The organism is Brevibacterium renqingii, from assembly GCF_017808105.1.
Lineage (GTDB): Bacteria > Actinomycetota > Actinomycetes > Actinomycetales > Brevibacteriaceae > Brevibacterium > Brevibacterium renqingii.
Genome location: NZ_JADBHF010000006.1, coordinates 57672 through 113248, shown reverse-complemented (window position 1 = coordinate 113248; position 55577 = coordinate 57672). Strand labels below are relative to the sequence as shown.

General features: G+C 65.7%; 55 protein-coding genes, 1 tRNA gene, 1 pseudogene and 1 riboswitch (2 of these 58 cut by a window edge). Of the genes and pseudogenes, 16 read left to right on the top strand and 41 right to left on the bottom strand.

Going from position 1 to position 55577, the window contains the following annotated elements:
• The 3 genes from IHE57_RS07840 to IHE57_RS07830 all read right to left on the bottom strand — a co-directional run.
• A protein-coding gene (locus tag IHE57_RS07840) for a glutaredoxin family protein (RefSeq protein ID WP_209372273.1) crosses the window boundary here: on the bottom strand, positions 1 to 89 show its 5' portion. Its footprint begins 157 nt before the window's first position; 89 of the gene's 246 nt are visible here — the first part of the coding sequence; the start codon lies at positions 87 to 89; the stop codon falls past the left edge of the window.
• A 75-nt stretch (positions 90 to 164) separates the two neighbouring features.
• A complete protein-coding gene (locus IHE57_RS07835; protein WP_209325830.1) occupies positions 165 to 263 on the bottom strand; it encodes a 30S ribosomal protein bS22 in 99 nt (32 codons plus the stop codon).
• Between the two features lie 152 nt (positions 264 to 415).
• Positions 416 to 1612 carry an acetoin utilization protein AcuC gene (locus IHE57_RS07830; protein ID WP_209372271.1) on the bottom strand — a complete coding sequence of 399 codons (1197 nt, stop codon included), beginning with the start codon at positions 1610 to 1612 and terminating at the stop codon, positions 416 to 418.
• Positions 1613 to 1670: 58 nt separating this feature from the next.
• Here IHE57_RS07830 and IHE57_RS07825 point away from each other — a divergent pair, with 58 nt between their 5' ends.
• Complete coding sequence (locus IHE57_RS07825; RefSeq protein WP_209372269.1) at positions 1671 to 3089, top strand: TrkH family potassium uptake protein; 1419 nt, start codon at positions 1671 to 1673, stop codon at positions 3087 to 3089.
• Complete coding sequence (locus IHE57_RS07820; RefSeq protein ID WP_209325833.1) at positions 3082 to 3744, top strand: potassium channel family protein; 663 nt, start codon at positions 3082 to 3084, stop codon at positions 3742 to 3744. The genes IHE57_RS07825 and IHE57_RS07820 overlap by 8 nt, the downstream gene beginning before the upstream one ends.
• Positions 3745 to 4012: 268 nt before the next feature.
• Here IHE57_RS07820 and IHE57_RS07815 read toward each other — a convergent pair.
• The 3 genes from IHE57_RS07815 to IHE57_RS07805 form a co-directional block, all read right to left on the bottom strand.
• Positions 4013 to 4083, bottom strand: a tRNA-Gly gene (locus tag IHE57_RS07815).
• Positions 4084 to 4375: 292 nt separating this feature from the next.
• Entirely contained in the window at positions 4376 to 5989 is a 1614-nt protein-coding gene (locus IHE57_RS07810; RefSeq protein ID WP_209325912.1) for a monocarboxylic acid transporter, read from the bottom strand.
• 35 nt (positions 5990 to 6024) lie between these two features.
• Positions 6025 to 6366, bottom strand: coding sequence for a DUF485 domain-containing protein (locus IHE57_RS07805; RefSeq protein WP_209325834.1), 342 nt, complete (start codon positions 6364 to 6366; stop codon positions 6025 to 6027).
• A 106-nt stretch (positions 6367 to 6472) separates the two neighbouring features.
• Between IHE57_RS07805 and IHE57_RS07800 the strand changes: the two genes are divergently transcribed.
• Positions 6473 to 7354 (top strand): helix-turn-helix transcriptional regulator, encoded by an 882-nt coding sequence (locus tag IHE57_RS07800; RefSeq protein WP_209372267.1) that lies wholly within the window; start codon positions 6473 to 6475, stop codon positions 7352 to 7354.
• Between the two features lie 29 nt (positions 7355 to 7383).
• Here IHE57_RS07800 and proC read toward each other — a convergent pair whose 3' ends face one another.
• The 10 genes from proC to IHE57_RS07750 all read right to left on the bottom strand — a co-directional run bounded on the left by proC (position 7384) and on the right by IHE57_RS07750 (position 19153).
• Entirely contained in the window at positions 7384 to 8220 is an 837-nt protein-coding gene (proC, locus tag IHE57_RS07795; RefSeq protein WP_209372265.1) for a pyrroline-5-carboxylate reductase, read from the bottom strand.
• A gap of 64 nt (positions 8221 to 8284) precedes the next feature.
• Positions 8285 to 9283: a sugar phosphate isomerase/epimerase family protein gene (locus IHE57_RS07790; protein WP_209325837.1), complete on the bottom strand. Its 999-nt coding sequence runs from the start codon at positions 9281 to 9283 to the stop codon at positions 8285 to 8287.
• A gap of 160 nt (positions 9284 to 9443) precedes the next feature.
• Positions 9444 to 10976, bottom strand: a complete 1533-nt coding sequence (glpK, locus tag IHE57_RS07785) for a glycerol kinase GlpK (protein ID WP_209372256.1) — start codon at positions 10974 to 10976, stop codon at positions 9444 to 9446.
• 41 nt (positions 10977 to 11017) lie between these two features.
• Positions 11018 to 11740 carry an MIP/aquaporin family protein gene (locus IHE57_RS07780; RefSeq protein ID WP_209372254.1) on the bottom strand — a complete coding sequence of 241 codons (723 nt, stop codon included), beginning with the start codon at positions 11738 to 11740 and terminating at the stop codon, positions 11018 to 11020.
• A gap of 38 nt (positions 11741 to 11778) precedes the next feature.
• Entirely contained in the window at positions 11779 to 13497 is a 1719-nt protein-coding gene (locus IHE57_RS07775; protein WP_209325840.1) for a glycerol-3-phosphate dehydrogenase/oxidase, read from the bottom strand.
• Between the two features lie 143 nt (positions 13498 to 13640).
• Positions 13641 to 14618: a Ppx/GppA phosphatase family protein gene (locus IHE57_RS07770; protein WP_209372252.1), complete on the bottom strand. Its 978-nt coding sequence runs from the start codon at positions 14616 to 14618 to the stop codon at positions 13641 to 13643.
• Positions 14619 to 14773: 155 nt separating this feature from the next.
• Positions 14774 to 15610 carry an enoyl-CoA hydratase/isomerase family protein gene (locus tag IHE57_RS07765; RefSeq protein ID WP_209372250.1) on the bottom strand — a complete coding sequence of 279 codons (837 nt, stop codon included), beginning with the start codon at positions 15608 to 15610 and terminating at the stop codon, positions 14774 to 14776.
• 23 nt (positions 15611 to 15633) lie between these two features.
• Positions 15634 to 16755 (bottom strand): bifunctional 2-methylcitrate synthase/citrate synthase, encoded by a 1122-nt coding sequence (locus IHE57_RS07760; protein WP_209372242.1) that lies wholly within the window; start codon positions 16753 to 16755, stop codon positions 15634 to 15636.
• Complete coding sequence (gene prpB, locus IHE57_RS07755; RefSeq protein WP_209372240.1) at positions 16752 to 17657, bottom strand: methylisocitrate lyase; 906 nt, start codon at positions 17655 to 17657, stop codon at positions 16752 to 16754. Before prpB ends, IHE57_RS07760 begins: the two co-directional genes overlap by 4 nt.
• Positions 17657 to 19153 (bottom strand): MmgE/PrpD family protein, encoded by a 1497-nt coding sequence (locus IHE57_RS07750; RefSeq protein ID WP_209325845.1) that lies wholly within the window; start codon positions 19151 to 19153, stop codon positions 17657 to 17659. Before IHE57_RS07750 ends, prpB begins: the two co-directional genes overlap by 1 nt.
• Before the next feature lie 195 nt (positions 19154 to 19348).
• Between IHE57_RS07750 and IHE57_RS07745 the strand changes: the two genes are divergently transcribed.
• From IHE57_RS07745 to IHE57_RS07725, 5 genes are all read left to right on the top strand, one after another.
• Positions 19349 to 19888 (top strand): DUF4916 domain-containing protein, encoded by a 540-nt coding sequence (locus IHE57_RS07745; RefSeq protein ID WP_209325846.1) that lies wholly within the window; start codon positions 19349 to 19351, stop codon positions 19886 to 19888.
• Between the two features lie 136 nt (positions 19889 to 20024).
• The gene (locus IHE57_RS07740) at positions 20025 to 20957 is read left to right on the top strand and encodes a universal stress protein (protein ID WP_209372238.1); all 933 of its coding nucleotides are present in this window, start codon (positions 20025 to 20027) and stop codon (positions 20955 to 20957) included.
• Positions 20958 to 21017: 60 nt separating this feature from the next.
• A riboswitch (TPP riboswitch) is annotated at positions 21018 to 21126 on the top strand.
• 23 nt (positions 21127 to 21149) lie between these two features.
• Entirely contained in the window at positions 21150 to 21779 is a 630-nt protein-coding gene (locus IHE57_RS07735; protein WP_209325848.1) for an ECF transporter S component, read from the top strand.
• A complete protein-coding gene (locus IHE57_RS07730; protein WP_209372236.1) occupies positions 21779 to 23308 on the top strand; it encodes an ABC transporter ATP-binding protein in 1530 nt (509 codons plus the stop codon). The genes IHE57_RS07735 and IHE57_RS07730 overlap by 1 nt, the downstream gene beginning before the upstream one ends.
• Positions 23309 to 23348: 40 nt before the next feature.
• The gene (locus tag IHE57_RS07725; RefSeq protein WP_366933894.1) at positions 23349 to 24146 is read left to right on the top strand and encodes an energy-coupling factor transporter transmembrane component T family protein; all 798 of its coding nucleotides are present in this window, start codon (positions 23349 to 23351) and stop codon (positions 24144 to 24146) included.
• 55 nt (positions 24147 to 24201) lie between these two features.
• Here the strand turns inward: IHE57_RS07725 and IHE57_RS07720 are convergent, their stop codons facing one another.
• The 4 genes from IHE57_RS07720 to IHE57_RS07705 form a co-directional block, all read right to left on the bottom strand.
• Entirely contained in the window at positions 24202 to 24744 is a 543-nt protein-coding gene (locus tag IHE57_RS07720) for a hypothetical protein (RefSeq protein ID WP_209372234.1), read from the bottom strand.
• 50 nt (positions 24745 to 24794) lie between these two features.
• Complete coding sequence (locus tag IHE57_RS07715) at positions 24795 to 25115, bottom strand: putative quinol monooxygenase (protein ID WP_209325851.1); 321 nt, start codon at positions 25113 to 25115, stop codon at positions 24795 to 24797.
• Between the two features lie 102 nt (positions 25116 to 25217).
• Positions 25218 to 25820: a class I SAM-dependent methyltransferase gene (locus IHE57_RS07710; protein ID WP_209372232.1), complete on the bottom strand. Its 603-nt coding sequence runs from the start codon at positions 25818 to 25820 to the stop codon at positions 25218 to 25220.
• Positions 25821 to 25842: 22 nt separating this feature from the next.
• Positions 25843 to 26718, bottom strand: a complete 876-nt coding sequence (locus IHE57_RS07705; protein WP_209325853.1) for a LysR family transcriptional regulator — start codon at positions 26716 to 26718, stop codon at positions 25843 to 25845.
• Positions 26719 to 26898: 180 nt separating this feature from the next.
• On the opposite strand from IHE57_RS07705, the gene IHE57_RS07700 reads away from it, so the two are divergent.
• Together IHE57_RS07700 and amaB are read left to right on the top strand one after the other, a co-directional pair.
• Positions 26899 to 28101, top strand: coding sequence for an NAD(P)/FAD-dependent oxidoreductase (locus IHE57_RS07700; RefSeq protein WP_366933893.1), 1203 nt, complete (start codon positions 26899 to 26901; stop codon positions 28099 to 28101).
• A 75-nt stretch (positions 28102 to 28176) separates the two neighbouring features.
• On the top strand, positions 28177 to 29712 hold the full coding sequence (amaB, locus tag IHE57_RS07695) for an L-piperidine-6-carboxylate dehydrogenase (RefSeq protein WP_209372230.1): 1536 nt from the start codon (positions 28177 to 28179) through the stop codon (positions 29710 to 29712).
• A gap of 100 nt (positions 29713 to 29812) precedes the next feature.
• On the opposite strand, the gene IHE57_RS07690 is transcribed toward amaB, so the two are convergent.
• Entirely contained in the window at positions 29813 to 30025 is a 213-nt protein-coding gene (locus IHE57_RS07690) for a hypothetical protein (protein WP_209325855.1), read from the bottom strand.
• Positions 30026 to 30191: 166 nt separating this feature from the next.
• Here IHE57_RS07690 and map point away from each other — a divergent pair, with 166 nt between their 5' ends.
• The 3 genes from map (at position 30192) to IHE57_RS07675 (ending at position 32853) form a co-directional block, all read left to right on the top strand.
• On the top strand, positions 30192 to 30959 hold the full coding sequence (gene map / locus IHE57_RS07685) for a type I methionyl aminopeptidase (RefSeq protein ID WP_209372228.1): 768 nt from the start codon (positions 30192 to 30194) through the stop codon (positions 30957 to 30959).
• A 102-nt stretch (positions 30960 to 31061) separates the two neighbouring features.
• The gene (gene radA / locus IHE57_RS07680; protein WP_209325857.1) at positions 31062 to 32408 is read left to right on the top strand and encodes a DNA repair protein RadA; all 1347 of its coding nucleotides are present in this window, start codon (positions 31062 to 31064) and stop codon (positions 32406 to 32408) included.
• 52 nt (positions 32409 to 32460) lie between these two features.
• Entirely contained in the window at positions 32461 to 32853 is a 393-nt protein-coding gene (locus IHE57_RS07675; protein ID WP_246475951.1) for a VOC family protein, read from the top strand.
• 25 nt (positions 32854 to 32878) lie between these two features.
• Here the strand turns inward: IHE57_RS07675 and IHE57_RS07670 are convergent, their stop codons facing one another.
• Positions 32879 to 33703 (bottom strand): hypothetical protein, encoded by an 825-nt coding sequence (locus IHE57_RS07670; protein ID WP_253720057.1) that lies wholly within the window; start codon positions 33701 to 33703, stop codon positions 32879 to 32881.
• Positions 33704 to 33739: 36 nt separating this feature from the next.
• On the opposite strand from IHE57_RS07670, the gene IHE57_RS07665 reads away from it, so the two are divergent.
• Positions 33740 to 34768, top strand: a complete 1029-nt coding sequence (locus IHE57_RS07665; protein WP_209372226.1) for an HhH-GPD family protein — start codon at positions 33740 to 33742, stop codon at positions 34766 to 34768.
• A gap of 16 nt (positions 34769 to 34784) precedes the next feature.
• Here IHE57_RS07665 and IHE57_RS07660 read toward each other — a convergent pair whose 3' ends face one another.
• The 4 genes from IHE57_RS07660 to IHE57_RS07645 all read right to left on the bottom strand — a co-directional run bounded on the left by IHE57_RS07660 (position 34785) and on the right by IHE57_RS07645 (position 39042).
• Positions 34785 to 35369 carry an amino-acid N-acetyltransferase gene (locus tag IHE57_RS07660; protein ID WP_209325860.1) on the bottom strand — a complete coding sequence of 195 codons (585 nt, stop codon included), beginning with the start codon at positions 35367 to 35369 and terminating at the stop codon, positions 34785 to 34787.
• A 92-nt stretch (positions 35370 to 35461) separates the two neighbouring features.
• A complete protein-coding gene (locus IHE57_RS07655) occupies positions 35462 to 38002 on the bottom strand; it encodes an ATP-dependent Clp protease ATP-binding subunit (RefSeq protein WP_209372224.1) in 2541 nt (846 codons plus the stop codon).
• A gap of 299 nt (positions 38003 to 38301) precedes the next feature.
• On the bottom strand, positions 38302 to 38445 hold the full coding sequence (locus IHE57_RS07650) for a GPGG-motif small membrane protein (protein WP_209325862.1): 144 nt from the start codon (positions 38443 to 38445) through the stop codon (positions 38302 to 38304).
• A 69-nt stretch (positions 38446 to 38514) separates the two neighbouring features.
• Complete coding sequence (locus IHE57_RS07645) at positions 38515 to 39042, bottom strand: hypothetical protein (protein WP_209372222.1); 528 nt, start codon at positions 39040 to 39042, stop codon at positions 38515 to 38517.
• Between the two features lie 219 nt (positions 39043 to 39261).
• Between IHE57_RS07645 and IHE57_RS16345 the strand changes: the two are divergent.
• Positions 39262 to 39351: pseudogene (locus tag IHE57_RS16345) on the top strand (DUF1622 domain-containing protein); the annotation flags it as partial.
• 263 nt (positions 39352 to 39614) lie between these two features.
• On the opposite strand, the gene IHE57_RS07635 reads toward IHE57_RS16345, so the two are convergent.
• From IHE57_RS07635 to IHE57_RS07575, 13 genes are all read right to left on the bottom strand, one after another.
• On the bottom strand, positions 39615 to 39947 hold the full coding sequence (locus tag IHE57_RS07635; RefSeq protein ID WP_209325865.1) for a histone-like nucleoid-structuring protein Lsr2: 333 nt from the start codon (positions 39945 to 39947) through the stop codon (positions 39615 to 39617).
• Positions 39913 to 40158 (bottom strand): hypothetical protein, encoded by a 246-nt coding sequence (locus IHE57_RS07630; RefSeq protein ID WP_209325919.1) that lies wholly within the window; start codon positions 40156 to 40158, stop codon positions 39913 to 39915. Before IHE57_RS07630 ends, IHE57_RS07635 begins: the two co-directional genes overlap by 35 nt.
• Before the next feature lie 5 nt (positions 40159 to 40163).
• On the bottom strand, positions 40164 to 41723 hold the full coding sequence (gene lysS / locus IHE57_RS07625; RefSeq protein WP_209325866.1) for a lysine--tRNA ligase: 1560 nt from the start codon (positions 41721 to 41723) through the stop codon (positions 40164 to 40166).
• Positions 41724 to 41766: 43 nt separating this feature from the next.
• Positions 41767 to 42657, bottom strand: a complete 891-nt coding sequence (locus IHE57_RS07620) for a Rossmann-like and DUF2520 domain-containing protein (protein WP_209372217.1) — start codon at positions 42655 to 42657, stop codon at positions 41767 to 41769.
• Complete coding sequence (locus IHE57_RS07615; RefSeq protein ID WP_209372376.1) at positions 42654 to 44462, bottom strand: PH domain-containing protein; 1809 nt, start codon at positions 44460 to 44462, stop codon at positions 42654 to 42656. Before IHE57_RS07615 ends, IHE57_RS07620 begins: the two co-directional genes overlap by 4 nt.
• A gap of 2 nt (positions 44463 to 44464) precedes the next feature.
• A complete protein-coding gene (locus IHE57_RS07610) occupies positions 44465 to 44965 on the bottom strand; it encodes a PH domain-containing protein (RefSeq protein WP_209372215.1) in 501 nt (166 codons plus the stop codon).
• Positions 44962 to 45423: a DUF3180 domain-containing protein gene (locus IHE57_RS07605; RefSeq protein ID WP_209325869.1), complete on the bottom strand. Its 462-nt coding sequence runs from the start codon at positions 45421 to 45423 to the stop codon at positions 44962 to 44964. Before IHE57_RS07605 ends, IHE57_RS07610 begins: the two co-directional genes overlap by 4 nt.
• 28 nt (positions 45424 to 45451) lie before the next feature.
• The gene (gene folK, locus IHE57_RS07600; RefSeq protein WP_209372213.1) at positions 45452 to 46360 is read right to left on the bottom strand and encodes a 2-amino-4-hydroxy-6-hydroxymethyldihydropteridine diphosphokinase; all 909 of its coding nucleotides are present in this window, start codon (positions 46358 to 46360) and stop codon (positions 45452 to 45454) included.
• Complete coding sequence (folP, locus tag IHE57_RS07595) at positions 46357 to 47226, bottom strand: dihydropteroate synthase (RefSeq protein WP_253720055.1); 870 nt, start codon at positions 47224 to 47226, stop codon at positions 46357 to 46359. Before folP ends, folK begins: the two co-directional genes overlap by 4 nt.
• A 7-nt stretch (positions 47227 to 47233) precedes the next feature.
• Positions 47234 to 47857: a GTP cyclohydrolase I FolE gene (gene folE / locus IHE57_RS07590; protein ID WP_209325871.1), complete on the bottom strand. Its 624-nt coding sequence runs from the start codon at positions 47855 to 47857 to the stop codon at positions 47234 to 47236.
• Positions 47857 to 50040 carry an ATP-dependent zinc metalloprotease FtsH gene (ftsH, locus tag IHE57_RS07585; RefSeq protein WP_209372212.1) on the bottom strand — a complete coding sequence of 728 codons (2184 nt, stop codon included), beginning with the start codon at positions 50038 to 50040 and terminating at the stop codon, positions 47857 to 47859. Before ftsH ends, folE begins: the two co-directional genes overlap by 1 nt.
• 180 nt (positions 50041 to 50220) lie before the next feature.
• Entirely contained in the window at positions 50221 to 50772 is a 552-nt protein-coding gene (gene hpt / locus IHE57_RS07580; RefSeq protein WP_209325873.1) for a hypoxanthine phosphoribosyltransferase, read from the bottom strand.
• Between the two features lie 46 nt (positions 50773 to 50818).
• Entirely contained in the window at positions 50819 to 52090 is a 1272-nt protein-coding gene (locus tag IHE57_RS07575) for an MFS transporter (protein WP_209372210.1), read from the bottom strand.
• 127 nt (positions 52091 to 52217) lie between these two features.
• Here IHE57_RS07575 and IHE57_RS07570 point away from each other — a divergent pair, with 127 nt between their 5' ends.
• Complete coding sequence (locus IHE57_RS07570; protein WP_209372208.1) at positions 52218 to 53492, top strand: amidohydrolase family protein; 1275 nt, start codon at positions 52218 to 52220, stop codon at positions 53490 to 53492.
• Positions 53493 to 53495: 3 nt separating this feature from the next.
• On the opposite strand, the gene IHE57_RS07565 is transcribed toward IHE57_RS07570, so the two are convergent.
• Both IHE57_RS07565 and tilS read right to left on the bottom strand, forming a co-directional pair.
• Entirely contained in the window at positions 53496 to 54944 is a 1449-nt protein-coding gene (locus IHE57_RS07565; RefSeq protein WP_209372206.1) for an endonuclease/exonuclease/phosphatase family protein, read from the bottom strand.
• 254 nt (positions 54945 to 55198) lie between these two features.
• On the bottom strand, positions 55199 to 55577 hold the 3' portion of the coding sequence (tilS, locus tag IHE57_RS07560; RefSeq protein WP_209372204.1) for a tRNA lysidine(34) synthetase TilS. 662 nt of this gene lie beyond the right edge of the window; 379 of the gene's 1041 nt are visible here — the last part of the coding sequence; its start codon lies off the right edge, out of view; it ends in the stop codon at positions 55199 to 55201.

Here is a 55577-nt window from a genome sequence, read left to right as displayed (position 1 = left end):
TCCCGGCCGGCCGCCACCTCGGCGACGGTCTCGCGCGCGAGGGCGCAGAGATGGCAGTCGACGCGCGTGAGGAAGGTCAGCTCAACCATGGGTCGCTCCTCATCGGGTGCAACAAACCCCGCCGAGAAGCACTCGAGCGGGGGCGCAGGACCGTCGTCTCGGCCTTACTTCTTGTTGCGACGCTGGTGACGTGTCCGGCGAAGCTGCTTGCGGTGCTTCTTCTTCGACATACGCTTGCGGCGCTTCTTGATGACTGAGCCCACGCGGGTACCCCTTGTGCTTGTCGGTGGAGGGTGAACAGCGGGTGCCCACCCATTGAACTAACCGTGCAATTCTATCGCTTGGCCGCCTGCTTTCCCAAAACTGTGTCCAGTTCCACAGCCGGTGGGCCGATCTTCCGCGCGGCCTCGGGGCTTCAGTCGAAGTACGGGTCGAGCGCGAAGAACGGAAACACGTTCTTCCGGGTGCCCATCACGGCCCGATCGAGTTCGGATTCGGGATCGAACCCCTTCGACCAGGGTTCGAAGGCGCCGTCGAATCCGTCGGTCATCGACAAGGGCGCCTCTCGGCCGGTCTTCGTCTGGGCGTAGTCCGCCCAGCGGCCGGGGATCCGGGCGGCCGGATCGATGTCGCGGTCCGCGGCGATGGCCAGCAGGTTCGTCCAAACGCGCGGGACGACGTCGATGATCGCATAGCCGCCTCCCCCGACAGACAGCCATCTCCCCTCCGCATGGTCGACGGCGAGCCGTCGGACCCTTTCCGCCGCGATCCGCATGGCGTCCACGCTCAGACGCATATGCGTCAGCGGGTCGGAGCGGTGACCGTCGCAGCCGTGCTGGGAGACGATGACCTGGGGCTCGAAGGCGGCGACGACCTGCGGGACGGTGGCGTCGAAGGCACGCAGCCAGTCCGCATCGCCGGTGCGCGGGGGCAAGGCGATGTTCACCGCCGAGGCGGCCGCCTTCAGTCCCCCGATGTCGGCCGGGTACCCGGTGCCGGGGAAGAGGAACTTCCCCGATTCGTGGATCGAGATCGTCAGCACCCGCGGATCGTCCCAGAAGAACTTCTCGACCCCGTCGCCGTGATGGGCGTCGAGGTCGAGGTAGACGACGCGTTCGTAGCCGGCGTCGAGGAACTCGGTGATCGCCCCGGCGGCGTCGTTGTAGACGCAGAAGCCGCTGGCCCTGTCCGGCATCGCATGGTGCATTCCGCCGGAGAAGTTCACCGCGCGCTCGTACTCACCGGAGATGATCGCTCCGGCGGCGTCGACGCTGCCTTGGAACAGCAGAGCCGAGGCGGTGTGCATGTTCTCGAACCCCGGCACATCCTCGGTGCCGATGCCGTAGCGGTTCGCATCCTCGTCGCTGAGACCCTCCGGGGTCCCAGCCTGCTTCACTGCGGCGATGAAGTCACGATCGTGGAGACGGGCGAGCTTGGCCTCGTCGATCTCGCCGACCGGATGGACGTGCACGTCGTCGGCGTCGAAAAGATCGAAGTCCATCGCGAGCTTCGCTGTCAGGTCGAGCCTGAGGGGGTGCATGGGGTGGCTGGGACCGAAGTTGTAACCGGTCACTGCGTCGTCCCAAACGACATACACATCATTTTCGGCCATGCGCACCATGCTATATGGCACAGCTCACTTGCACCGATTCCGGGGGCCGGGATCTACCATGGTGCTTGTGTCCAAGAATTCCGCACCGCGCTACGACCGGCTGCTGCGGCCCGGACGGTGGGTTCGAGACTTCGTCGACGACCTCGCCGTCGCCTCGCCGGCCCGGTTGGCGATCGGCTCCTTCGTCGCCGTCGTCGCGCTCTTCGCGATCCTGCTGATGCTGCCGACGAGCATGCGCCACCCGGGTTCGGTGGATCAGGCCACTCACATCGCGAACTCCGTCTTCGTGGCGGTCTCGGCCGTCTGCGTGACCGGGCTCAGCCCGGTGGTCACGGAAGAGTACTGGTCGGACTTCGGGATCTCGGTCATCACCGCCGGCATCCAGGTCGGCGGACTCGGCATCCTCACGCTCGCCTCGGTGCTGGGCATGGCGGTCTCGCGCAGGCTGGGCGTGCGCCAGCGGCTCATCGCCCAGCAGGCCACCTCGGCGCTCAATCTCGGCCAGGTCGGCTCCCTGCTCAAGACGGTGGTCATCACCATCGTCACCGCGGAGGCGATCCTCGCGGTGCTCATGTTCCCGCGCTTCCTCATGCGCGGGGAGTCCATCGGCGATGCCACCTGGTACTCGGTGTTCTATTCGATCTCGGCGTTCAACAACGCCGGCTTCACCATCCACCCGGGAGGCGGCGCCTACTTCGCTTCGGATCCGTGGATCCTGTCCCTGCTCATGATCGGGGTGTTCGTCGGGTCCCTCGGCTTCCCGGTCGTGCTCATGGTCGCGATGTACTGGAACCGGCCGAAGCGGTGGGATCTGCACACAAAGCTGACCCTGACCACGACCACAACGGTGCTGGCCATCGGCCTGCTGCTCTTGGCGCTCTTCGAGTCGGCGAATCCGGCGACGCTCGGCGACAAGAACGCCGGCCACACCTTCGTCGAGGTGCTGTTCATGGCCGTCATGCCTCGCTCGGGCGGGTTCTCGACGATGGAGATCGCGGACATGAGCCAGGCCTCGCACCTGCTCATGGACCTCATGATGTTCATCGGCGGCGGATCCTCCTCGACCGCCGGCGGCATCAAGGTCACGACCGTGGCCGTGCTCGTGCTGGCCGCCTTCGCCGAGGCCAGGGGTCTGCAGGACGTGCACGTATTCGGTCGCCGCCTGACCTCCTCGACGATCAAACTCTCGATCTCGATCCTGCTCACGGGTGCCTCCATCGTCTTCATCGGCACGCTGGCGATGCTTCAGATCAGCGCCGAACCGCTCGACCGGGTGCTGTTCGAGGTGATCTCGGCCTTCGGCACAGTCGGCCTGAGCTCCGGGGTGTCGACGACATCGCCGAATTCGGGTCTCTATGTGCTCTCGGTGATCATGCTCATCGGCCGACTCGGTACGATTACCCTTGCGGCCGCCCTGTCCATGCAGGACTCCGCGCGTCTGTACCGCTACCCCGAGGAAAGGCCGGTCGTTGGCTAACGAACACACCTCCATCCTGGTCATCGGACTGGGACGCTTCGGATCCTCGACGGCGGCCACCCTGGCCCGACTGGGGCGCGAGGTGATGGCCATCGAGCACAATCCCGAACTCGTCAAGGACTGGAGCGGCAAGCTCACCCACGTCGTCGAAGCCGATTCCACGAACATCGACGCGCTGCGGCAGGTCGGCGCCGGCGACTTCTCGACCGCAGTGGTCGGCATCGGCACCTCGATCGAGGACAGCGTGCTCACCACGGCCAACCTCGTCGACCTCGGTGTGGGTCAGGTGTGGGCGAAGGCGATCTCACCCTCCCACGGCAAGATCCTCCACCGCATCGGCGCCCACCACGTCCTCTACCCCGAATCGGATGCGGGACGGCGTGTGGCCCACCTCGTCAGCTCCCGGATGATGGAGTACATCGAGTTCGACGAGGGACACTTCGCCGTGGTGAAGATGCGTCCGCCGCGCGAGATCCAGGGCTTCACACTCAGCGAATCCGGTGTGCGCGACAAGTACGGTGTGACGATCGTGGGCATCAAGAGCCCCGGACGCGATTTCACCTACGCGGATCCGACGACCCGGGTGGGCAAACAGGACCTGCTCATCGTCGCCGGGCACGTAGAGCTGCTGGGACGCTTCGCCGGTCGTCCCTGAGGACCCTGAGCCTCAGGGTCAGCCTGGGGCCGGCGTGATTCGCCGACCGTCCGCAGCTCCGCAGCCCCTCGACGCTGCGGCGTCTTCGGCCCACTCCCCTCGGCCCTGCAGCGTCGTCGGCCACGCAAACCACTTTTTGTGGTCACTCAACCGAGGGAGAATCGCGAAATCGGCGTTTTCGCCTCGGCGCATCGACCACAAACGGGTCTCGACGACGCAGCAGGCACGGGAAAGACTGAACAAGCCGGCCCGGTTTCGGGCACAAGAGAGCGGGCGACGGGAATCGAACCCGCGTCATCGGCTTGGGAAGCCGAAGCTTTGCCATTAAGCTACGCCCGCAATTCCACTTCGGCGGCAAGACCACATCGATGCAGGTGAAACCTGTCAGCATCGGTCCGTACCGGTGGACTCGAACCAGTGTACATCCTCGGCGCAGGTTCGAGGAACGAGGCAGACGGCGACATGTCATACAGGTGCGCGCCGAGGCGGGTCGAGGCTGACCTGCACACGCCTCGAGGGGGTGGCCGGAGCCACCCCCTCGTACGCCCGATCGTGTTCGGCAGCTGCCGGCCGATCGCTGGTGCGTCTGTCGTGAAGCCCTGCCGCTGAGCAGCGGAGCCCCACGTCAGTCTCAGTGCTCGACCGCCTCCTCTGCGCCGAAGCCGGTGTGGGCGCGGACGTCCATCTCGGCGGCGAGCTCCGGATTCTCGACAGTCTTGTCCGTGACCGAAGCGATCCAGCCGAGGATGAAGCCCAGCGGAATCGAGATGATTCCGGGATTCGCCAGGGGGAAGATCGCGAAGTCGGCTCCGGGGATCATCGCGGTTTCGGAACCGGACACGACCGGCGAGAACGTGATGAGCAGCATCGCCGAGATCAGACCGCCGTAGATCGACCACACGGCACCGCGGGTGGTGAAGCGCTTCCAGAACAGCGAATACACGATCGTCGGCAGGTTCGCGCTCGCGGCCACTGCGAAGGCCAGAGCCACGAGGAACGCAATGTTCTGACCCTGCACACCGATCCCGCCGATGATCGCGACCGCGCCGATGACGATGACGGTCCGGCGAGCGATCTTGACCTCGGCCTCGGAGTCCTCGACCTTGCCCTTCTTGATGACATTGGCGTAGATGTCGTGGGCGAACGAGGCCGCAGCAGTGATCGCCAGACCTGCCACGACGGCGAGGATCGTGGCGAAGGCGACTGCGGAGATGAAGCCCATGAGGATGGGACCGCCGAGGTGGAGCGCCAGCAGCGGCGCCGCCGAGTTCACACCACCGGGGGCGTTCTTGATCTCCTCAGCGCCGACGAGTGCGGCCGCACCGTAGCCGAGCACGAGCGTGAAGAGGTAGAAGGCGCCGATGAGCCAGATCGCCCACACCACTGAGCGTCGGGCCTCCTTCGCCGTGGGCACGGTGTAGAAGCGCATGAGCACGTGCGGAAGACCGGCGGTGCCCAGAACCAGTGCCAGGGCCAGCGAGATGAAGTCGAGCGGGTTCTCACCGTATTGCAGCCCGGGGTTGAGGACTCCCTCGCCGACGCCTTCGGCGGCATTCTCCACAGCCGACGCCAGCAGGGAGGAGAGATTGAAGCCGTTGAGTGCGAGCACCCAGACGGTCATCGCGAAAGCACCGGCGACGAGCAGCATGGCCTTGACGATCTGCACCCAGGTGGTGCCCTTCATCCCGCCGACGAGGACGTAGATGATCATCAGCGCGCCGACGACGGCGATGACCAGCGACTGGCCGATCTTGCTGTCGATGCCCATGAGCAGGGACACGAGGCCACCGGCGCCGGCCATCTGAGCCAGCAGGTAGAAGAAGCAGACGGCAAGGGTCGACAGGGCCGCGGCCATGCGCACGGGCCGCTGCTTGAGACGGAAGGACAGCACATCGGCCATCGTGAACTTACCCGTATTGCGCATGAGCTCGGCGACGACGAGCAGAGCCACGAGCCAGGCGACGAGGAAGCCGATCGAATAGAGGAATCCGTCGTAGCCGTTGACCGCGATCGCACCGCAGATGCCGAGGAACGAGGCCGCCGAGAGATAGTCACCGGAGATGGCGAAGCCGTTCTGCGGTCCGGTGAAGGACCGCCCGCCCGCATAGTAGTCGGAAGCCGACTTGTTGTTGCGGCTGGCGCGCAGCACGATGAACATGGTCACGGCGACGAAGGCGGCGAAGATCGTGATGTTGAGGATGGGGTTGTTCTCGACTTCGGTCGTGGCCGCCCCCAGGAGGTCCATACCCGAGGCGACGATGTCGTTGAATGCCGACGCGCTCATGACAGGTGTCCTTCCGACTGGGCCGTGAGACGCTCACGGATCTCCTCCGCAGGAGGGTCGAGCTTCTTATTGGCGAACGAGACGTAGAACATCGTGATCCCGAAGGTCGTCACGAACTGCAGCAGCCCGAAGACCAGCCCGATGTTGATCTCGCCCACGACCTTCGTGGACATGAAGTCGTGCGCATAGGTGCTGAGGATGACGTAGAGGAAATACCAGACGAGGAACGCAATCGACAGCGGTATCACCACCGAGAACCGTTTGCGCTTCAGCGCCTTGAATTCAGGGGTCTCCTCCTCCTTGAGGAAGTCAACCCCAGTGTTGACAGAGTCAGTCATTCTTTCTCCTTCAATGGGCAGGACATCAGTGTCCTGAATCACATGACCCAAAGGTAACGTTCAGCATGCGCTGGGGAATACCACCGAAAGTTGGTAGCTTGTTCACATGAACGCGCACGCCAAGGAAACGCGGGCTCTCAGGGCCGAGACCCGCCGACTGTTCGTCGAGGCTGTCGATTCGCTGCACCGGAGCGGCACGGGCGACGTCGTCTTCGGAGGCATGGTCGAGCAGGATTCCGTTGCCGTCGAGGCGGTCGCAGGCGCCGGTCAGGATCTGCTCTCGTCCCTCATCGTCAGCACCGGTCGGGGGCTCGGCGGTCGCGCCATGACCGAAGGAACCCCGCAGCTGACACGGGACTACGAGATCGACCCCTTCATCACCCACCACTACGACGAAGAGGTGCTCGGCGAAGGAATTCGGGTCCTCGTGGCCGTCCCCACTCTGCACGGCGGAGAGGTCACCGGAATGGTCTACTGCGGTCACCGCTCGGACTACGATGCCGCCGCGCCGCAGACGGGAGACCTCGTCAGACGAGTCCGGCAGCTGTCGGTCGATCTCGCCCGGCTCGGCTACCGCCAGGAGCCTCAACGCACAACCGGACGCGAACAGCTCTATCCGGATCTGGACCCCTCGGGCAGGGAGGCGCTGCGCCGCACCTACGCCGAGCTGCGGGCCATCCGCTCGGGAATCCTCGACGATGAGACACGGGAGAAGCTCACCGCGGTCGAGGCGCGCCTGGCCGACATCCTCTCCGGCCACAATCCGGAGAACTTCCAGTCACCTGTCCCGGCGGTGCGGCTGTCACCCAGGGAGACGGACATCCTCTCCCACGTGGCGTTGGGCTGGTCGAATGCGCACATCGCAGAGACCCTCGGCCTGCGCGAATCGACCGTGAAGTCCTATCTCAACACCGCCATGGTCAAACTGTCGGCGCGGACCCGGCACGAGGCCGTGTCGATCGCTCGGTCGTCGAACGTCCTCCCCTGACCGGGAGGCCCCGGCGAGGTCGGGCGGCATCAGCCGTTGATGACTTCGGAGTTCTCCCGTTCCATCTCCAGGGATCGGTCCGCTGCTGCCTGCGCGGCCGCCTCGGCGATGTCGAAGATGCCGGCGTCGATGAACTTCGACAGCCCCGCCAGAGTCGTCCCGCCTTTGCTGCTCACGGCCTGGCGCTGGGCGGCCGGATCGGGCTTCTCGCTGAGAAGACGTCCGGCGCCGTCTGCGGTGGCCACGACCATCTGCCGGGCGGAGTCCTCGCTCAGCCCCTGCTCGACACCGGCCGCGATCATCGCCTCTGCCAGAAGGAAGAAGTAGGCGACTCCGGAGCCGGAGATTCCGGTCATGGCAGGGATCTGGGACTCGTCGAGATCGACGACGAGTCCGGCGCCGGACAGCAGCTTCTTCAGGGTCTCGACGCTGTCGGCAGGCACCGCGGCATCGGGGGCGAGCGCGATGACACCATGGCCGATGGAGCTCGGCGTATTCGGCATGATGCGCACGATCGGGTTCTCCGGAGCCAGCTTCGCCAAGTCTGCCGTCGCGACCCCGGCGGCCATCGACACGAGCACCGCTGTCGGCTCGAGGCCCTGTGCGAGTTCGCGCAGGGTTTCGGCCATCATCCACGGCTTCACGCCGAGGAACACGAAATCGGCTCCGCTCGCAGCCTTCCGGTTGGCTTCGGCATCGTCCTCCACCGAGGTGACCGTCGCTCGGGCCAGATCGCTGCTCAGGCGCTTCGCCGAGGCGGCCGAATTCGTCGTCGCCCGGACGGTGATGTCCTCGTCGGCGCTGAGGATTCCCTGAATCAGCGCAGTTCCCATGTTTCCGGTTCCGATGGAGGCGATAGTGGTCAAATCGAGCCAGCCTTTCGTCGTGTCTGCATTAAGTCGATGGTGGGTGGGTTCGGGCTCGCTCGGATCAGTCCGCAGTGCCGTCGCCGCCTCTGGAGGACGGACGCTCCGAGGTGCGGGTGTGGCTGCGGGCATAGCGACGCGGGGCGTTCTCGTCGAGGCCGAGGTGCTCGCGGGCGAACGCGATGGAGTCGGCGAGCATCTTCTCCCGGGTCGACTGCTTGCGCACGAAGCGGGTGTTTACCTCGACGACGACATCGCCGGCCCAGTTGTGTTTTGCGAGGTGCTGCAGGGTCTCGGCCACGGGCATGGTGCCGGTTCCGGGCACGAGGTGCTCGTCCTTCAGGGATCCCGCACCGTCGGTGAGGTGGACGTGCCGGAGGCGGTCGAAGATCTCGGACACCGTCTCGAGGGCGTTCATTCCGGCCGTGGAGGCGTGGGAGAAGTCGAAAGTGAGGTTGTCGTAGTCCTCGTCCAGCGGATTCCAGTCCGGGTAGTAGACGAGGATCTCTCGCAGGCCCGCGCGCCACGGATACATGTTCTCCACCGCCAAGTTCACACCGGTCTCCTGCGAGACCGCACGGACTCCGTCGACGAAGCCGAGTGCGTACTCACCCTGCCAGCGGAACGGCGGGTGGAGCACCACAGTGTCGGCGCCCACCTCCTTGGCGAGGTTGGCGGTGATCCGCAGCTTCTCCCAGTGGTCCTTGTGGAGCACGCGCGGCAGGAAGAGCAGGGTCGGGGCGTGCAGGGAGATGACCTCGAGCCCGGTGTCCTTCGCGAGCCCGTTGATGAGGTCGACATCGCGGGTCTCGGCATTGTGCGTGACCATGATCTCGACGCCGTCGTAGCCGTGCTTGGCAGCCTGGTCGAAGGTCTCCTCGACGGTCATGGGTGAGACGGAGGAGCTGGACAGACCGAGGCGGATCCGGTTGTCGGAAACGTGATGCGCGTCGTGTTCGTAGACCTCGTGGCTGTCGAAGTAGTCACGGTGGCGTCTCGAATTCGAGCGCGCGGAATTCTTGGTGGTCAGCACCTTCCGCTTGGACTTCGACTTCTTACTCATCGTTTCCAGTTTAGCGCTCCCCGAATCCACATTCGCTCAGAGTCGGGTGAGATCGCGCGCGCTCGGGGCCGTCGTCTGCCTCAGTTCTCCTCCGAAACGACTCGACGGGATTTCGGGCACCTCGCAGAGGTGGCAGAACTCCCGTCACGTCCACCGGGTGTCAGCCGTAGAGTTCTTCGGTGTCCTCGTCGACCCACTTCTTCGACTTCTCGACGGCCTTGTTCCACAGGCGGTAGAGACGGTCGACCTTCTCGTCGTCCATCGAAGGATCCCAGCGCTTGTCCTCACGCCAGTTGCTGCTCACGTCCTCTTCGCCGTTCCAGAACTTCACGGCGATGCCCGCCGCATAGGCCGCACCCAGAGCCGTGGTCTCGATGACCTCGGGGCGGATGACGGGCACGCCGAGGAGATCGGCCTGGAACTGCATGAGCGTCTCGTTGGCGACCATGCCGCCGTCGACCTTGAGCTCGGTGAGCTCGACGCCGGAGTCGAGGTCCATCGCATCGAGGACCTCACGCGACTGGAAGGCCACGGATTCGAGAGTGGCCCGGGCGATGTGGTTCTTGTTGACGTACCGGGTCAGTCCCACGATCACCCCGCGGGCGTCGGACTCCCAATGCGGTGCGAAGAGTCCCGAGAACGCGGGCACGATATAGCACCCGCCGTTGTCGTCGACCTCCTTGGCGAGGGTCTCGACCTCCGGGGCGTCCTTGATGAGGCCGAGGTTGTCGCGGATCCACTGCACGAGCGAACCGGTGACGGCCACCGAACCTTCGAGCGCGTAGACGGCCTCGTCCTCGCCGATCTTGTAGGCGACGGTGGTGAGCAGACCGTTCTTGCTGGCCACCGGCTCGGTGCCGGTGTTGATGAGCATGAAGTTGCCGGTGCCGTAGGTGTTCTTCGCCTGGCCCTTCTCGAAGCAGGCCTGACCGAATGTCGCCGCCTGCTGGTCACCGAGGATGCCACAGATCGGGGTGTCGATGATCAGCCCGTTCTTCGCTCCGTAGCCGTAGATCTCAGAGCAGGACTTGATCTCCGGCAGCATCTCGACGGGGATGCCCATGTCCGCGGCGATGTCGGCGTTCCAGTCGAGGGTGTCGATGTTCATCAGCATCGTCCGCGAGGCGTTCGTGACATCGGTGACGTGGACTCCCCCGTTGGCCCCTCCGGTGAGGTTCCAGATCACCCACGTGTCCATGGTGCCGAAGAGGAGGTCTCCGGCCTCGGCGGCCTCCTTGACTCCGTCGACGTTGTCGAAGACCCATTTGGCCTTCGGGCCGGCGAAGTACGTGGCCAGGGGCAGACCCACCCGGTCCTTGTACTTGTCGGCGCCGTCATCGCCGGCGAGTTCGTCGCAGATCTTCTGCGTGCGGGTGTCCTGCCACACGATGGCGTTGTAGACGGGCTTGCCGGTCTTCTTGTTCCAGATCACGGTCGTCTCACGCTGATTCGTGATGCCCACGCCTTCGAGCTGGTGGCGGTTGATGTTCGCCCGCGTCAGCGCCTGCCCGATCGCCTCGTTGGTGTTCTTGATGATCTCCATCGGGTCGTGTTCGACCCACCCGGCCCGCGGGAAGATCTGCTCGTGCTCGAGCTGTCCGGAGGACACGATCTGTCCGTCATGGTCGAAGACGATCGCCCGCGACGAGGTGGTGCCTTGGTCGATGGCGAGGATGTACTTTTCCTGACTCATTCTGACTCCTGTGTCGAAGTTCGCTGTGGCTGTGATCGTACTCAGATGAAGGCTTGGGAGGCCAGACCCGCAATGACGGCACCGACCAGCGGCCCGAAGACCGGGACCCAGGAATAGGCCCAGTCGGAGCCGCCCTTGTTCGGGATCGGCAGCAGGGTGTGGACGATGCGGGGCCCGAGGTCACGGGCGGGGTTGATGGCGTATCCGGTGGGGCCGCCCAGCGAGGCGCCGATGGCGACGACGATGAGGGCGACTGCCAACGGGCCCAGCCTGTCCGGTGTTCCCCCGAAGACGAGGATGACGAAGACGAGCACGAAGGTCGCGAGGACCTCGGTGACGAAGTTCCAGCCGTAGGAGCGGATCTCCGGGCCGGTCGAGAATGTGCCGAGGATGCTGGCGGCGTCCTTCTCCTCGTCGTAGTGCTTCTTGTACGCGGCCCAGGCGAGGAACGCGCCGATCATCGCACCGATCATCTCGGCGGCGAGGTAGGCGACTGTATTGGCGAAGGTGACCGGAATCCCCTCCGCGTATTCGGAGGCCCCGCTGAAGAGGATGCCGAAGGTCACTGCCGGGTTGAGGTGCGCTCCGGTCTTGAAAGCGACGAAGACACCGGCGAAGACCGCGAGGCCCCAACCGAACGAGATCAGCAGCCAGCCGCCCGCGTTGCCCTTGGTCTTGCCGAGCACGACGTTGGCGACGACGCCGACGCCGAGCAGCATGAGCATCGCCGTACCGGCGATCTCATAGAGAAAGATAGTGCCCATATCTCACAAACTCCTCATGTCTGTTCTGTCCGCGGGTTTCAGGGATTGGCGGATTCGACGAGGGCGGCGGCTGAGGCATCGTCGTCTGTGCCCTCGGCCGCGACCTGTGCGTCGACGTGGTTGTTGAAGGCCGTGACCTCTGCCGCTTCCCGTTCGGCGTCCCAGCCCAGGAGCGGCGCGACGATCGCAGCGACTGCCTCGGCGGCGCTCTTGCCCCGGTCACGCACCTCGTAGTTCAGTCGCATGCGCCGTTCGAGGATGTCGTCGAGGTGGACGACGCCCTCTGCGATCGCGGCGTAATGGGCCTCGACGCGCAGATACCGTTCGGCACCGGGCAGCGGCTGCCCGAGCTCGGGATCGTCGTCGACGAGGTCGAGCAGGTCCTCGATGAGGGTGCCGTAGCGGCGGATGAGGCGGCCGACGCGCTCTTCGTCCCAGCCGTACTTCTCGGCGATGCCGGACTGTCCGCGGCGCAGCGCACCGACTCCCTGAGCACCGAGCAGCGGCACGGACTCCGTCAGGGAGCGGCGATCCTTCGCATCGTCGCCGAGGACGAAGTCGACGGCGTCCTCGGCCATCACCCGGTAGGTGGTGAATTTGCCGCCGGCGATGGCGGCCAGAGCCGGCTCCACCTCCATCACGGTGTGCTCACGGGACACCTTCGTCGAGGCCTGCCCTTCCTTGGCGACCGGCTGCAGCAGCGGGCGCAGACCCGAGTAGACGCCGATGACGTCATCGCGGGTGAGCTTCTCGGCCAGGATCGCATTCGCGTGCTCGAGCAGGTATTCGATGTCCTTCGACGTCGCCACGGGAGCGTCGACGTCCTCGTTCCACGGAGTGTCGGTGGTGCCGATGACCCAGTAGCCGTCCCACGGGATGACGAAGAGCACGGACTTCTCGGTCTTCGAGATGATGCCGGTGTTCGCGTCGGCCTTGATCTTGTCCTGGGAGACGGTGATGTGCACACCCTTGGAGGCGAGCACCTTGAGACCGGCATCGGACTTCGCGAGGTCCTGCTGCTCCTCGGTCCAGACGCCGCCGGCGAGGATCGTGCGGCGGGCGTGGATGTCGAATTCCTCGCCGGTGACCTCGTCGCGGGCGCGCACTCCGGTGACCTCGGTGCCGTTGTGGAGGTAGTCGATGACCGAGACATGGTTGGCTGCGGCGGCGCCGTATCCGACAGCCGAGCGGATGAGGGTCATAACGAAGCGGGCGTCGTCGACCTTCGCATCGTAGTATTCGAGCGCTCCGACTGCGGCATCGTCGGCCAGGCCCGGGAAGTGCGAGCTCAGAGCCTTCTTGCTCAGATGACGGTGCATCGGCACCGCCCGTTTGCGGCCGGGCCGGGTGGCCATCGTGTCGTAGAGGAGGACGCCCGAGCCGATGAAGGCCCTGTCGATGAGTCGATGTTCGAAGGGGAAGACGAAGGCCACCGGCTCGACGAGATGAGGCGCGGTGTGCTGGAGGAGCAGGTCGCGTTCCTTGAGTGCCTCGGCGACGAGCTTGAAGTCGAGCATCTCCAGGTAGCGCAGGCCGCCGTGCATGAGCTTGGACGACCGAGAGGAGGTGCCCGAGGCCCAGTCCTTGGCGTCGACGACGCCGACCTTGAGCCCGCGGGTGGCCGCGTCGAAAGCCGATCCGGCTCCGGTGACGCCGCCGCCGACGACGAAGACGTCGAGGGGATCATCGGCAGTGGTGCTCTTCAGGGTGTCGAGGGCCTGAGCACGGAACGATGGTGAGAGCTCAGCATTTCGCATAGTCCGGTCTGTTCCTTCTTTCAGATATTCAGGAGTCCACCGTTGTCGTCACCGGAGCACAGCTTCGGCTTCTGACTGAGCGGTTATTCAAAAACTAGCAGGCGAAACTGAATTCCGGTGTGTTCGACGATATGAAATCGCGCTCAGTCGAGTGCGGCGACGGACTCCATGCGCATGGCCGAGGACTGCTCGGCCGAATCCAGCAGGTCGAGTTTGCGCATGATGATGCCTTCGCGCAGCGCCCAGGGCGAGATGTTCATGACTCCGACGTCGAAGATCGTGAAGGCCGCCTCGGCGACGATCGCGCCGGCCAGCACCTGACCGGCACGCGCTTCGGAGACTCCGGGCAGTGCGGCCCGTTCCGCAGGGGTGCGCGAGGCCAGCGTGTCGATGATGCCTTCGAGATCGCGGCGGAAGAGTTTGCGGGGCGCATAGATCCCGTCCCCGCTCGGGGCTGCGCCGGCGATGCGCGCCAGTGACCGGAAGGTCTTCGAAGAGCCGACGACCTGGTCGGGAATGCCGACGCGGTTGATCTTGCCGGCGATGCGGCCGATCTGTGCGCGAGCGTGCTTGCGCAGGTTGTGGACGTCGTCGGCCGTGGGGATCGGATCGGTGAGGAACTCCGAATAGGTGCGTCCGGCACCGAGCGGGACCGAGACGGCCGCCTGCGGGTATTCGTCCTGCCCGGCTGCGATCTCGAGCGAACCGCCGCCGATATCGAGCAGCAGGATCTTGCCGGCGGACCAGCCGAACCAGCGGCGGGCGGCGAGGAAGGTCACGCGAGCCTCGTCCTTGCCGGTCATGACGTTGAGGGTCACCCCGAGCTGGGCGTTGATGGAGTCGATGAGGGCCACACCGTTCGGTGCGTCGCGGACCGCCGAGGTGGCGAAGGCCAGGATCTGCTCGGCTCCCTGGTCCTCGGCGATCTCGACCGCCTCGGTGACGAAGTCGTGCAGGCGTTCCTGGCCTTCGGCATCGATCGTTCCGTCGTCGCTGAGGTGCTCGGCGAGACGGAGCACCTCCTTGTGCGAGGTGGCCGGCAGCGGCGGGGCTCCGACATGAGCGTCGACGACGAGGAGGTGGACGCTGTTGGAGCCGATATCGAGGACAGCTAGACGCATTCGGCCAGTTTATCGCGGGAAAGGGACCGATCGGCACTTTTGGGTGCTTCCGCTGCTGAGAACGGCCGAGCCTCTTCTGCCGAGGGGACCACTCGGCGCCGAAGGGACCAGATGTGACCGGTCCTCTCGGCGCCGAGCGGTCCGCTCGGTGGAGCTCAGCCCCAGGCGGATTTGGTGAAGGTGAACTCCGGTGGGCGTTTGGCGAAGAACGCCTCCTGACCGCGGGCGATCTCCCGGCGGTAGGCCGCGTCGAGCCAGGCCGGCGGTGCCGCGACGTCCGAGCCGCCGGCCGCCGATGCGTCGGCACTCGCCGAGGCGGCCCCCTCGCCGGGCGGACGTCCGTCGAGGATCGCTTTGGCTCCGATCTGGCTCAGCCGGGAGAGACCGACGATCCGCTCCCCCAGCGCCTGTGCCGTGTCCAGGGGAGAGTCCGAGACCTCATGGAAGAAGCCGAGCTCGTCCATCTTCTCGAACTTCACGATCGAAGCCGTGATCAGCAGATACCTCGCCCAGGCGTCGCCGAGGACCTGCGCCAGCCGCTTCGTGGGACCGGCCGGGTAGACGAGACCGAGTTTGGCGGCGGTGACGCCGAAGATCGATCCGGGGGCGGCGATGCGGATATCGCAGGCGGCCGCGATCTCGGTGCCGCCGCCCACGCAGTTGCCTGTGATGGCGGCGATCGTCGGAGTCCGCGAATTCGCCACGGCTGCCTCGGCGGTGGAGTTGAGCTCCCAGAAATCGGGCAGCGGAACATCCAGATCCGCGATGTCCGAGCCCGCGGAGAAGTGCCCGCCGGCACCGGTGATCACGAGCGCACCGATCGAGTCGTCGGCGTCGACGGAGGCGATGATCCCGGGGAGCGCCCGCCACATCGGGCGGGAGATCGCATTGCGCTTCTCGGTCCGATCAATGACGAGGGTTCCGACCCCACCGGCGACGGTGAAGTCGAAACCCTCGAGATCGACCGGACGGTAGGTGCCGTCAGCGGTCATATGCTGTGCCTTTCCTGCCGCGCTCAGCCCCGGCTGTCGGGAACTTCGCGCTGGTCCTCACCGTCATAGGCGCTCAACGGACGGATCAGGGCGTTATTCGCCTGCTGCTCGAGGATATGAGCGGTCCACCCGGTGATGCGCGACATCACGAAGATCGGAGTGAACTGCTCGGTGTCGAAGCCCATCAGGTGGTAGGCCGGGCCCGAAGGGTAGTCGAGGTTGGGGTAGATGCCCTTGCGTGAGACGAAGTCCTCTTCGAAGGCGTTGTAGAGAGCGAGCAGATCCTTCGCCCCCTTGGCCTCGACCATGTCCTCGAAGGCCTTGCGCATGGTGGGAACGCGCGAATCGCCGTTCTTGTACACACGGTGGCCGAAGCCCATGATCTTCGCCTTCTTGGCCAGCGCCTCGTCGATCCAGGCCGAAGCCCTGTCGGCGGTGCCGACCTCTTCGAGCATCGCCATGACGGCCTCATTGGCCCCGCCGTGCAGGGGCCCCTTGAGCGCGCCGACGCCGCCGGCGACGGCCGAGTACAGATCGGACGTCGTCGAGGTGATCACTCGGGTGGTGAAGGTCGAGGCGTTGAAGGAGTGCTCGGCGTAGAGGATCATCGACACGTCGAAGCAGCGCACGACCTCCTCGGCGGGAACCTCGTCGAAGACCATCTTGAAGAAGTTCGCAGCGTAGCCGAGGTCCTGCGTCGGTGCGACGGGGTCGAGGCCGTGGCGCCGACGGTGGTCGATGGCCACGATCGTCGGCAGCTGGGCATAGAGGCGCTCGGCCTTGGCCAGGTTCGCCTCCTCGCCTTCGACATCGGCCTCGGGGTCGACGGCACCGAGGTAGGCCACAGCGGTCTGCACGACGTGCATGGGGTGGCAGTCCTTGGGCAGGTCGAGGATGAGCTGGACCAGCTTGTCGTCGATCGTCCGCTGCGAGCGCTCGCGGGCCTGGAACTCTTCGAGCTGCGATTCGGTGGGCAGTTCGCCGTTCCATATGAGGTAGGCGACGTCCTCGAAGCTGCGCTTGGCGGCGAGCTCCTGAACCGGGTACCCGCGATAGGTCAGGGAGTTGGTCTCCTGGACCACCTTGGAGACGGCCGTGGTGTCGACGACGACGCCGGCCAGGCCCTTCTTGATTTCTTCGGTCACTGGTGACCCTCCTGTGAGAAGTTGAATACGGCAGCGTCAAAATCGTTGTACGCAGCGTAGTCGATCGTGTCGTACAGGTCCGCACGGGTCTGCATGCCCTCGAGCAGGTCCACCTGGGTGCCCTGGTCGCGGATGGTCTGCAGGCCCGACTTGATCGCACCCATGGCGAGACGCAGAGTCGTGACCGGGTAGATCACGAGCTTGACTCCGACGTTCGCCAACTGCTCGGTCGTGAACAGTTCGCTCTTTCCGAATTCTGTCATGTTCGCCAGAATCGGCACATCCACGCTGGAGGCGAACTTCTCGAACTCGCCCAGATCGCGCATGGCTTCGGGGAAGATCAGATCCGCGCCGGCGTCGACGTAGGCCTTTGCCCGGTCGATCGCCGCGTCGAGGCCCTCGCCGGCACGGGAATCGGTGCGAGCGCTGATGACGAAGTTCTCATCGCGGCGGCCTTTCACGGCGGCTTTGATGCGCTTGCTCATCTCTGCGGCGGTGACCACCTCTTTGCCGTCGAGGTGGCCGCAGCGCTTCGGGTTGACCTGATCCTCGAGGTGCATCCCCGAGATCCCGGCGTCCTCGAACTCCTGGACTGTGCGAGCCACATTCATGGCCTCGCCCCAGCCGGTGTCGGCGTCGATGAACGTCGGCAGGTTCGTCACCCGGGCGATGTTGCGTCCGTGGTCGGCCACCTCGGTGAGCGTGGTCAGCCCGATATCGGGCAGGCCCATGGCCGCAGAGAACGCACCGCCGGAGATGTAGACGCCCTCGAATCCGGTCTGTTCGATGATCTGAGCGTTGATCGGGTTGATGGCGCCGGGGAACTGGACGATCTGATCGCCGGCGAGCAGCTCGCGGAACTTCGCGCGGCGCTCAGCCGGGGTTGCCGTTGCGCCCAGCATCAGAAGATGCCCTTCGATCCGCTGTGCTCGAGGCCGTCGACGGTGAAGGACAGTTCGGCCACGCCCTTCGCGTCGAGGTTCTCGAGGTTCTCGGCCAGGTCGAGGAAGCGGGCCTGCTCGGAATCGCTGACGATGCCTTCGGCCAGGGTCTTGAACTTCTCGACGTAGTTCGCACGAGCGAAGGGACGAGCACCGAAGGGATGCGCGTCGGCGACGGCGATCTCGTCGACCAGGGTCGAGCCGTCCTCGAATTCGATTTCGACGCGTCCGCCGAAGGCCTTCTCGTTCGGGTCGGTCGAGTGGTAGCGACGGGTCCACTCGGGATCCTCGGTGGTCTCGATCTTGTGCCAGAGCTCGACGGTGTCGGGGCGACCGGCACGCTCGGGGGCGTAGGAGTGCTCGTGGTGCCAGCCCTGGTCCTGCATGGCCACAGCGAAGATGTACATGATCGAGTGGTCGAGGGTCTCACGGCTGGCACCGGGATCCATCTTCTGCGGATCGTTCGCGCCGGTGCCGATGACGTAGTGGGTGTGGTGCGAGGTGTGGATGACGACGCGCCTGATCTTCGTCAGGTCCTCGATCTCACCGCCGAGCTTGCGGGCGAGGTCGATGAGCGCCTGGGCCTGGTACTCGGCCGAGTGCTCCTTGGTGTAGGTGTCGAGGATCGCGCGCTTGGACTCGCCCTTGCCGGGCAGCGGGATCGTGTAGCGGGCCTCGGGACCGGAGAGGATCCACGCGATGAAGCCGTCCTCGCCCTCGTAGATCGGGTTCGGCGCGCCTTCGCCGCGCATCGCACGGTCGACGGCCTCGACGGCCATCTTGCCGGCGAAGGCGGGAGCGTGGGCCTTCCAGGACGAGATCTCGCCCTTGCGCGACTGACGGGTCGCCGTGGTCACGTGCAGAGCCTGCTGGACGGCCTGGAAAGTGACCTCCGTGGGCAGGTGGAGCATGGCTCCGATGCCGGCTGCGGCCGAGGGGCCGAGGTGGGCGACGTGGTCGATCTTGTGCTCGTGCAGGCACATGCCCTTGACGAGGTCGACCTGGATCTCGTAGCCGGTGGCGACACCGTTGATGAGGTCCTTGCCGTCGATGCCCTTGTGCTGGGCGACGGCGAGGACCGGCGGGATGTTGTCGCCGGGGTGGGAGTACTCGGCGGCGAGGAAGGTGTCGTGGAAGTCGAGTTCACGGACGGCCACGCCGTTGGCCCAAGCGGCCCATTCCGGCGAGAAGCGGTCGGCCAGCGGGAGACCGAAGATGCTGGCGCCCGGGGTGAACGGGTGGGTCTGCGCCTGCTCGCGGGCGTGCATCGGAGCGGAGCGGCGCACCGAGGCGGCCGCGACGGAGGCGTTATCGATGATGCGGTTGATGACCATCTCGGTGACGTCGGAATCGACCGGTGTCGGATCGGATGCGACCTCTGCGATCTTCCAGGCGAGCTGATCCTCTCGAGCCAGGTTCTCTGAGCTCTTATGAGTGCGGACTTCATGATTGATCATGGGTACCCCTTCATAGTCCTCGACCGGTTCCGGTCGGAAAGTGCTGACACAACTGTAGGCCACGTCACTTGGGCAGTTCTCTGCCGGTCGGAAATTTATCTCGATGTCAAGATACTTTACCCGATGTGTGTGCTGGTTCACCACCAAAGCCGCGGAGCGCTTCTGCCTCGGCCCACGATGTGGGACGATTGCCTCATGACTCGAACTGCCCTGGACTTCGACGAGAACTGGTTCGACGACGCGGAGTACGCCCAACTGCGCAGACGCCTGCCGATCCCCTATGTCAACGCGATCCCGGTGCGAGTGGGAGAGTCGGGCAACGTCGAGCGCATCGGACTGCTGCTGCGCAGCCTCGAGGACGGGACCCTGGGGCGGGAGGTCGTCGGCGGACGCATCCGCTTCCACGAGACCATCCGCTCCGCGCTCATGCGCCATGCGGAGAACGATCTGGGCCCGATGGCGCTGCCGGTCGTCCCGCCGGCGATCTCGCCGTTCCACATCGCCGAGTACTTCCCCACCGAGGGATCCTCTCTGCTCCACGATCCGCGCCAGCATGCCATCTCCATGTGCTTCATCCTCGAGGTCCGCGGTGAGTGCACCCCACGCGCCGACGCCCTCAGCCTCGACTGGCTGACCCCCGAGGAGACGCTGCGTCCCGATATCACGGGCGAGCTCTGCTACGGCCAGGAGCACGTCCTCAAGGCCGCGCTCACCCATCTGGGCTTCCCGGTCTGAGACCGAGGCTCTCACCCGCACATTTTTCTACGCCGCGTAGAAGCCGCTTGGTAGGATGGTCCCGACGCCGTCGATACCGCCAGTCGGGGCCGTCGTCGGCGTCCGGGTTGGCAAGGCCCCGACCGAGAGGTCCGAGATGTCTGCCCAGTCCCGTCCGTCCGAAACACGCCCGTCAGAGTCAGGCCTCTCCCGAGAGGTCGGAGTCCTCGTCGGCTTCGACGGCTCCGAACTCTCAGCTCTGGCCGTCCGCCGCGGCGCGGTCGAGGCCGAGCGCCGGCATACCGCGCTGACCGTCGTCACCGCCTATGCGCTGCCGACGATGATCTATCCGAACATGGCCTCCCTCCCCAGCGAGCCCGAAGACGTGACCGCGAAGAAGGAAGCGGAGGCGACCCTCGCCGAGGCGGTCGAGCTGTTGCGAGATCACCCCGGTGAGAAGAGCTTCCGCACCGCACCGGGCGATGCCGCCGGCGTCCTCGTCACCCTCAGCTCCGAGGCCGAGGTCGTCATCGTCGGCGCGCGAGGTCGCGGCGGCTTCATGGGCCGCGTGCTGGGATCGGTCTCCACCGCCCTTCCGGCCCATGCGCACTGTCCGACCATCGTGGTGCCGCAGCATGCCGCACCCGACTCAGCACAGAACGGCCCCGTGGTCGTCGCCGTCGACGGCTCGGACACAGGACGCATCGCCATGTTCACCGCGGCCGCCGAGGCCGCGGTGCGCGAAGCTCCGCTCGAGGTCGTCTCGGTGCTGCCGACGGGAGACGAATGGCTGTACTGGTACCCCGAGCTCGAGCTCAGCTCGGAGGTCTCAGGGCGTCGGCAGAAGGAGCTCGCCGCCGGGCTCGAGAGAGAGGTCGCCGAGCTTCGCGAGCAGTTCCCCTCGCTGTCCGTATCCACATCGGTTCCGATCGGCGATCCCACCGAGACACTCATCGAAACCAGCGCCCGCGCCCAGCTGACCGTGCTGGGCACGCGCGGTCGCGGACGTCTGAAGAGCGCTTTGCTCGGCTCCGTCTCCCGCGGTGTCCTCAACCGTGCCGCGGGACCGGTGATGGTGGTGCCGAGCTGATCGGCATCGCCGGGCGCCCCTGAGACCCGCTGCCTCTCACCGCCGTCTGCTGTACAGTGGTGGCTACGACAGGGGAGCGCCATCAGGGGCGCTGAGAGTGCAGAAGAAGCTGCAGACCCTCGAACCTGATGCGGTCAGTACCGCCGAAGGAAGTCGAGACTCTTCCACCCCTCCTTGATCCGAGGAGGCACAATGCCGAAAACCACCACGTCGAATTCCGCACCGTCCACGGCACCGGCCCACACCCTGGCGCCGAAGACGAAGAAATGGCGGGTCGTCGACTACGTCACCACCGCCGTGCTCGGCATCGCCGTCGGACTCGTGTTCTGGGTGCTGGCGCTGAGCTGGAAGATCCTCGAGCTCGCCTTCCAGGCGTTCCCGCCCTCGATCGGGCTCATCGCCGGCCTGTGGGTCCTCGCCGGCCCCCTGGCCGGTGCGATCATCCGCAAACCCGGGGCCGCACTCCTGTGCGAACTCATCGCCGCCATCGTCGAAGCGGTCCTCGGCTCTCACTTCGGCGCAGCCGTGCTGCTGTCGGGGCTCGTCCAGGGTCTCGGCGCCGAACTCGTCTTCGCCGCCTTCGGCTACAAGCGGTTCACGCTCTGGATCACCGCACTGGCCGGAATGCTGGCCGCGGCTTTCATGGCCGTGAGCGAGAACATCATGTACAACGCCGAATGGCAGTTCGGCTTCCAGACCGTCTATGCCGTGTGCGCGATCGTCTCGGGCCTCGTCATCTCCGGCATCGGCGCCTGGTACGCCCATCGGGCGATCGCGAGGACGGGCGCGCTGAGCTCCTTCGCCTCCGGCCGCCTGCGCTGATGGGGCTGCCGATCACGGCGCGGGAGTACTCGTGGACGCATGCCGACCGTGATGCTCCCGCCGTCGGTCCTCTCGACCTCGAGATCACGGCCGGTGAGAGAGTCCTCGTCCTCGGACGCTCGGGAGCAGGCAAGTCGACTCTCCTCCATGCGCTTGCCGGTGTCCTGCCCGACGAGTCCGGAGAGGCGACCGGTGAGCTCCTCGTCGGAAACGCTCCCCCGGATCCTCGCCGAGGCGGCTCCGGGCTGGTCCTGCAGGATCCCGAATCGCAGGTGATCTTCTCTCGCGTCGGCGACGATGTCGCCTTCGGTATGGAGAACCTCGGACTGCCCGCCGAGGTCATCGAGTCCCGGATCCCCGGCTCGCTGGCCGCACTCGGCCTCGATCTGCCGCTCGACCATCCGACGGCGGCGCTGTCCGGCGGCCAGAAGCAGCGCCTGGCCCTGGCCGGGATCCACGCGATGTCGCCTGAGGTCATCATCCTCGATGAACCCACAGCGAACATCGACCCGGACTCGGCCGCTGAGGTCCGCGACTCCGTCCTCTCCGTGCAGACTGCCGCCTCGGCGACGATGGTCATCGTCGAGCATCGGGCCGGACTGTGGCTCGACCACGTCGATCGCGTCATCGTGCTCGGTCCTCACGGGCTCCTCGCACAGGGTCCGCCGAAGCGGATCTTCTCCGACCGGAGCCTGTCCGAGGCGCTCATCGACTGCGGCATCTGGATGCCGCACGGATCGGAGACGACGTCAGGAGGGGGCCTGTCACCCACAGCCGAGGCCGCGATCTGCTCGAGTCCCGGCGACGGACGAGGGGATGTGCTGCTGCGGGCCGCGGGCCTCGCCGTGGGCCGGCCGCGAGCGAAGGCACCGGTGGCGGCCGGCATCGATCTCGCCGTCCGCGCAGGAGAGGCTGTGGGCATTGTCGGCCCCAATGGCGCCGGCAAGTCCACGACCGCGCTGACGCTGGCCGGTCTGCTTCCCGAGTTCGCGGGACGGGTCACCGCCGAGGCGGCGCTGCGGGGCGAGTCGAAGCACGCCCGTCCGTTCGCGTGGCCCTCGGCGCTGCTCGCGCCGCGCATCGGCATGGTCTTCCAGGAACCGGCACATCAGTTCCTCACCTCCGGTGTAGCCGCAGAGCTGAGTCTGGGACCGCGCCTGGCCGGGTGGTCGGACGCGGAGGTCGACGACCGCGTCGTCCAGCTGCTCGACGTGCTCGGCCTGCAGGTGCTGGCCGAAGCGCATCCGCAGAGCCTGTCCGGCGGCGAGAAGCGCCGCCTGTCGGTGGCGGCCATGCTCGCTCCCCGACCACAGGTCCTCATCGTCGACGAGCCGACCTTCGGCCAGGACGCTCTGACCTGGGCCGGGCTGGTCGAACTGTTCGTCGATGCCCTGGACCGCGGCTCGGCCGTCGTCGCCGTCAGCCATGATCATGCCTTCCTCGACGCGATCGGGGCCCGACGGGTTGACCTCGGGGCGTTCTCCACCTCCTCGACGGCTCGGGCAGGGGCGGGTGAGCGCGGTGAGTGAGCAGTTGGCGCGCAGGCGGCAACCGCCTCCCGAGGTGGGGGTGGAAGATCCCGGTCAGCTCATTCCCGTGGTGCGCAGCACGGCTCTGGTCCGATGCAATCCGCTGACGAAGATCACCATGGCGCTCATCCTCATGATCGGTGCGCTGTTGAGCATCGATGTCGTCTCTGCCGGTGTGGTGCTCGCGTTCTCACTGCTCGGGCTGCCCGCCACCGGGCTCGATCTCGCCGCGACGATCAGGCGGCTGTGGTTCCTTCCTGCCGGTGCTCTGCTGGCGGCGTGGGGGACGGCGATCCTCGCGGAGAAGACCGGGGAGGTCGTCATCGACTTCGGTCCGCTGCTCATGACAAGTGACTCCCTGGCTGCGGCTGCGGCGATCTTCGTGCGCGTCCTCGCCTTGGCGATACCGCTCATCGTGCTCGTCTCGACGATCGATCCGCGTGACCTCGCCGATGCGCTGATCCAGCATCTGCGGCTGCCCGAGGTCGTCGTCATCTCCGTGCTCGCCGCGAGCCGACTGCTGGGTCTGCTGGTCAGTGAGTGGCAGGTGCTGGCGATGGCCAGGCGGGCCAGAGGTGTGGCCGGCGGTTCGCTCGTTCGGCGCACCAGGAGTCTGTTCGGCGCGGTCTTCGTTCTGCTCGTGGTCTCGATCAGGCGTGCCACGACTCTGGCGATGGCGATGGAGGGTCGCGCATTCGGTCGTTCCGGACGCACGTGGCGCAGGCGATCGAGTTTCGCAGTCCGAGATGTCGCAGCGGTAGTCCACAGCCTGGTTGTCTGCGGGACAGCGATCGGAGCGGCTCACGTGCTCGGCGTCTGGAACCCGATCATCGGCTGAAACGATATCGGCTGAAACGAAGCGGAATCGTCGGAGCTGTTCCGCTTCCGGACGGTCAGAGCTGCTTGAGGAGGTCCTTGCCGAAGGCCCGCCATTTCTCGAGGGCTTCCGGACTGGGCAGCTTGGACGTGGTGAGGACGACGAGGGTCTTGTCTTCGCTCTTCGTCTCAGCTGCGGCTTCGATCTTGATGCCGCCGTCGAGGTTCGCTCGCCAGAAGGAGCGCTTCGCCGTCTCCGAGGTGCGGGGATCACCGTCGAGGGCCGTCTCGTTGAGGGTATCGCGAATCAGAGAGGCGAACTTTTCGATGAGTTCGGAACGATCGCCGGGCATCGTGCGGGACACGGCCACGTCGAAGGTGCCATCGGCACGCTGACCGGGCACGCGACGGCCGATCTCCTGTTCGTAGGCGACGACCGCGCCCTGGACCCACCAGCCGTGGTTGTCGACTCTGCCGTCGAACTGGGGATAGAGAGCGTCGGCGAGTTCTTTGTGACTCGCCGACGCTCCCCCGGCGGCTTCGAGGCGAGCATGGATATCGGCCCATGGCTCGCCGAGGGCCTTTTCGATCGATCCGATGTTCTGCGCCTTGGTCACCATGGCAGAAGTCTATTCGTCCGATCGATGCGAGATGAAGGCCAGGAAGGCGATCAGTCGATCTTGAGCTCGCCCATCTCGTCCCAGCCTTCGCCGTCGATCTTGCGTGAGATGATCTTCGGCGTCGAGGCCAGGTGCGGACGCATGGCTTCGAGTCCGGCGGCGAAGTGATCGCTCTTGACATGCGGTTCCGCGCCTTCGTCGGTGAATGCCTCGACGAGGACGTACTCGTTCGGGTTCTCCAGGCTCTTCGACCATTCGAACCACAGGTTCCCGGGTTCTGCGCGCGTCGCCTCGGTGAAGGCGCGCACAGCCTCGGGGAATTTCTCGACGCTCTCGGGCTTCACGTCGTACTTCACAACGATGAAGATCATGGTGGATTCTCCTCGGTTGATTCTCGGTGGGGTCGGTGTCAGCTTAGTTCGAGCCGTTCGGCGTTGCGACCGACCCGGGCTCCGCGGACAGGTCGAGGGTCCTCAGAGCCTCTCGGCGATGAGGACGAGGAAGTCGCTGCCGGCTTCGAAGGGGTGGAGTTCCCAGGTGGAGAACTTCAGGTCGACGAACATTCCGGTGGCCTTGATGTCCTCGACGAAATCGTCGAAGTCGTAGCCGCGGCCGGCTCCGAACCCGGAGACGAGACGTCCGCCGTGCTTGAGCGTCGATTTGATGTTGCCCAGGGTCTGCCTGCGTGAGGCCGGGTCGAGGAAGGCGAGCACATTGCCGGCGCAGAAGGCCACGTCGATCTCGGTGATTCCGGCGCCGGCGAAGTCGAAGTCGGCGAGGTCGCCGGTGTGCCATTGGCCGCTCGGGAAGTCCTCCTCGGCGACGGCGATGAGGAATTCGTCGAGGTCGACACCGTAGACGGTGTGTCCCTCCTCGATGAGCAGCCCGCCGGCGCGGCCGGTTCCGCAGCCGGCGTCGAGGATGCGGGCACCGCGCGGGGCCATCGCATTGACGAAGCGCGCTTCTCCGCCGATGTCGTGCCCCTCGGCGACGCGCTTGCGCCACATCTGGGCATAGTTGGCCGAATGCTCGGGATTGGCCCTGCGTACCTTGTTCCACTGATGGTCGAAGCTCATGCCCTCATCCTAGGCCGGAACTTCACGCGAAGACTTCGGCGACCACCTCGGCGACGGCGCGCACCGGCTCGCTCGGGTCCGGGGAGGTCAGGACGATGATCTCCCGCCCGCCCGCTTCGGCCACGGGTTGGAGTTCGACCTCGGCGCCGCCCAAGGACATCATGATCGGGGTCGCCAGGGTCAGTCCCAGCCCAGTCCCGGCCAGGGCGAGCGCGACGGCGGTGTCGGTGACGATATGCGTCTCCTTCGCGGTGATCCCCAGCGCCGAGGTGGCCAGACGCATCGCGCGTCCGAAGAGCTCCTCGGCCGGCGGGAGGATCCAATCGGCCTCGGCCAGCTGCCCGGGCCGCGGCTTCGCCGATCCGGCGGGCACGACGATGCCGAAGTCCTCCCCGGCCACGGCTTCCCAGCTCAGCCCTCGCATCGCCGGCAGCGGCACGGCCGGATAGTTGATCCCGATCCCCAGATCGATGACTCCGTCGATGACGGCCGAGGACATCGTCTCGACGTTGATCTCACGGGCTCGGACCTCGATATCGGGGTGGCGCTTCTCGAGCCGGCGCACCACCTGCGGCAGCGCCGTGGTCGATGCCGATCCGAAGACGCCGAGGGTGACGATGGCCTCGCTGCGGAAGTCCCGGCCGAGCATCGCCATCTCGGCCTGCTTCTGCGCGGCGAGGATGTTCCTGGCCCGGGGCAGCAGCGTGCGACCGGCCTCGGCGAGGACGAGGCCGCGACCGCGGCGCAGGAACAGATCGGAATCGACGACGCGCCGCAGAGCGGTGATGTGCTGGGAGACGGCCCCGACGCTGTAGCCGAGGTGCTCGGCGGCACGCGTCATCGAGCCGAGCTCTGCCACGGCGACGAAAGTGCGCAGCTGCCCGAGTGTCCAAGCCATGAGTGCATGATAGCGACTTTCACACTTCCTAAACAGAGCGTTCATAAACTCTCTCTTGTCCTTAACTGTGATCGGACGCACAATGGTGACATGTCACAGTCCGCCGACACCGTCGTCGGCATCTTCCGCTGCTGCGGCGGCCGACGGAGGCCGTCGCAGCAGCAGACAGTGAGGTGAAACGTGGAGACCCCGACCACTTCGAACAGCCCGCATTCCGCAGCCGATTCGATGCCCGAAAGCGCCTCGGTCGTCATCATCGGTGCAGGTGTGATTGGGGCGGCCATCGCCTACCATCTGGCCGAACGCGGGGTCGAGGACATCGTCCTCGTCGAACGCGACACCCCCGGCTCCGGCTCGACGTCGAAGGCGGCAGGAGGTGTGCGCTGTCAGTTCTCCGACGAGGTGAATATCGCCCTCGCCGCGCGCGGCCTCGAGGTGCTGCGGAACTTCGAGGCCGATTTCGGCGTCGACATCGATCTCGTCAGCAACGGCTACCTGTTCCTCCTCGACTCGAACGAATCCGCCGATGCCTTCGCCGCGAATGTCGCCCTCCAGCAGAGGATGGGCCTCGATTCGCGGATGCTCACCGTCGCCGAGGTGGCCGAACTCGCCCCCTTCGTCGACACCGAAGGCCTCGTGGCAGGGGCATTCAACCCCGGGGACGGGCATTGCACCCCCGAGGCGGTCGTCTCCGGCTACATCACCGCTGCACGAGAGCGAGGCGTGCGCGTGCTCAAGAACTGCGAGGTGACCGGCTTCGAAGCCGACGACGGCCCCAGCCGCCGCGTCACCTCGGTGATCACCGACCGTGGAACCATCTCCTGCTCCCAGGTCGTGTGCGCGGCCGGAGCCTGGTCGGGCCTCATCGGGCAGCTGGCCGGCGTCGACCTGCCGGTGAAGCCTCTGCGGCGCGAGATCATGGTCAGCGAACCGGTCGACTTCGACACGAGCGGCATGCCATTCACCATCGACTTCTCGACCAGCTACTACGTCCACCCGGAAGGATCCGGCCTGCTCTTCGGCTGCCCCGACGAGGTCGATGACTGGTCGTTCAACGACAAACGCGACCCGAACTGGCTGTCGACACTGGCCGAGCACATCGCCGCCCGCACGCCCGCACTCGGCGAGGTCGAGGCCAAGCACGGCTGGGCGGGTCTGTACGAGATGACTCCCGACCACAATGCGCTCATCGGTGAGGCCGAGGAGCTGTCCGGGTTCTTCTACGCCTGCGGGTTCTCCGGCCACGGCTTCCTCATGGGCCCTGCCGTCGGGGAGGTGCTCGCCGATCTCATCACCGGAGGCGAGCCCTTCGTCGATGTCTCCCCGATGGACAAGCGTCGCTTCGCCACCACCGGGCTGCGCAAGGAGCTCAACGTGGTCTGAACTCTCCGTCCCGCCCCGCCACCTCGCAACGACCTCTGAAGAACTGATGAAACGACATTCGACGAAAGGACGGCAATGACCGCACTGCCCACCGACCAGACCATCTCCGAACTCCTGTCCTCAGGACTGAGCGCCTGCGGGGTCGACACCGACGCACTCAGGGCATCGGCCGCCTCGGCGAACCTGCCTGCCCGCTCCCCCATCACCGGTCAGGAGCTCGGCACCCTCGCCGCCGACACCGCGGAGACCGCAGCACACAAGATCGGCGCCGCCCAGACAGCCTTCGCGACCTGGCGCGATGTGCCCGCCCCCGCACGCGGGCAGCTCGTGCAGCGCTGGGGACAGCTGCTGGGAGAGCACAAGGAGGACCTGGCGAAGATCATCACCGTCGAAGCAGGCAAGACCCCCTCGGAGGCGGCCGGTGAGGTGCAGGAGATGATCGACATCTGCGAATTCGCCCTCGGGCAGTCCCGGCAGCTGTGGGGCAAGACCATGCCGAGCGAGCGCCCGGGGCACCGTCTCATGGAGACCTGGCATCCGCTCGGCGTCGTCGGGGTCATCTCCGCCTTCAACTTCCCCGTGGCCGTGTACTCGTGGAACACGGCACTCGCGCTGGTCGCCGGTGACGCAGTGGTGTGGAAGCCCTCGGAGAACGCGGTCCTCGCAGCCCTCGGGGCACAGTCGCTCCTGGCCCGCGCCGCAGCCGAGGTCGGAGCACCGGAGAACCTCGTGCCCGTCCTCGTCGGCGGTCGGGACATCGGCGATGTCATGGTCCGCGACGAGCGCGTGGCCTTGGTCTCGGCGACCGGTTCGGTGCGGATGGGACGTGAGGTCGGTCCTGTGGTGGCAGAGCGCTTCGGGCGGATCCTGCTCGAGCTCGGCGGCAACAACGCGGCCATCGTGGCTCCGAGCGCCGACATCGATCTGGCGCTGCGCGGGGTGGTCTTCGCCGCTGCCGGCACCGCCGGTCAGCGCTGCACGACCCTGCGTCGGCTGATCGTGCACGAGTCCATCGCCGATGAGTTCGTCGACAAGATCGTCGCGGCGTACAAGACACTGAGCATCGGCTCGCCGACCGAAGACGGAGTGCTCGTGGGCCCGCTCATCAACGAGGGCTCGTACGAGGCGATGCAGGCGGCGCTCGAGCAGGCGAAGTCCGAAGGCGGTGAGGTCCTCTGCGGCGGCGGACGCGTGCTGGCCGAGGAACGTCCGGATGCGCATTATGTCGAACCGGCGGTCGTGCGGATGCTGTCACAGACCGCGGTGATGAAGGACGAGACCTTCGCCCCGATCCTCTATGTCGTGACCTATTCGGACCTCGACGAGGCGCTCGAGATCCACAACGGGGTTCCGCAGGGTCTGTCCTCGGCGATCTTCACTTCAGAGCTCGCCGAATCCGAGAGATTCCTCTCGCGGTCGGACTGCGGCATCGCCAATGTCAACATCGGCACCTCGGGAGCGGAGATCGGCGGCGCCTTCGGCGGTGAGAAGGAGACCGGCGGCGGACGCGAATCCGGTTCGGACTCGTGGAAGGCCTATATGCGACAGGCCACGAACACGATCAACTACTCGGGCGAGCTGCCGCTGGCACAGGGAGTCGAGTTCCTCTGACCCTCGGGCTCCTGCCGCTCGCTCAAGGGCGGGCTCGGATGTATCGCCGTCGAAAGCCACATTTCTGAGCTCGCCCTTGAGCGAGCGTATGCGTCCGGCGCTACGCTCTGGGAGCGCCCTCGGCCGATGCTCGTTTCCTCTGCTTCTTCCTAAATTCGATGAGCTGGGCGGCAAAACCGATCAGAGCGAGCGGCGCGAAGAAGCACAGCCAGAGCATCCACTCTCGGTCGCCTTCGTGCAGGAGATCGGCTCCCGAGGTCACCGCCAGCGCGAATGACATGCCGAGAGCGAAAGCCGCGATGATGTTTCCCATGGCCTCAAGCCTACTTTTGGACAAGCCCTCCTGCGAATGAGCGAAGCGGCTCGGGAAGCGTCTGCCGCGTCATTCCGCTCACAGAACCGGATGCACCCGCGACCACGGCCGGGCCAGGGACTAAAATCGATGTCGAAGCCCCGAGCCCTGCCGAAGGAGAACCCCTGTGATTGAGCTGAAGACGCCTGCCGAGATCGACAAGATGGCGGTGACCGGCCGTTTCGTCGCGAAGACCTTGGCGGAGCTGACCTCGATCGCAGAACCCGGTATGGACATCATGCACCTGGAGAAGCGGGCCCGGAAGCTCATCGAAGACGCCGGTGCGAAGTCCTGCTATTGGGACTACGCACCGTCCTTCGGTTCGGGCCCTTTCCGCAATGTCATCTGCCTGTCTGTCAACGACGGGGTCCTCCACGGCAAACCGCACAGCTATGTGATGAAGGACGGCGACGTCCTGACTCTCGACTTCGCGGTGTCCATCGACGGGTGGGTCGCCGACGCCGCCCGCTCCGTCGTCGTCGGCGACGGCCGCGACGAGGACCAGCGTCTCATCGACTCCACCTGGGCCGGCCTCGAAGCGGGCATCGGTGCGGCGCAGGCGGGCAACCGCCTCGGCGACATCTCGAAAGCCATCGGAGATATCGCCGATGCTCAGCGCATCCCGGTCAATCTCGACTTCGGCGGTCATGGCCTCGGGCACACGATGCACGAGGATCCGCATGTTCCCAATCGGGGCAAGGGCGGTCGCGGACTCGTGCTCAAACCGGGCCTGACACTGGCGATCGAACCCTGGTGGTCGTTCACCTCGAAGAAGCTCACCGTCGACAAGGACGGCTGGACGCTGCGCCTGGCCGACGGCTCGAACGGCGCGCATTCGGAGAACACGATCGCCATCACCGAGGACGGTCCCAGAGTCCTCACCACCGTCGACTGACCGGCTGCCGCACTCCTCGCGAAGGGCGCCCGACGATCTCGTCGTCGAGCGCCCTTCCGCTTCCCCACCCCCTGTGTCAGCTGCTCATGCCAGAATTGCGGTATGTCTTTCACCTGCACCGAATGCGGCTATTCGACGGTCAAATGGCTCGGACGCTGCCCCGAATGCCAGGCCTGGGGCACCCTTGAGGAGAAGGGCGCGAGCTCGTCGAAGGTGAAGACCAAGGTCAAGAAGTCCAGCGGAGCGAAGCCGATCAACGAGATCGACTCCACCCTGGCTCAGGCGAAGTCCACTTTCGTCCCCGAACTCGATCGGGTGCTCGGCGGTGGGATCGTGCCCGGCGCGGTCGTCCTGCTCTCCGGAGAACCGGGAGTCGGCAAGTCGACGCTGCTGCTCGATGTGGCCGCGAAGACAGCGATGTTCGGAGCCAAAGTCCTCTACGTCACCGGTGAGGAATCAGCCGGACAGGTCAGACTGCGGGCCGAACGGATCAATGCCTTGGCAGATTCTCTCCTGCTGGCCGCAGAGACCGATCTCGGTTCGGTCCTGGGCATGATCGAGGCGGAGGAGCCCGAGCTGCTCATCGTCGATTCGATCCAGACACTGGCGTCTTCCGAGGTCGAAGGGGTGCCCGGCGGAGTCACCCAAGTCCGCGAGGTCGCCGCAGCCCTCATCAGGGAGGCGAAGGCCAAATCTCTGCCCACTGTGCTCGTCGGCCACATCACGAAGGACGGCACCATCGCCGGACCGCGGCTCCTCGAACACCTCGTCGACGTCGTGTGCACCTTCGAAGGCGAGCGGCATTCGCGTCTGCGCATGCTGCGGGCGGTGAAGAACCGCTTCGGTCCCACGGACGACGTGGGCTGCTTCGATATGGAGGAGAACGGGATCAAGAGCCTCGAGGACCCGTCCGGGCTCTTCCTCTCCCGCAGCGGAGCGAATCCGCCGGGAACCTGCCTGACCGTCACCCAGGAGGGCAAACGCCCATTGCTGGTCGAGGTCCAATCTCTGGTCACCGAGTCCGCCGGTGGCCAGTCGCGCCGGTCCGTGTCCGGGGTCGATTCCTCACGAGTGGCGATGATGCTGGCCGTGCTCAGTCAGAACATCCCGAATTCCAATCTGTCCAAGAGCGATGTCTTCACCGCCACGGTCGGCGGTGCGAAACTGGCGGAACCGGCCAGCGACCTCGCCATCTGTCTGTCCCTGGCCTCGGCCGTCATGGGCAGGCCTCTGGCCAAGAGGTTCGTGGGCATCGGCGAGATCAGCCTGTCCGGAGAGATCCGCAACGTCCCCAACCTCGGCCAGCGCCTCAACGAAGCCAAGCGTCTGGGCATCACCCACGCCATCGTGGCCAAGGGCGCCATGAGCAATGTGGCCACGCCGCAGGACATGAAAGTGAAGGGATGCGAGCATATCGCTGAGGCGGTCGAGATCCTGCTGAAGAGCTGAACGTCTCGAGGAAGTTCGGGACTTTCGGACGAAAATGGAGCATCCTTGAGTCATGACCACGACAGTTTTTCCGGCAATGAGGACCACGGATGCGGCAGCGACGATCGCTCTGCTGGTCACGCTCGGGTTCACTGAGCGTGTGGTGATCCGCAATGAACAGGATCCCGAACTCGTCGAGCATGCCGAATACGCGCTCGGTGATACCGGTGGGATCATGTTCGGGTCCGTCCGCAACGACGGGTCAGCACTCGACGCGGTCGGCGGCAGCTCGATCTACGTCGTCGTCGACACCGAACGCGAAGTCGATCGTCTCTATCAGGAGATCGTCGATATGGGGCATGCGATCGTCCGACCTGTGGCGACGCAGGACTACGGCGGACGGGAGTTCGACTTCCGCGACCATGACGGCAATTCCTGGGGCGTGGGCTCCTACCGCGGAGCCTGACCTGCCGTCCTCCGGTCCAACGGACTCAGTTCTGCGAGCCCTCTGACTCCTGGTCCTGCGGCTCACCCTCCGAGGGCTTCTCCTCGGAGCCGTCCTTCTCCCCGGACTCCTCCTCAGAAGAGTCCTTCTTCTCAGACTCCTCCTCTTCGGCCTTCTTCTCCTCGGCCTTCGCGGCAGCGTCCTTCTCAAGCTCGAACGTCGTCGGCTTGCTCTCCTTGTCATCGAGCTTGACGATGAGATCGTATTCGCCCGGCGCGAAGTCGTCATCCTTCCGATTGCAGTTCTTGTCGACCGGGATCCGGTTCCACTTGAGCTTCGCGGTCTTCTCCGAGTGCGGTGCGAACTCGGTTGAGACTTCCGCGTTCTCGTCCTTCGACGCCGCACAGTACTTCGACGACCAGACGACGTCGCCGTCCTTCTCGACGACGAACTCCTGCTGCTTGGTTCCGACCTCGATGAGACAGGTCGCGGTGTGCTTGTTCTCGATGACCATGCCGAACTCGGGTTTCTGCCCGTCCTTCACGGATTTCGGATCGACTTTCGCTTTGAGGGCGATCTTGTCCTCGGGACATCTTCCGCTCGCAGCCTTCTTGTCCGGCACCGGAGCCGCCGTGGTGCTTTCGGACTGTTTCTCCGGCTCTGCGGTGACCTCGTCTCCATCTCCTCCGCTGCCGCCGATGGCTTTGGCGATGCCGACGATGCCCAGCACCAACAGCCCGAGGACGACGAGGCTGAGTACGCCCAAGGTGATGCGGCGTCTGCGGTAAACGTGAGCAGGCAGCTTCCCGCTAGACTGGCGAGGCTGCCCCGCAGCTCTCTTCGGCTGCGAACCGCGATTGGAAGGAGTCATCGCTTTGAGCCTAGGCAATTGCGAATGAGCAACCAAATGACACACCGAGTCGGTCTCGAATCGAATGCGCACCGATCTGCCGCTCCTTTTCCCGAGGTCGCCGAACCGCTGGTGCGACGCGTGCAGACGACGATCACCTCCTGGTTCTCCTCAGCTGCTCGCGACCTTCCGTGGCGAGAGGCGGACACCAGCGCCTGGGCTGTGCTCGTCAGCGAGATCATGTCTCAGCAGACGCCCGTGGCCCGGGTCGAGCCGCGCTGGCGGGAGTGGATGGAAGCGTGGCCGACCCCTGCCGACCTCGCCGCGGCTCCGACCGCCGACGTCCTCCATCGGTGGGGCCGCTTGGGGTACCCGCGCAGGGCGCTGAGGCTGCAGGAGGCCGCTCGTGTCATCGCCGAGGACCTCGACAATGTGCTTCCCACGACCGTCGAGGAACTCGAACGGCTGCCGGGCATCGGCTCCTACACTGCCGCGGCGGTGGCTTCCTTCGCTCACGGAAGGCGCACGACGGTCCTGGACACGAACGTGCGACGGGTTCTCGTCCGCCTCTTCGCGGGCAGGGAGCGGCCCACCGCTTCACCCGGTCGGAAGGAGACCGACTGGGCCGCCCGCTTCGTTCCCGAGGACGACCATGTGCGATGGAACGCCGGGGTGATGGAGTTCGGCGCTCTGATCTGCACAGCACGCAGCCCTGACTGTGCCGCCTGCCCGCTGCGCGACATCTGCACCTGGTACCGGCTGGGCAGGCCCGCCTCGGCCACGAAGCCGAAGATTCAGAAGTGGACGGGGACGGACCGCCAGCTGCGTGGGGCGATCATGGACGTGCTCAAGACAGCTCACGCCGCCGACGCGCGACCGGCAGGGGTCCGCGTCGACCTCTTCACCACCTCGGTGACCGAGCTGGATCCCGAGTTCGTCGAAGAGCTCGATGAACCGACAGCGGCCGCAGTGGCCCGCGTGCGCGAACTCAGCGCGGACCGGGAACGAATCGCTCGCCTCATCTCGGATCTCGTCGCCGATGGCCTGGCCGGGAAGGTCGACGGCAGATTGGCGTTGCCGTCCTGACGGCAGGAGCGCTCGGTCAGAGGTACCTGATCATGCGCGAATTGCCCAAGGTGTTCGGTTTGACCCGCGCCAGGTCGAGGAACTCCGCCACGCCTTCGTCCGTCGAGTGCAGGAGTTCGACGTAGACCTCGGGCGAGACAGGGATGCCTTTGATCGGTTCGAAACCGAGGGAACCGAAGAACGCGGTCTCGAAGGTCAGGCAGAACACGCGATCGACCCCGATCTCGCGGGCATCGGCGAGCAGCTGGCGGATGATGGCTTTGCCCACTCCCCTGCCCCGATAGTCGGGCGAGGTCGCGACCGTCCGGGCTTCGGCGAGATCAGCCCAGATGATGTGCAATGCCCCGCAGCCGGCAAGGATCTCCGAGCCATCGGGCTGCGGGTCGACGACGAGCCAGAATTCCTGCAGCGATTCGAAGTACGTCACCGTGTCCTTGGCCAGGAGGATCCGTTCTCCTGCCAGGGGTGCCACGAGCGCCTCGATGCCCTTGACATCGCCGGTTCTGGCTCGTCGCAGATAGAGCCCACCTGGAAGTTCGTGGTTGAGATGGTGGTCTCCGGAGATCCGTTCATGATCGAATTCGGCAGAATGAGAACTCATGTCCTCATTCAACACCATTGCGTCGCGAGCATACGAAAGAGTCCGGGGAACCGGCCAGCGGCCGACTCCCCGGACTCTTTCGTCGCTATCGCTCAGGCGGAGGTGTCCGACGGTCCGTTCGAACCGGAGGACCCTGCAGCGGCGAGTTCGTTCTCCTCGTCGTCACCGGGCTTCAGGCTCTCGGTCTCGGTGCCTTCGAAGGTGAACTCGGCCTCACGGCCCTCACCCTTGACGTCGACCTTGATGGTCTGGCCCCGTCCGATCTCCTTGAACAGGATCTTCTCCGACAGAGTGTCCTCGACCTCGAGCTGGATGGTCCGACGCAGCGGCCGGGCACCCAGCACGGGATCGTAGCCGCGTTCGGCGAGCAGGTTCTTCGCCGCATCCGAGACCTCGACCTTCATGCCCTGATCGGCAAGCCGTGTGTCGAGGCGATCGAGGAAGAGGTCGACGATCTTGATGATCTCTTCCATGCTCAGCTGCGGGAACACGATCGTGTCATCGACGCGGTTGAGGAACTCGGGACGGAAGTGCTGCTTGAGCTCCTCGTTGACCCGCTGCTTCATCCGGTCGTAGTTCGTCTTCGTGTCGCCCTCGACCTGGAATCCGAGTTGGAGTCCGCTCGAGATATCGCGCGTACCGAGGTTGGTCGTCATGATGATGATGGTGTTCTTGAAGTCCACCTCACGCCCCTGGGAGTCGGTGAGGCGACCATCCTCGAGAATCTGCAGCAGCGAGTTGAAGATGTCCGAATGAGCCTTCTCCACCTCGTCGAAGAGGACGACCGAGAACGGCTTGCGGCGGACCTTCTCCGTCAGCTGACCGCCCTCTTCGTAGCCGACGTATCCCGGAGGGGAGCCGAAGAGACGAGAAACGGTGTGCTTCTCCGAGTACTCCGACATGTCGAGACTGATGAGGGAATCCTCATCGCCGAAGAGGAACTCGGACAGCGCCTTGGCCAGCTCGGTCTTGCCCACGCCGGTCGGGCCGGCGAAGATGAACGAACCGGACGGACGCTTCGGGTCCTTGAGGCCGGCGCGGGTGCGGCGGATCGCGCGGGAGATCGACTTGACCGCGTCGTCCTGACCGATGACTCGCTTGTGCAGCTCGTCCTCCATCCGCAGCAGTCGCGAGGACTCTTCCTCGGTGAGCTTGAAGATCGGGATGCCGGTGGCTGCAGCGAGCACCTCGGCGATGAGATCGGCGTCGACGACCTTCGAGGTGTCGGTGCCGGACTTGCGCCAGGCTTCGGTCTGCTCCTCCTTCTCCTTGACCAGCTTCATCTCGGAGTCGCGCTCCGAAGCGGCCAGCTCGAAGTCCTGAGCATCGATCGCAGCCTCCTTGCGGTGGCGGGCCTCGAGGATCTTCTCCTCCAGATCCCGGACCTCCTGGGGCACCGACAGCCGCGAGATCCGCAGCTTGGCACCGGCTTCGTCGATGAGGTCGATCGCCTTGTCCGGCAGGTACCGGTCATTGATGTAGCGATCGGACATGTTCACCGCGGCAGCCAGGGCACCGTCGGTGACGGTGACCTTGTGGTGTGCCTCGTACTTGTCCCGCAGCCCCTTGAGGATCTCGATCGAATGCGCCAGCGACGGTTCGGGAACCTGGATCGGCTGGAACCGGCGCTCGAGGGCGGCATCTTTCTCGATGTGCTTGCGGTACTCATCGAGGGTGGTCGCGCCGATGGTCTGCAGCTCCCCACGAGCCAGCATGGGCTTGAGGATCGAGGCGGCATCGATCGCGCCCTCGGCGGCGCCGGCACCGACCAGGGTGTGGATCTCGTCGATGAAGAGGATGATGTCACCGCGGGTGCGGATCTCCTTGAGCACCTTCTTCAGGCGTTCCTCGAAGTCGCCGCGGTAGCGGGAACCGGCGACCAGCGATCCGAGGTCGAGCGTGTACAGCTGCTTGTCCGTGAGGATCTCCGGCACATCGCCGTTGACGATGGCCTGTGCGAGCCCCTCGACGACGGCGGTCTTACCCACACCGGGCTCGCCGATGAGGACCGGGTTGTTCTTCGTTCGGCGCGAGAGGATCTGCATCACGCGCTGCATCTGATCATGTCGGCCGATGACCGGGTCGAGTTTCGCCTCACGGGCCGCAGCCGTGAGATTGGTGCCGAACTGGTCGAGCACGAGCGACCCCGAAGGCGCCCCTTCCTCGCGTCCGCCGGCCGAGACGGGCTCCTTGCGCTGGTAGCCGGAGAGCAGCTTGATGACCTCCTGGCGCACCCGCCCGAGGTCGGCACCGAGCTTCACGAGCACCTGAGCCGCGACGCCCTCGCCCTCACGGATGAGGCCGAGCAGAATGTGCTCGGTGCCGATGTAGCTGTGGCCCAGCTGCAGTGCCTCACGGAGGCTGAGCTCGAGGACCTTCTTCGCCCGCGGCGTGAAGGGAATGTGTCCGCTCGGTGCCTGCTGGCCCTGTCCGATGATCTCCTGGACCTGGTCGCGCACCTGCTCGAGGGAGATGTCCATGCCCTCAAGAGCCTTCGCCGCCAGACCTTCACCTTCGTGGATCAGGCCGAGCAGAATGTGCTCGGTGCCGATGTAGTTGTGTTTGAGAAGTTTCGCTTCTTCCTGCGCGAGCACCACAACGCGTCGTGCTCGGTCGGTGAACCGCTCGAACATTTTCATCCTCCTCGGTCTTCTTATTCTTCTGAGCCTAACGACGATGAGCGCGGTTCTATTGCACGTTTCGCCGTCAGCCGAAACCGTTCGGCTATGGGCGAAATTCCATTGCCATCGGGATGCGCCCTCCTTGTGCGCAAGGTGGGAAGCGCCTCCTTGCGGCGAAGGCAGCAGGGCAGAAGAAGGCCGTCTGAGTCGATGGGCCTCCCCGCATCGGCCTGCCGCGCCAGCCAGGTCGTGTGAATGAGCGTCGCCCCAGCCTGTTCCGGCTGGGGCGACGCTGTCGCACTTTCCGCGAGCTAGGCGAAGAGACTGACTCCGCCCGGCCCCACGAGGCAGCCGACCACGATGAGGACGATGCCCCACAGGATCTGCTTGCGGAAGATCGCGAAGATGCCGGAGATGACGAGTATGGCAGCGATTATCCAGAGTATGAAAGCCATTGTGCTGACCCTTCCTTCCATGTTTGACGGTGGGTACTGCGCCGACAGGATGCGGATCCTGCCGGAGTCTCAGTGTCGCGGCGAGTCAGGGTCCTCGATGCTGCGCCGTCCCGCTTGTGGATCGACGCTGCGATCATCGAGCCTGTTCTCGTCGGCAGCACGAGCGCCGCCGGCTTCGGTGCGTCCGTCGGCAGTCCTGCTGCGGTTGCCGTGCGCGTCGACATCGGGGTCGAGGTCATCGGCGTGACGGAGCCTGCGTTCCTGTTCATCACGCTCGGCACGCGCCACGCGGTCGCGCTCGGCGGCTTCGGCGTCCAACCGTTCCGCTTCGGCCTGTCTGCGCTTGGCTTCGGCGGCCTGCACCTCCGCGTCGGCGTCGGCCTGTTTGGCTTCTGCCCGACGCTGCTCCGCTTCGGCCTCACGAGCATGCAGCTGGTGCTCGGACTCGGCCGTCTCCTGACGGATCCTCGCCGCCTCCAGACGCTGATGCTCGCGCTTCTTCGCAGCGGCCTTCCGGCTCACCGCGACAATGATGCCGACGACAATCAGAACTACGACGACTGCTGCGACTATCCAGATGATGGTGGTGGCATTCATGCGTTCTCTCCTTGCTGTCCGTTCGGTTGCCATTGATCACGTGGAACCGATCAACAGGGTGAAGTCATCGTTGCACGCCATCACCGGCCTGACAAGGACCTTCTCGTTTCCGCCCAGATCGCCGAGGTGGCCCGGATCCCCGCTTCGGTCTGTGCTGCAGGCTCCGGCCCTGCACGCTCGTGTCTATCGCGGATGCCTCGTCCGGACGCCGCCGTCGGCGTCCTCGGGCGATCGATTCTGCTCGGACTCGAACTGCTCGTGGCCGCAGACATCATTCGCACAGTCGCCGTGGCTCCTTCGTCGCAGACCCGCAGATACCGGCCCAGGACTCAACCTCCCTTGTCGCGCGTGGAAATAGCTTGTGTCATTTGCCATATGCGAGCGGCATCTGCGCGGTGCGTTCGTCGAATTCCTGGCAGTTCCCTGTGTTTCTGTCACCGCGCCGGATTTCCTCATATTGTTCCCCAGCAGTTCATGAAATGAATCCATAGACAAAGAACTGAGGGGCCAGCGAATTTCTTCGCTGGCCCCTCAGACCTATTCGGATGATTCCGCCGCTCGGAGGCGAACCCTTATTTCTCCGCAGCCTCGTAGGCTTCGACGATTTCGAGCGGGATGCGACCGCGGTCACCGAGCTGGTAGCCGTTGTTCTGAGCCCACTCGCGGATCTTCGCTGTGTCCCGCTTCGGTCCTGAGGCCGAACCGCCGCGACGACCCCGCCCGCCGGTATTGGCTACGCGACGTGCTTTGGCGATGAATGGGGCGAATGTCTCACGGAGCTTTTCGGCATTCTCTGTCGAGAGTTCGAGTTCGTAGGTCGCCTGGTCCAGGCTGAAGCGAACGGTTTCTGCCGCTTCTGTTCCGTCGAAATCATCCGTGAGAACGAGGCGCATTTCCCTTGCCATGTTCACTCTTTTCATGATCAGTGGTCTTTGTCGCAGTCATCTTAACATCCGATTCCGAATTATTCTCGCTCTCGCTAACGTCAATCTCCGAATAGTATTTATCCACTTGTTCGCGCTCATTGCGATCGGCGCGGAAGATATTCCTAATGACATACCAGAACAGCAATCCCACGCAGATCGAAGGGAGCAGCGCTTTGAGGATATCGAGCATCGTGATCAGCCCTCCTGAGCCGTGTCCTCATGCGAAGCGGCCAAAGGCTTCGTGAATGGGAACAGGATTGTTTCGCGGATTCCCAAACCGGTCAATGCCATGAGCAGACGATCGAGCCCCATGCCCATCCCGCCGGTCGGAGGCATTCCGTGCTCCATCGCCATGAGGAAGTCCTCGTCGAGGCCCATCGCCTCTTCGTCGCCGCGGGCGGCATCGGCGGCCTGGGCCTCGAAGCGCTGGCGCTGGATGATCGGGTCGACGAGCTCCGAGTAGCCGGTGGCCAGTTCGAAGCCGCGCACGTAGAGGTCCCATTTCTCGACGACGCCCTTCTTCGTCCGATGCTCCCGCACCAACGGCGAGGTGTCGACCGGGAAGTCGGTGACGAAGGTCGGTTCCCACAGCCGATCCTGATAGAAGTGCTCCCACAGCTCCTCGACGTATTTGCCGTGTGAGCGGAAGACTCCCGTCAGATCGACATCGTTGTCGGCGGCGATCTTGTCGAGCACGTCCAGACCTGTCTCGGGAGTCACTTCGACGCCGGATTCCTCGGACAGGGAATCGTACATGCTCACGACCGCCCAGTCCCCGCCGAAATCGAATTCAGTGCCGTCCTCAAGGGTCACGACAAGTGAGCCGGTGGCATCCTGCGCGGCGTTCTGGATCAGAGTCTTCGTCAGATCGGCGATCGAATGGTAGTCGCCGAAGGACTGGTAGGCCTCGAGCATGGCGAACTCAGGGGAATGCGTGGAGTCAGCACCCTCATTGCGGAAATTGCGGTTGATCTCGAACACGTTCTCGATGCCGCCGACGATGGCCCGTTTGAGGAACAGCTCGGGGGCGATGCGCAGGTACATGTCGATGTCGTAGGCGTTCATGTGGGTCTTGAACGGGCGAGCCGAGGCCCCGCCGTGCATCGTCTGCAGCATCGGGGTCTCGATCTCGACGAAGTCCTGCTCGGCGAAGGTCCGACGTAGCGAGGTCATCACCTTCGCGCGAGTGAGCATTGTCTCCCGCGCCTGTTCGCGGGTGATGAGATCGAGGTAGCGCTGGCGGACACGCGTGTCCTCGGCCAGTTCGGTGTGCAGGCCCGGCAACGGACGGATCGCCTTCGAGGCGAGTGCCCAGGAGTCCGCGAGCACCGAGAGCTCTCCGCGCTTGGACTTGATCACCCGGCCGTGCAGGAACAGGAAGTCGCCGAGGTCGACATCGGTCTTGAAGTCGTCGAGGCGCTCCTGACCGACCTCGCGCAGCGAGAGCATCCCCTGCAGGCGAGTTCCGTCACCGGACTGCAGCGTGACGAAGCAGAGCTTGCCGGTGGTGCGGACGAAGACGACACGGCCGATGACGCCGACGATGTCCTCGGTCTCATCCCCTGCCTCGAGCCCGTCATGGGCGGAGTGGACCTCGACGAGGGTGTGGGTGCGGTCCACAGATACGGGGTAGGCTTCGGTTCCGGCATCGAGGAGACGCTGGCGCTTTTCCTTCCGGATCCGGATCTGCTCCGGATCTAGATGTTCGGGTGAAAGGTCTGCGTTCTCAGTAGTCTTCGAGTCGGTATTCGCCATGCCTCAAGGCTACCGTGGACCGGGCATGCGGGGGAATTCGGATTCAGTCGAGGATCGCCAGTATCCGCTGTGCCTGAGCCTCGGTGATCCGTCCCAGCGCCAGGGCCTTCGCCGTCGTCGATCGGGCCAGCGCGATGTAGCTGTTGCGCGCCCCGGGATTCGATCGGCTCAGGCTGAATTCGCTCAGCGCCGCCAAATGGGCCTCGACGGTCCCGACGTCGCCGCGGCTGACCGGTCCCGTCAGCGCCTTCGGTCCGTTCTGCAGGGTGTTGGCCACGCTGGCGTCGACGAGGGCATGGAGCACATGAGAGGGGTCGGCCGCCCCCGCTTCGGAGAGCATCTCCATGGCTTCGGACAGGATCGTGATCGAGTGGTTCGAGGCGTGGGTGATGGCTGCGTGGTATAGAGGGCGGTCGGCCTCGGCGATCTCGATCGGTTCGGCACCCAGTTCGACCACAAGCGCTTCTCCCACCGGACGGATCGGTGCAGGGGCGGTGACGGCGATCGTCGCCTGGCGCAGCCGTGACAGATCCACGTTCGTCCCGGTGAATGTCAGGGACGGGTGCAGAGCGATGGGCAGAGCGCCGCGCCGAGTTCCCGCTTCGAGGATGTCCGTGCCGTACCTGCCCGAGCAGTGCACGAGGATCTGACCGGCATGGATGCGGCCGAGGTCGGCCAGGCCGGTCACCAGAGGAGCGATCTCGTCGTCGGGGACGGCCAGCAGCACGAGCTCGGCTCGTTCGGCGATCTCGTCGGGGTCGAGGACCGGGACGCCGGGCAGCATGTCTTCGGCGCGTTCGCGACTGGCCGCCGAGGTGGCGCTGAGTCCGATGATCGCGTGTCCGGCTTGCCGCCAGGCTGCTCCGATGCTGGCTCCGACCCGGCCGCAGCCGATGATTCCGATGCCCAGTCGCGGCGCATCCTCCTGACTCATCGTTCGTCCTCCTTCGCAGTCTTCGCGGCGTCATCGTAGCGCAGGCGGGCGATGCGAGTGCGTTCGGCGTGCTCGGTGAAGAAGCGCTTCGCCTCGTCTTCGCTCTGGTGGGTGACTCGGGGATCGATGGGGCCGGCGGTCGAATGCACGGCCACCGTGCCGAGTCCGAGAGCGCGCATGAGCGGACCCTGGTGGTAGCGCAGGGACTGCACTCGCACGTGGGGGACGAAGTCGACGCGTCGTTCGAGCGCACCGAGCCGCAGCACGAGCATCGAACCGGTCAGCGCATAGGCCCGCCGCTTCCACACGAGGGGGTCGAGGATCCGTGAGGAGCGGGGCTGGCTGTGGAAGAGCATCTCGGCGGCCGGCGCCTGCGGATCGCTCGACCTGCGATCGTACATGGCCGAGCGGACCAGGGCATCGGCGGCGATATCGTCGGGCAGCTGCGGATCCGGCAGCGCCAAGCCGACCATGAGCAGCGCCTGCTCGACGTCGCCGACCGGCAGCAGCAGGTTCGAGTCCTTGCTGCCGCCGGCGCTGGCGATGTTGTACTCGGCCTGCCACCATCCGGCCCAGCGCCACAGCAGCGGCTGGTGGAGGCACACCGCCTGCAGGCGATCGAGTGGGATGACTTTCCGTGAGGTCGAGAAAAGGCCGTGGCTGACGGCGAGACCGTTCTCGTCGAGGCGGACGACGAAGTTCGCGTTGTCGAGGTTCTTCTTGAACACGGAGAAGGCCGCGAAGACTCCGGGCAGGACACCGACGAGCATCGGGATGAACGCTTCCTTGACCCCGAAGGCAAGGAGCACGATGGCGCTGATGACGACGAGCACCACCACGGCGATCGACACCAGAGTCTCGGTCTTGAGCAGGGAGGCGATCACGACCCGGTGGACGGGAACGCGGATGATCTCGCCTTCTCTGCCGATGCTGGGTGCGAGGCGGTAGGGAGCGAGCAGGTCGTTGAGCCCGGATTCGGCCTCGGCCGAGACACCGTCGGCCATGGCGCCGAGCCGTTTGGTCAGGCGCACGCCGAGGCTGTCGTCTCGCCGTTCGGGAATGGAGCGGTCGATTCCTTCGGCGGTCTCACCGGCGCCGCTCGGCTCCTCGGCTTGGTGCCCGACCGTTGCGGAGGGGATGGCGGCGACCGGACCTGATGCGGGTGCAGCGGCACCGTGGGCGGGTGCGCTCTCCTCCCCGGTGGCCGCCTCTCCCCCGGAGCTGCGGTCCTTCGCCTGCGTCGCTGTGCCCTGTCGCTTCTTCGCCCTGACCGCGTTCAGCAGTTCGTCGCGCAGCTCTTCGGCTCGTCTCTTCGACAGGTACTTCAGGGAGATGTTCGAATCCGTCCCGCCGGCGACGTCGAAGACGAGTTCGGCCATGCCGAGCAGCCGCGGCAGAAGCTTCTGCTGCAGGTCGATGGACTGGACCCGATCGAGGCGGGCCTTGCGCAGCTTCTTCGACAGCACCCCCCGCCGGTAGTAGATCGCCTCGGCGTCGATCCGATAGCCCATGACCCGCCAGGCCAGCCAGCTGAAGAAGGCGGTGAGCAGGAGGACGAGGACGATCCCGCCGACGACGGCGAGGATCACCAGCGGATGTCCGCGCAGCCAATCGGCGAAGGTCAGGTTGACGCTGCGGCCGGAGGCCAGGTCCTCCACCGCCGATTGGAAGAAGTTCTGCAGACCATAGGCTGCGGCGATGAAGATGCCGACGAGAACGCCGAGGCTCTCGAGGATCGGCGTCAGCGGGTGGACGCGGTGCCAGACCTCGGGTGCCGCCTCGGCGGGTGGCGAGCCCTCATCCATGGTCACAGCCCTGCCATGTTGGCCCGGCCGAGTCCGGCGAGGCTGTCGCGGAGACGGTCGGCTTCGGCTCTGGGCAGTCCGGGGATCGTCGCATCGGTCGCTGCCGAGGCGGTGTGGAGTTTGACTGTGGCCAGTCCGAACATGCGATCGACGGGGCCGGCGTCGACGTCGACGAACTGCAGCCGACCATAGGGCACGACGGTGGCCTTGTGGAACATGATGCCGCGGCGGATGAGCAGGTCGTCGGCGCGTTCGGCGTAGCCGATGGCCTTCGCCTGCCGGAGGATGACGATGGGAGCAGCGATTCCGTAGACCAGGACGGCGATCCAGATGATGTGCAGCCAGGGCGCTTCGGCGGTGAAGACGATCGCGAGGACGAGACCGACGACGAGCAGAGGCACCACGATGATCATAGTGGCGAGGACTTCTTTCAGCCCGTACTTCGGGCTGACCCGGTTGAAGGGCACATCGGTGCCGATGGAGAAGGAGAAATCGCGGTTCATGCTGTTTCAGCTCCCGGTGGGTCTTGGGGCGGGATCTCGCAGAAGCCCTCGACGATGAGGCCCACGATCATCAGCGCGGCGGCAGAGACCATGGCGACGAGCATACCGGCGGCGAGATCGTTGCGGATCCCCGGTGCGGACAGGAAGTAGTAGCCGGCATTGCCCAGGTACCATCCGGCCAGTCCCGCCCCGGTCAGGGCGCTGGCTTTGGCCATGACTGCGACGCGGGCCGCCTGGATCGGGTCGATCTCCTTGGTCCGGTCCCCGTCGTTCCACTTCTTGATCGGCCAGCCGAGGACGAGCAGGACGGCGGCGAGGACGAGCATGCCGATGATAGCGAACCAGGGCAGGCCCGGCAGTGAGAAGCCCTGGCTTTCGAGCACCACGTCGACCACGATAGCCAGCACCGTGCCGATCACGGCCCAGACGGCGAGGGTGGACGAGGACGTTCTGTGCATAGGTCTCAGTCTCTCAGATCGCAGTCGTCTATGGTGAGCTGATCCGAGTGACCTCCTGGTCGCCGAGTTCGCTCAGCACGGTGGTGATGGGACGTCTCCCCTCCGGTGTGAGGATCGCGGTGTCGCCGACGAGCTCGGCCCATGGTGCCAGTACGAAGGCACGTTCGCGGGCGCGCGGATGCGGCAGCCTGAGACGGTCGGTGTCGCTGATGAGTTCGTCTGCGCCGGAGCCGAAGCGGATGAGGTCGATGTCGAGTGTCCGCGGTCCCCAGCGCAGCTCGCGGGTGCGCCCGCAGGCGACCTCGATCCCCTGGGCCACGGCCAGGAGCTCGGCCGCTGTCAGGGTGGTGGAGACGATGAGTCCGAGGTTGAGGAAGTCGTTCTGCTCGACTCCTCCCCAGGGTGCGGTCCGGTACAGCGAGGATCGGCGCTCGACGCTGATGTCCGGGTGCCGGTCGAGCGCTTCGACGGCCTGGTCGAGGGTGTCGCGGGCATCGCCGAGGTTGGCCCCGAGGTTGAGGTATGCCTCCGTCCGCGAGTCCGGCTCGGTTCGGGACTCGACACGGAAGCGCTCGACACTGACGCTGACATCGTTGAAGGTCCGTCGGATCGGGGCCGCCGGCTTGTGGACGACGACCTCGACGTGTGCGCACAGGCTCAGACAGTGCTCGGCGATGCGTTCAGCGAGGGTTTCGATGAGGTCGAAGGTGTTGTTCTCGACGATGCCGGCGACATCTTCGGCGAGCTCACCGTAGTGGATGGTCTCGCTCAGGTCATCGGTGGCCGCGGCGCGGCTGACCGAGGTGTGCAGGACGACGTCGATGACGAAGTCCTGGCCCTCACGTTTCTCGAACTCGAAGACACCGTGATTGCCGCGCACCGTCAGTCCGCGCAGCTCTATGCGATCGGGAGCGCCTCCCGCCTCGGTGCCGGTCATGCCTGTCCCCCGGTATCGGCCGGACGGGCGTTCGGGGCGTGGTCGGCCACGGCCGCGACGACGCGGCAGGCGATCGCCGAGGTGGCCGGGTCGTGGACGCGGACCGCCCAGGCTCCGGCCTGTGCGGAGATCGCCGAGATCGTGGCCGTCGCCTGATCCTTGGCCGCCTGTTCGGCGAGCTTCGGATCCGCGGGACTGATGAGGCTGGAGATGAACCGCTTCCGACTGGCCGCGACGAGCAGACGGTGGTCGAGTGCGGCGAATTCGTCGAGGGCGGCCAGGATCTGCCAATTGTGTTCGGCGTTCTTCGAGAATCCCAGACCGGGATCGACGATGATGTTCGCCGGGTCCACGCCGACCGCGATGGCTTCGTCGATGCGGGCGCGCAGTTCGGCGATCACCTCGGCGACGACATCCTCGTAGTGGAAGGTCGCCGACGCCTGGTCGAGGTAGCCGCGCCAGTGCGTGAGGACGATGGGGGCCGCTGCCTCCGCAGCGACACCGAGCATGGTCGGGTCGGACTGTCCGGCGGAGACGTCGTTGATGATGTGGGCACCGGCGGACAGCGACTCCCGGGCGACGCGGGCACGCATCGTGTCGACGCTGATCACCGCACCGGCGGCGGCGAGTTCACGGACGACGGGCACAACGCGGCGCAGCTCCTCGTCCTCGTCGACGCGCACCGAACCCGGCCTCGTCGACTCGCCCCCGACGTCGATGATGTCGGCGCCGGCGGTCATGAGTTCGAGACCGTGGGCGATGGCCCTGTCGTGGTCGAAGTAGAGTCCGCCGTCGGAGAAGGAGTCGGGCGTGACATTGAGCACGCCCATGATCTTCGTCTGCCGGTGCATCGCTGAATCGTCCATCGCCGGCTCAGCGTCCGAGGATCAGGCTCATCGCTTCAGCGCGGGAGGCGCTTTCGCGCAGCTGGCCGCGCACGGCCGAGGTGATCGTCGAAGCCCCGGGCTTGCGGACCCCGCGCATTGTCATGCACAGGTGCTCGGCCTCGACGACGACGATGACTCCCTGGGGATCGAGATGCTCGACGAGGGCGTCGGCGATCTGCGAAGTCAGGCGCTCCTGCACCTGCGGGCGGCGGGCGAAGACCTCGACCAGCCGGGCCAGTTTCGACAGGCCCGTGACCTTGCCCTGTCTGCTCGGAATGTATCCGATGTGGGCGACCCCATGGAAGGGGACCAGGTGGTGTTCGCACGTCGAGTACAGGTCGATGTCGCGCACGAGCACGAGTTCTTCGTGGCTGATGTCGAAGGTGACGCCGAGGACCTCTGACGGTTCGCGGTGGAGTCCGGCGAAGACCTCTTCATAGGCTCGTGCGACTCTGCCCGGAGTCTCGACGAGCCCTTCACGATCAGGGTCCTCGCCCACGGCGATGAGGATCTCACGCACGGCCGCAGCGATCCGGTCCTGGTCGACTTTGTTCTCATGCCCCGCTGGGGCAGGTCCGAGGCCGGCGGAGACCTCTTCGATATCGGCCATCAGATGCTGTTCCCTCTGTCGTCGTCGTTCGTGCCGGTGGTGTTCGGTCCCCCGTCGCCGGGCCGCCCAGGTCCGCCTGCAGGACCGCCGAGTCTGCCCGGTCCCGAGGTTCCGGGATCATTCGGGTTCTGTGGACCCGGCGGGTTCTGCGGCACGTTCGGCCCGCTCACGCCCGAGGGACCGGCCCCGGGCAGGTCGGTGGTGTCCACCTCGGCGCCTCCCGAGCCCTCACCGGTGTTCCGGCTGCTCGGCGACGACGGCGGGTCGATCGGTCCGCGTTCGGACACGGGACGGTCGTCATGGGCCAGCCAGACCTCGCGGATCGGGCGTTTGGCGACATCGGCGAAGATCGCCTCGAGCGCCGCCTGGTCGAGGGTCTCGCGTTCGAGCAGCTGATAGGCGAGGTTGTCGAGCACATCGCGATTGCGCGTCAGCGCCCAGTAGGCGTCGGCGTGGGCGGAGTCGATGAGCGTGCGGACTTCGCGATCGATCGAGGACAGGGTCGAGTCCCCGTACTCATCGCCGCCGCCGTAGCCGCGGCCGGCGAAGGGCTCGGACTGGTCGTCGCCGATCTTGACCATGCCCAGCTTCTCGCTCATGCCGTACTGGGTGACCATCTTGCGGGCGATGTTCGTCGCCTTCTCGATGTCGTTGCTCGCTCCCGTCGTCGGATCGTGGAAGACGATCTCCTCGGCGACCCGTCCGCCCATGGCGTAGGCGAGCTGGTCGAGCAGTTCGTTGCGGGTCGTCGAGTACTTGTCCTCGCTGGGCAGCACCATGGTGTAGCCCAGGGCGCGACCGCGCGGGAGGATGGTGACCTTCGTGACCGGGTCGGTCTGGTTCATCGCCGCGGCCACGAGAGCATGTCCTCCCTCGTGGTAGGCGGTGACGAGGCGCTCCTTGTCGTTCATCAGCCGGGTCCGCTTCTGCGGACCGGCGATGACGCGGTCGATCGCTTCGTCCAGGATCCGGTTGTCGATGACCTTCGCGTTCTCGCGGGCGGTCAGCAGAGCCGCCTCGTTGAGCACGTTGGCCAGATCCGCGCCGGAGAACCCGGGGGTGCGCTTGGCGATCTGGGAGAGGTCGACTTCGTCGGCCAGCGGCTTGTCGGCGGCATGGACCTCGAGGATGTGCCGACGGCCCTTCATATCCGGAGCTTCGACGGGGATCTGGCGGTCGAAGCGGCCGGGACGCAGCAGGGCCGGGTCGAGGACATCGGGTCGGTTGGTCGCGGCGATGAGGATGACGTTGGTCTTGACGTCGAAGCCGTCCATCTCGACGAGCAGCTGGTTGAGCGTCTGCTCACGCTCGTCGTGTCCGCCGCCCATGCCGGCGCCGCGCTGCCGGCCGACGGCGTCGATCTCGTCGATGAAGATGATGCACGGGGCGTTGGACTTCGCCTGCTCGAACAGGTCGCGCACGCGCGAGGCGCCGACGCCGACGTACATTTCGACGAAGTCGGAACCGGAGATCGAGTAGAAGGGCACTCCGGCCTCCCCGGCGACGGCCTTGGCCAGGAGGGTCTTACCGGTGCCGGGCTGGCCGTAGAGGAGCACGCCCTTGGGGATCTTCGCGCCCACGGCCTTGAACTTCTCGGGTTCGGCGAGGAATTCCTTGATCTCCTCGAGCTCTTCGAGTGCCTCGTCGACTCCGGCGACGTCTTTGAAGGTGACGTCCGGGTTCTCCTTGTTGACGAGCTTGGCCTTCGATTTGCCGAAGTTCATCATCTTCCCGCCCGACATCTGGGAGATGAGGAACCAGAAGACGACGAAGATGATGACGAACGGGATGAGGGTGCCCAGCAGGGACATCAGCCAGCTCTGCTTGGGCACCTCGTCGGTGAAGCCCTTGTCCGGCGCGGCGGAGTCGACGGCCTTGATGACCTGGTCACCGCGCTGTTCGACGTAGAAGAACTGGACCTTCTTGCCGAAGTCCTTGCCATCGACCTTGTAGTCGTCCTTGAGGGTGAGGTCGACGCGCTGATCCTTGTCGACGATCTTGGCCTGTTCGACCTTGTCGTCCCCCAGCAGCTGCAGGCCCTGTTCGGTGTCGATCTGGCTGAATCCGGTCTGGCTGAAGAGCAGAGCGCCGATGGACACCACGAGCAGTGCCATGACGATCCAGACCAACGGGCCCTTCGTCGCCTTGTTGAGCAGCGGGCGACGTTTGTTCGACTCGGCCATAAGTCCTCTCAGGAAAAAGATGTGGGCAACCGCTTCAGGCTACCGAGGCTGCCTGGGAACATCCCCCACAGCCTAGTACTTCGCACCGTCATAGCCCGAATGCGCCCGGATCTGTTCCGTCACAGGCATCAGGCCGCAGATCGGTTCGCCGCGGGCGCAATTCTGCGGCGGCGCGAGGGATCAGCTGTAGACGTGCTGAGCCAGGGTCGCGACGAAGGGCACGTTGCGGTACTTCTCCGCATAGTCGAGTCCGTATCCGATGACGAACTCGTTGGGCACGTCGAAGCCGACGTACTTGACGTCGATATCGACCTTGACGGCCTCGGGCTTGCGCAGCATGGTGCAGATCTCGACGGTGGCCGCCCCGCGGGTGCGCAGGTTCTGGACCAGCCAGGACAGGGTCAGACCGGAGTCGATCACGTCTTCGACGATGAGCACGTGACGGTCGGTCAGGTCGGTGTCGAGGTCCTTGAGGATGCGCACGACGCCGGAGGACTTCGTTCCCGAACCGTAGGAGGACACGGCCATCCAGTCCATCGTCACCGGCGAGTGCAGGGCCCGGGCGAGGTCGGCCATGACCATCACAGCACCCTTGAGGACGCCGACGAGGAGAATGTCTTTGTCCTTGTAGTCTTCATCGATGGCGGCTGCCAGTTCAACGAGTCGTGCGGCTATCTGCTCTTCCGAGACGAGTACCTTGTCGATGTCATTGCCGAGATCGTTGATGTCCACGGGTGTCGCTTCTCCTCAGATGGGGTCCTGGAGCTTCCATTATGGGTCACTTCCCCTCACCGGTGCCACTGCGCCCGGCGCCGATCGCCAGCTCTTCGTCGACGTTGCCCGGCGCGGCCGAGAGCCACCCGGTGATGCCCATGAGTGCGGAGATGCCGACCATCAGCCACAGCGGCACCGCCCAGCTCCCGCTCCATCCGAGCAGGCCGCCGACGGCCAGCGGCCCGATGGCTGCCAGCACATAGCCTGAGGACTGCACGAATGCGGAGGTGGCCGCCGTGACCGCGACCTCCCTCGTCCGGTAGGTGATGAGCGCGAGCGCGGCCGGGAAGGCGAATCCCCCGTAGCCGAGCAGGATCGCCCACACCACCGGCGTGGTCGCGGGGATGAACAGCAGTCCCAGGTAGCCGAGGACCGCGCTGGCTCCGAAGGAGACGAGGAAGACGCGTGGGGCGATGCTTCGCACGATGATCTGCGGAGCCAGGAACCCGCCCGGCAGCCCGCCGAACGTGACGACCGTGAGCATGATGCCGGCGAGCACCGGGTCGAGACCGGCGTCGCGGTAGATCTGGGGCAGCCACCCGAACTGGACGTAGGCATTGGCCGATTGGAGGCCGAAGAAGATCGCCATGTACCTGGCCTTCGGTGAGGCGAGCACCGAGCGCCGAGGCGGCTCTTCCTTCCGTTCGCCAGCGGCGGGGTCCTGCTGCCGCCCGAGATCGGGCACAGAACCGACCAGGCGCAGCACGGTCCAGGTGATGAGCGCCGACAGAGGCAGCACGAGCCAGAAGCCGAGCCCGAAACGCCAGTCGCCGAACTGTGCTGCCAGCGGCGCGGTGAGCAGAGCCGGCAGCATGGATCCGAGACCGAGTGAGACGGTGAAGGTCGTGGCGCCGAGCGTGGGCCGATGCGGGAACCGGGTCTTGACGTAGACGGGCAGGATGACGTTGCCGATCGACATCCCGGCCAGGGCGAGGACCGTGAGCAGGGCGAAGGACACCCACCCGGTGACGACCGCTCGGAGGCCGACGCCGAGGATGATGCAGGCGCAGCTGAGCAGCAGTGTGGAGAAGAGTCCGAGCCGCTTGAGCACGGGCACGGCGATGACGCCGCAGGCGGCGAACACGAGGCCGGGCAGGGCTGTGAGCAGTCCGGTCTGCCACTCGGCGAGCGAGAAGCCGGTCGTGACTTCGGACAGCACGGGACCGAGCGAGGACGCGGCCGGACGGAGCGAGGCCGCGATGAGCACGAGGCAGGCCAGGGCGAGTGCATCGAGGCCCCGAGTGCGGCGGAACCCGAACTCGGGCGTAGTCGTCATGGGCTCATCCTTCCAGACGTCTGTCGTCATCGTGCGACCGGACCGGGCAGCGGAAGCGATCGCATCCGACACGACAGACAGGCACAGCCTCCGATGGTATACCGTTGCGACTCCGTATTCTGGACCGATGACGGTCGTGAAGAACGTGCGCCTCTTCCCGCGCACCGCAGATGCCCCTGCAGTCGATGTCGAGATCTCCGAAGGACGTATCTCCGGCATCTCTCCGGCCTCGGACACTGCGCCGGACCACAGCGAGGACGGGCCTCGGAGCAACGGGATCGGAGCCGAGGTCGTCGAGGGTGCAGGCCGGGTCCTGTTGCCCAGCCTCGGCGACGTCCATGCACACCTGGATTCGAATCGGATGGGCCAGACCTTCCGACCGCACACCTCCGACGGCACCCTGCACGGACTCATCATGGATGACCGAGAGAACTGGCGCCACGGCGAGCGCAGCGTCGCCGCGCAGGCCGCATTCGCCGTCGGGACGATCATCGCCTCGGGTGGGACCCGCATCCGCTCGCACGCACAGGTCGACTCCGACTGCGGGCTCGAACGGTTCCGCGGGGTCAAGGAGGCCCTCGACGCTCATGCCGATGTCCTCGACTTCCAGATCGTGGCCTTCCCGCAGGCGGGAATCGTGCGGGAGCAGGGCGTCCGGGAGCTGCTCGATGCGGCATTGAGCGAAGGCGCCGATCTCGTCGGCGGGCTCGATCCGCTGCTCTACGACCGTGATCCCGTCTCCCACCTCGACACCGTGTTCGATCTGGCCGAGAGGCACGGCAAGGGCGTCGACATCCACCTGCACGAGACCGGCACGGCCGGAGTGTTCTCCCTCGAGGAGATCGCGGCGCGCACGAAGGCTCTGGCGATGTCCGGTCAGGTGACGGTCTCACATGCCTTCGCTCTGCATACGAGCCCCGACGCCCAAGTGCGGAGGGTGCTCGACCTCCTCTCCGAGGCGGGAGTGTCACTGACCACTGTCGCTCCGCAGAACGGCGTGCTGCCCCAGTCGGTGATCGCGGAGAAGCACATCGCCCTGGGTCTCGGCGAGGACGGGCAGCGCGACCACTGGAGCCCCTACGGCGACGGCGATCTGCTGCGACGCGCCTGGCAGCTCGCGTTCACGAACGGGTTCCGCCGTGACGAGGACATCGAGCACTGCCTCGACATCGCCTCCCGCGGGGGTGCGCAGATCATGGCCGGCGCCCGTCCGGACGGGTCGCCGCTGACCGAGGACGAGCGCTTCGGCCTGGCCGTCGGCGCCCCGGCCGATTTCATCCTGCTCGAGGCCGATACGGTCACCTCGGCGATCATGGACTGCCCGAGAGACCGAGACGTGTTCAGGTCCGGTCGGCTCATCGCCTCTGGCGGAGAGCTGCTGGGTGGCCTGCGTCTGGGCTGAGTGTCATCTCCGATGTCGGCTGATCGCAACGGCGAGCGCGCCCAGACCGATGAGCACCGCACCACCGCCGAGGCCGGTCAGGCCGATCCCGGTCCGAGGAAGGTCTCCCGCCGGATGTGAGGCCTCCGAGTCGTCGGCGTCAGCGGAAGCGCGGACAGCAGAGGAGCTGCCGGCATCGGCGGCGGCTGCGGCCTCGGACCCTCCAGCGCCCTCATCACCGGAGGAGGCGGCGCCGGCATCATCAGAGGTCCCAGTGCCCGCTTCATCACTGTCTCTGCCGCCGGCGTCCGTTCCGGAAACGGCGTCGGCATCGCTGTCGGCGGCTTCGCCGGGCTCGGAGTCCCCTGCCGAGTCCGTGCCGGCCTCGGCTCCCTCAGCTCCCTCGGATCCCTCGGCTGACGAGTCTGCCTCATCGTCTGCTGTCGGGTCCTCGTCGTTCTCGACGCTGTAGGTGATGAGATTGCCTTTGTGGTCGCTCGGCCAGGCGGCCCTGGGTGTGAAGAACTCGTCCTGCGAATCCTCGTCGACGAACTCATCGCGGACGACCGAAGTGCGCGGGCCCACGATCTTCGCCGCCGTGGCCTCGAGAGCGTCGTCGGCGGAGTCGAATACGAAGTCGATTCGGTCCCGTTCGTCCGCTTTCGGCGTCCAGCTCAGTTCGGAGGTCGAGAAAGCCGTGTTTCCTGCCGGCCATGTCACACCGGGGTGTGTGATCTCGTCGGGGTGGACGTGGCGGTAGGCGTCGAGGTATCCGCCCTTCTCGAGCTCCATCGTCGAATCCCATGGCATGACGACTCCGTGGTGGTCGTGCTGATCTTCGGCGCGCTCGGTCCAGTCGAGGTGTGAGGGCTCGTTGAAGTCGCCTCCGATGAGCACCGAACGACCTTGGCCGCGGTCCTCCTCGGCGGCCTCGACCGTTCGTGCCACGGCTTCGCTGCGACCGGACTCGCGGTTGATCTCGGAGATCAGATCGGTGTCGGTGATCGGCCCCGACGGGATCTCATCCCATCCGTATTCGCTCGTCGGCAGCGGGGGCGGGGTCCCCCCGCCGTAGCCCCGGGGCAGGTAGTTCGCGTAATAGCGGTACTCGAGATGACCGGAATACACCGCGACTTCCTGACCTCCGAGGTCGAGGACGGCTCTGGCGAACCCGTCTGCTGCCGACGACTCCGTGATCGGGAAGCGGGAGACGACTCCGGCGTCGAGCGTGGACTTGCTGGACGTTTCGAGGCCGCGGCTGTTGAGCTCCCGGCTGATCGACTTCGCTGCCGATCCGGCCTCGGAGAGCATGATGACGTCAGCGCCGGTCTCCTCGATGACGTCTGCGATGCGTTCGATGCCCTCGGGGATCTGAGTCCCCTGATGCCAGATGTTGAGCTGCAGCACCGTGAATTCGTCGATCGTCGCCGACGGCGGCTGGGCCGCGGCAGCCGACGCAGGAAGGGGGCTCACCGCGTTCCCCAGCGCCAGAGCCAACGCTGTTCCAGCGCAGAGCAGTGAGCTTCGTCGGGACGAAACAGACCTCAGGGACAAACCGGACCTCTCTCTGAATAAGGGGCTGACCAGGAACATCATAGTGATCCCGACCGTCTCGGCCCGCCCGTTCCGGGTGCCGGCACCTGAGGTTCAACGCCTGTTCATTCGCAGGTCGTCTTGTCGGTCCGATGTTCCGTCGTTCTCGACGCGGCCGAGGGCGACCGAGGTCGTCAGCGAGCCTTGGCCGCCCGTTGGAAGACCACGCTGCCCTGCCCGACGAGGAGTTCGGTGTCCCCCGGCAGGGACAGCCGGCCGCGACCCCCATTGCGGATGAGGGCGCTGAGTTCGGCGACCCTGGCCGCACCGAGATTCTGGGCGGGCACACCGAGTGAGATCACCCAGTCGCGGAGGACTCTGCCCAGGACCGCGTCCTCGAGCCCCGTGAAGCTCTCGAGAGGCAGCGAAGCGAGCCCGCGCAAGTGCGCCCCCGCTTCTGCGGCCCGGGCGTCGAGGTAGTCGGCGTCTGCTCGGCACAGGTCAGCGGTGCGAGCGAGGTTCGCTGCGATCGGCTGACCGAGTTCGGCTTCGAGACCTGCCAGCAGCCGGCGC

Bases quoted from the DNA above. Each gene is read 5' to 3' on its own strand.
- amaB (WP_209372230.1), top strand. From the start codon at position 28,177: ATGACCGCACTGCCCACCGACCAGACCATCTCCGAACTCCTGTCCTCA.
- IHE57_RS07660 (WP_209325860.1), bottom strand. From the start codon at position 35,369: ATGAGTTCTCATTCTGCCGAATTCGATCATGAACGGATCTCCGGAGAC.
- IHE57_RS07810 (WP_209325912.1), bottom strand. From the start codon at position 5,989: ATGGACCTCCTGGGGGCGGCCACGACCGAAGTCGAGAACAACCCCATC.
- IHE57_RS07830 (WP_209372271.1), bottom strand. From the start codon at position 1,612: ATGGCCGAAAATGATGTGTATGTCGTTTGGGACGACGCAGTGACCGGT.
- IHE57_RS07570 (WP_209372208.1), top strand. From the start codon at position 52,218: ATGACGGTCGTGAAGAACGTGCGCCTCTTCCCGCGCACCGCAGATGCC.
- IHE57_RS07750 (WP_209325845.1), bottom strand. From the start codon at position 19,153: ATGATCAATCATGAAGTCCGCACTCATAAGAGCTCAGAGAACCTGGCT.
- IHE57_RS07710 (WP_209372232.1), bottom strand. From the start codon at position 25,820: ATGAGCTTCGACCATCAGTGGAACAAGGTACGCAGGGCCAATCCCGAG.
- IHE57_RS07715 (WP_209325851.1), bottom strand. From the start codon at position 25,115: ATGATCTTCATCGTTGTGAAGTACGACGTGAAGCCCGAGAGCGTCGAG.
- IHE57_RS07575 (WP_209372210.1), bottom strand. From the start codon at position 52,090: ATGACGACTACGCCCGAGTTCGGGTTCCGCCGCACTCGGGGCCTCGAT.
- IHE57_RS07800 (WP_209372267.1), top strand. From the start codon at position 6,473: ATGAACGCGCACGCCAAGGAAACGCGGGCTCTCAGGGCCGAGACCCGC.
- IHE57_RS07735 (WP_209325848.1), top strand. From the start codon at position 21,150: ATGCCGAAAACCACCACGTCGAATTCCGCACCGTCCACGGCACCGGCC.
- lysS (WP_209325866.1), bottom strand. From the start codon at position 41,723: ATGGCGAATACCGACTCGAAGACTACTGAGAACGCAGACCTTTCACCC.
- prpB (WP_209372240.1), bottom strand. From the start codon at position 17,657: ATGCTGGGCGCAACGGCAACCCCGGCTGAGCGCCGCGCGAAGTTCCGC.
- IHE57_RS07805 (WP_209325834.1), bottom strand. From the start codon at position 6,366: ATGACTGACTCTGTCAACACTGGGGTTGACTTCCTCAAGGAGGAGGAG.
- IHE57_RS07635 (WP_209325865.1), bottom strand. From the start codon at position 39,947: ATGGCAAGGGAAATGCGCCTCGTTCTCACGGATGATTTCGACGGAACA.
- IHE57_RS07690 (WP_209325855.1), bottom strand. From the start codon at position 30,025: ATGGGAAACATCATCGCGGCTTTCGCTCTCGGCATGTCATTCGCGCTG.
- ftsH (WP_209372212.1), bottom strand. From the start codon at position 50,040: ATGGCCGAGTCGAACAAACGTCGCCCGCTGCTCAACAAGGCGACGAAG.
- folP (WP_253720055.1), bottom strand. From the start codon at position 47,226: ATGGACGATTCAGCGATGCACCGGCAGACGAAGATCATGGGCGTGCTC.
- IHE57_RS07675 (WP_246475951.1), top strand. From the start codon at position 32,461: ATGACCACGACAGTTTTTCCGGCAATGAGGACCACGGATGCGGCAGCG.
- IHE57_RS07605 (WP_209325869.1), bottom strand. From the start codon at position 45,423: ATGCACAGAACGTCCTCGTCCACCCTCGCCGTCTGGGCCGTGATCGGC.
- IHE57_RS07790 (WP_209325837.1), bottom strand. From the start codon at position 9,283: ATGAGTAAGAAGTCGAAGTCCAAGCGGAAGGTGCTGACCACCAAGAAT.
- IHE57_RS07665 (WP_209372226.1), top strand. From the start codon at position 33,740: ATGACACACCGAGTCGGTCTCGAATCGAATGCGCACCGATCTGCCGCT.
- IHE57_RS07610 (WP_209372215.1), bottom strand. From the start codon at position 44,965: ATGAACCGCGATTTCTCCTTCTCCATCGGCACCGATGTGCCCTTCAAC.
- IHE57_RS07770 (WP_209372252.1), bottom strand. From the start codon at position 14,618: ATGCGTCTAGCTGTCCTCGATATCGGCTCCAACAGCGTCCACCTCCTC.
- IHE57_RS07630 (WP_209325919.1), bottom strand. From the start codon at position 40,158: ATGCTCGATATCCTCAAAGCGCTGCTCCCTTCGATCTGCGTGGGATTG.
- IHE57_RS07615 (WP_209372376.1), bottom strand. From the start codon at position 44,462: ATGGATGAGGGCTCGCCACCCGCCGAGGCGGCACCCGAGGTCTGGCAC.
- IHE57_RS07620 (WP_209372217.1), bottom strand. From the start codon at position 42,657: ATGAGTCAGGAGGATGCGCCGCGACTGGGCATCGGAATCATCGGCTGC.
- IHE57_RS07745 (WP_209325846.1), top strand. From the start codon at position 19,349: ATGACTCGAACTGCCCTGGACTTCGACGAGAACTGGTTCGACGACGCG.
- IHE57_RS07720 (WP_209372234.1), bottom strand. From the start codon at position 24,744: ATGGTGACCAAGGCGCAGAACATCGGATCGATCGAAAAGGCCCTCGGC.
- IHE57_RS07780 (WP_209372254.1), bottom strand. From the start codon at position 11,740: ATGGGCACTATCTTTCTCTATGAGATCGCCGGTACGGCGATGCTCATG.
- IHE57_RS07655 (WP_209372224.1), bottom strand. From the start codon at position 38,002: ATGTTCGAGCGGTTCACCGACCGAGCACGACGCGTTGTGGTGCTCGCG.
- IHE57_RS07670 (WP_253720057.1), bottom strand. From the start codon at position 33,703: ATGACTCCTTCCAATCGCGGTTCGCAGCCGAAGAGAGCTGCGGGGCAG.
- IHE57_RS07740 (WP_209372238.1), top strand. From the start codon at position 20,025: ATGTCTGCCCAGTCCCGTCCGTCCGAAACACGCCCGTCAGAGTCAGGC.
- folE (WP_209325871.1), bottom strand. From the start codon at position 47,857: ATGGCCGATATCGAAGAGGTCTCCGCCGGCCTCGGACCTGCCCCAGCG.
- IHE57_RS07765 (WP_209372250.1), bottom strand. From the start codon at position 15,610: ATGACCGCTGACGGCACCTACCGTCCGGTCGATCTCGAGGGTTTCGAC.
- IHE57_RS07645 (WP_209372222.1), bottom strand. From the start codon at position 39,042: ATGAATGCCACCACCATCATCTGGATAGTCGCAGCAGTCGTCGTAGTT.
- radA (WP_209325857.1), top strand. From the start codon at position 31,062: ATGTCTTTCACCTGCACCGAATGCGGCTATTCGACGGTCAAATGGCTC.
- folK (WP_209372213.1), bottom strand. From the start codon at position 46,360: ATGACCGGCACCGAGGCGGGAGGCGCTCCCGATCGCATAGAGCTGCGC.
- IHE57_RS07825 (WP_209372269.1), top strand. From the start codon at position 1,671: ATGGTGCTTGTGTCCAAGAATTCCGCACCGCGCTACGACCGGCTGCTG.
- glpK (WP_209372256.1), bottom strand. From the start codon at position 10,976: ATGAGTCAGGAAAAGTACATCCTCGCCATCGACCAAGGCACCACCTCG.
- IHE57_RS07650 (WP_209325862.1), bottom strand. From the start codon at position 38,445: ATGGCTTTCATACTCTGGATAATCGCTGCCATACTCGTCATCTCCGGC.
- IHE57_RS07730 (WP_209372236.1), top strand. From the start codon at position 21,779: ATGGGGCTGCCGATCACGGCGCGGGAGTACTCGTGGACGCATGCCGAC.
- IHE57_RS07775 (WP_209325840.1), bottom strand. From the start codon at position 13,497: ATGCGAAATGCTGAGCTCTCACCATCGTTCCGTGCTCAGGCCCTCGAC.
- IHE57_RS07705 (WP_209325853.1), bottom strand. From the start codon at position 26,718: ATGGCTTGGACACTCGGGCAGCTGCGCACTTTCGTCGCCGTGGCAGAG.